Origin of the sequence: Symmachiella dynata (genome assembly GCF_007747995.1) — a bacterium.
GTDB lineage: Bacteria > Planctomycetota > Planctomycetia > Planctomycetales > Planctomycetaceae > Symmachiella > Symmachiella dynata.
The window spans coordinates 6470798-6528468 of the sequence record NZ_CP036276.1; the positions used below are offsets into that span (position 1 = coordinate 6470798).

Annotated in this window: 43 protein-coding genes (2 of these 43 running past the window's edge); 13 read left to right on the forward strand and 30 right to left on the reverse strand. The window is 54.9% G+C overall.

The window, feature by feature from the left end; genetic code table 11:
• The 3 genes in view from Mal52_RS24640 to Mal52_RS24650 are tightly spaced (at most 52 nt apart) and all read left to right on the forward strand, a layout consistent with a single transcriptional unit that may run on beyond the window.
• A protein-coding gene (locus Mal52_RS24640; protein WP_197534447.1) for a PQQ-binding-like beta-propeller repeat protein crosses the window boundary here: on the forward strand, positions 1-642 show its 3' portion. Its footprint begins 735 nt before the window's first position; 642 of the gene's 1377 nt are visible here — the last part of the coding sequence; its start codon lies off the left edge, out of view; the stop codon is at positions 640-642.
• 52 nt (positions 643-694) lie between these two features.
• The gene (locus Mal52_RS24645; RefSeq protein ID WP_145379171.1) at positions 695-3550 is read left to right on the forward strand and encodes a LamG-like jellyroll fold domain-containing protein; all 2856 of its coding nucleotides are present in this window, start codon (positions 695-697) and stop codon (positions 3548-3550) included.
• A gap of 24 nt (positions 3551-3574) precedes the next feature.
• Positions 3575-3766 (forward strand): hypothetical protein, encoded by a 192-nt coding sequence (locus Mal52_RS24650; RefSeq protein WP_145379172.1) that lies wholly within the window; start codon positions 3575-3577, stop codon positions 3764-3766.
• Positions 3767-3843: 77 nt separating this feature from the next.
• Here Mal52_RS24650 and Mal52_RS24655 read toward each other — a convergent pair whose 3' ends face one another.
• From Mal52_RS24655 to Mal52_RS24680, 6 genes are all read right to left on the reverse strand, one after another.
• Complete coding sequence (locus Mal52_RS24655) at positions 3844-4665, reverse strand: hypothetical protein (RefSeq protein ID WP_145379173.1); 822 nt, start codon at positions 4663-4665, stop codon at positions 3844-3846.
• Between the two features lie 133 nt (positions 4666-4798).
• A complete protein-coding gene (locus Mal52_RS24660) occupies positions 4799-5317 on the reverse strand; it encodes a CBS domain-containing protein (RefSeq protein WP_145379174.1) in 519 nt (172 codons plus the stop codon).
• 69 nt (positions 5318-5386) lie between these two features.
• On the reverse strand, positions 5387-6412 hold the full coding sequence (locus tag Mal52_RS24665) for a 2-oxoacid:ferredoxin oxidoreductase subunit beta (protein WP_145379175.1): 1026 nt from the start codon (positions 6410-6412) through the stop codon (positions 5387-5389).
• A gap of 114 nt (positions 6413-6526) precedes the next feature.
• Entirely contained in the window at positions 6527-8422 is a 1896-nt protein-coding gene (locus Mal52_RS24670; protein ID WP_145379176.1) for a 2-oxoacid:acceptor oxidoreductase subunit alpha, read from the reverse strand.
• A gap of 129 nt (positions 8423-8551) precedes the next feature.
• Positions 8552-9016 (reverse strand): CBS domain-containing protein, encoded by a 465-nt coding sequence (locus Mal52_RS24675; RefSeq protein WP_145379177.1) that lies wholly within the window; start codon positions 9014-9016, stop codon positions 8552-8554.
• A 245-nt stretch (positions 9017-9261) separates the two neighbouring features.
• A complete protein-coding gene (locus Mal52_RS24680) occupies positions 9262-9990 on the reverse strand; it encodes a Bax inhibitor-1/YccA family protein (RefSeq protein ID WP_145379178.1) in 729 nt (242 codons plus the stop codon).
• A gap of 303 nt (positions 9991-10293) precedes the next feature.
• Here Mal52_RS24680 and Mal52_RS24685 point away from each other — a divergent pair, with 303 nt between their 5' ends.
• The 3 genes from Mal52_RS24685 (at position 10294) to Mal52_RS24695 (ending at position 15124) form a co-directional block, all read left to right on the forward strand.
• Entirely contained in the window at positions 10294-12576 is a 2283-nt protein-coding gene (locus tag Mal52_RS24685) for a serine/threonine protein kinase (protein ID WP_197534448.1), read from the forward strand.
• A gap of 236 nt (positions 12577-12812) precedes the next feature.
• A complete protein-coding gene (locus Mal52_RS24690) occupies positions 12813-13775 on the forward strand; it encodes an aspartate carbamoyltransferase catalytic subunit (protein WP_145379180.1) in 963 nt (320 codons plus the stop codon).
• A 74-nt stretch (positions 13776-13849) separates the two neighbouring features.
• Complete coding sequence (locus Mal52_RS24695; RefSeq protein ID WP_145379181.1) at positions 13850-15124, forward strand: dihydroorotase; 1275 nt, start codon at positions 13850-13852, stop codon at positions 15122-15124.
• A 179-nt stretch (positions 15125-15303) separates the two neighbouring features.
• Here the strand turns inward: Mal52_RS24695 and Mal52_RS24700 are convergent, their stop codons facing one another.
• The 4 genes from Mal52_RS24700 to Mal52_RS24715 all read right to left on the reverse strand — a co-directional run bounded on the left by Mal52_RS24700 (position 15304) and on the right by Mal52_RS24715 (position 20222).
• Complete coding sequence (locus Mal52_RS24700) at positions 15304-16380, reverse strand: LolA-like protein (RefSeq protein WP_145379182.1); 1077 nt, start codon at positions 16378-16380, stop codon at positions 15304-15306.
• 113 nt (positions 16381-16493) lie between these two features.
• Complete coding sequence (locus Mal52_RS24705) at positions 16494-18431, reverse strand: SUMF1/EgtB/PvdO family nonheme iron enzyme (protein WP_145379183.1); 1938 nt, start codon at positions 18429-18431, stop codon at positions 16494-16496.
• A 65-nt stretch (positions 18432-18496) separates the two neighbouring features.
• Complete coding sequence (locus Mal52_RS24710; RefSeq protein ID WP_197534449.1) at positions 18497-19489, reverse strand: DUF1559 domain-containing protein; 993 nt, start codon at positions 19487-19489, stop codon at positions 18497-18499.
• A gap of 31 nt (positions 19490-19520) precedes the next feature.
• Entirely contained in the window at positions 19521-20222 is a 702-nt protein-coding gene (locus Mal52_RS24715) for a hypothetical protein (RefSeq protein WP_145379185.1), read from the reverse strand.
• Between the two features lie 168 nt (positions 20223-20390).
• Here Mal52_RS24715 and Mal52_RS24720 point away from each other — a divergent pair, with 168 nt between their 5' ends.
• A complete protein-coding gene (locus tag Mal52_RS24720) occupies positions 20391-21359 on the forward strand; it encodes a polysaccharide deacetylase family protein (protein WP_145379186.1) in 969 nt (322 codons plus the stop codon).
• Here Mal52_RS24720 and Mal52_RS24725 read toward each other — a convergent pair.
• Entirely contained in the window at positions 21356-22438 is a 1083-nt protein-coding gene (locus Mal52_RS24725; RefSeq protein WP_145379187.1) for a heparan-alpha-glucosaminide N-acetyltransferase domain-containing protein, read from the reverse strand. The two genes, Mal52_RS24720 and Mal52_RS24725, sit on opposite strands and share 4 nt — an antisense overlap.
• Before the next feature lie 355 nt (positions 22439-22793).
• Here Mal52_RS24725 and Mal52_RS24730 point away from each other — a divergent pair, with 355 nt between their 5' ends.
• The gene (locus Mal52_RS24730; protein WP_145379188.1) at positions 22794-23000 is read left to right on the forward strand and encodes a hypothetical protein; all 207 of its coding nucleotides are present in this window, start codon (positions 22794-22796) and stop codon (positions 22998-23000) included.
• A gap of 218 nt (positions 23001-23218) precedes the next feature.
• Here Mal52_RS24730 and Mal52_RS24735 read toward each other — a convergent pair whose 3' ends face one another.
• On the reverse strand, positions 23219-24739 hold the full coding sequence (locus Mal52_RS24735; protein WP_197534450.1) for a serine/threonine protein kinase: 1521 nt from the start codon (positions 24737-24739) through the stop codon (positions 23219-23221).
• Between the two features lie 1002 nt (positions 24740-25741).
• On the opposite strand from Mal52_RS24735, the gene Mal52_RS24740 reads away from it, so the two are divergent.
• A complete protein-coding gene (locus Mal52_RS24740; protein WP_145379190.1) occupies positions 25742-26803 on the forward strand; it encodes a DUF1573 domain-containing protein in 1062 nt (353 codons plus the stop codon).
• A gap of 46 nt (positions 26804-26849) precedes the next feature.
• Positions 26850-27977, forward strand: coding sequence for a hypothetical protein (locus Mal52_RS24745; RefSeq protein WP_145379191.1), 1128 nt, complete (start codon positions 26850-26852; stop codon positions 27975-27977).
• Positions 27978-28605: 628 nt separating this feature from the next.
• On the opposite strand, the gene Mal52_RS24750 is transcribed toward Mal52_RS24745, so the two are convergent.
• The 4 genes from Mal52_RS24750 to Mal52_RS24765 form a co-directional block, all read right to left on the reverse strand.
• Positions 28606-30141: a YifB family Mg chelatase-like AAA ATPase gene (locus Mal52_RS24750; protein WP_145379192.1), complete on the reverse strand. Its 1536-nt coding sequence runs from the start codon at positions 30139-30141 to the stop codon at positions 28606-28608.
• A 121-nt stretch (positions 30142-30262) separates the two neighbouring features.
• A complete protein-coding gene (locus Mal52_RS24755; RefSeq protein WP_145379193.1) occupies positions 30263-30829 on the reverse strand; it encodes a hypothetical protein in 567 nt (188 codons plus the stop codon).
• 81 nt (positions 30830-30910) lie between these two features.
• Entirely contained in the window at positions 30911-33244 is a 2334-nt protein-coding gene (locus Mal52_RS24760; protein WP_145379194.1) for a carboxylesterase family protein, read from the reverse strand.
• A 356-nt stretch (positions 33245-33600) separates the two neighbouring features.
• A complete protein-coding gene (locus Mal52_RS24765) occupies positions 33601-35310 on the reverse strand; it encodes a serine/threonine protein kinase (protein ID WP_145379195.1) in 1710 nt (569 codons plus the stop codon).
• Positions 35311-35702: 392 nt separating this feature from the next.
• Here Mal52_RS24765 and Mal52_RS24770 point away from each other — a divergent pair, with 392 nt between their 5' ends.
• A complete protein-coding gene (locus Mal52_RS24770) occupies positions 35703-36782 on the forward strand; it encodes an AI-2E family transporter (RefSeq protein ID WP_197533462.1) in 1080 nt (359 codons plus the stop codon).
• Between the two features lie 35 nt (positions 36783-36817).
• On the opposite strand, the gene Mal52_RS24775 is transcribed toward Mal52_RS24770, so the two are convergent.
• From Mal52_RS24775 to Mal52_RS24785, 3 genes are all read right to left on the reverse strand, one after another.
• Complete coding sequence (locus Mal52_RS24775; RefSeq protein ID WP_145379197.1) at positions 36818-37912, reverse strand: ABC transporter permease subunit; 1095 nt, start codon at positions 37910-37912, stop codon at positions 36818-36820.
• A gap of 40 nt (positions 37913-37952) precedes the next feature.
• A complete protein-coding gene (locus Mal52_RS24780; RefSeq protein ID WP_145379198.1) occupies positions 37953-38936 on the reverse strand; it encodes an ABC transporter permease in 984 nt (327 codons plus the stop codon).
• A 72-nt stretch (positions 38937-39008) separates the two neighbouring features.
• The gene (locus Mal52_RS24785) at positions 39009-40961 is read right to left on the reverse strand and encodes a peptide-binding protein (protein WP_145379199.1); all 1953 of its coding nucleotides are present in this window, start codon (positions 40959-40961) and stop codon (positions 39009-39011) included.
• Positions 40962-41218: 257 nt separating this feature from the next.
• Between Mal52_RS24785 and Mal52_RS24790 the strand changes: the two genes are divergently transcribed.
• Entirely contained in the window at positions 41219-42244 is a 1026-nt protein-coding gene (locus Mal52_RS24790) for a DUF294 nucleotidyltransferase-like domain-containing protein (RefSeq protein WP_197534451.1), read from the forward strand.
• A gap of 31 nt (positions 42245-42275) precedes the next feature.
• Here the strand turns inward: Mal52_RS24790 and nadB are convergent, their stop codons facing one another.
• The 3 genes from nadB to Mal52_RS24805 form a co-directional block, all read right to left on the reverse strand.
• Positions 42276-43910 carry an L-aspartate oxidase gene (nadB, locus tag Mal52_RS24795; protein ID WP_197534452.1) on the reverse strand — a complete coding sequence of 545 codons (1635 nt, stop codon included), beginning with the start codon at positions 43908-43910 and terminating at the stop codon, positions 42276-42278.
• Between the two features lie 98 nt (positions 43911-44008).
• Positions 44009-44806, reverse strand: coding sequence for an SDR family oxidoreductase (locus Mal52_RS24800; RefSeq protein ID WP_145379201.1), 798 nt, complete (start codon positions 44804-44806; stop codon positions 44009-44011).
• Positions 44807-44917: 111 nt separating this feature from the next.
• Positions 44918-45763: a menaquinone biosynthesis family protein gene (locus tag Mal52_RS24805; protein ID WP_145379202.1), complete on the reverse strand. Its 846-nt coding sequence runs from the start codon at positions 45761-45763 to the stop codon at positions 44918-44920.
• A 277-nt stretch (positions 45764-46040) separates the two neighbouring features.
• On the opposite strand from Mal52_RS24805, the gene Mal52_RS24810 reads away from it, so the two are divergent.
• Positions 46041-47891: an ArnT family glycosyltransferase gene (locus tag Mal52_RS24810; RefSeq protein WP_145379203.1), complete on the forward strand. Its 1851-nt coding sequence runs from the start codon at positions 46041-46043 to the stop codon at positions 47889-47891.
• Between the two features lie 640 nt (positions 47892-48531).
• On the opposite strand, the gene Mal52_RS24815 is transcribed toward Mal52_RS24810, so the two are convergent.
• From Mal52_RS24815 to Mal52_RS24850, 8 genes are all read right to left on the reverse strand, one after another.
• Positions 48532-49221 carry a hypothetical protein gene (locus Mal52_RS24815; RefSeq protein ID WP_145379204.1) on the reverse strand — a complete coding sequence of 230 codons (690 nt, stop codon included), beginning with the start codon at positions 49219-49221 and terminating at the stop codon, positions 48532-48534.
• A gap of 311 nt (positions 49222-49532) precedes the next feature.
• Complete coding sequence (locus Mal52_RS24820; RefSeq protein WP_145379205.1) at positions 49533-50366, reverse strand: PIG-L deacetylase family protein; 834 nt, start codon at positions 50364-50366, stop codon at positions 49533-49535.
• Positions 50367-50637: 271 nt separating this feature from the next.
• Positions 50638-51408 carry a YHS domain-containing protein gene (locus Mal52_RS24825; protein ID WP_145379206.1) on the reverse strand — a complete coding sequence of 257 codons (771 nt, stop codon included), beginning with the start codon at positions 51406-51408 and terminating at the stop codon, positions 50638-50640.
• A gap of 225 nt (positions 51409-51633) precedes the next feature.
• Positions 51634-52329, reverse strand: coding sequence for a response regulator (locus Mal52_RS24830; protein WP_145379207.1), 696 nt, complete (start codon positions 52327-52329; stop codon positions 51634-51636).
• A gap of 44 nt (positions 52330-52373) precedes the next feature.
• The gene (locus Mal52_RS24835) at positions 52374-53351 is read right to left on the reverse strand and encodes a 3-keto-disaccharide hydrolase (protein WP_145379208.1); all 978 of its coding nucleotides are present in this window, start codon (positions 53349-53351) and stop codon (positions 52374-52376) included.
• 205 nt (positions 53352-53556) lie between these two features.
• Complete coding sequence (locus Mal52_RS24840) at positions 53557-54699, reverse strand: leucine-rich repeat domain-containing protein (RefSeq protein ID WP_145379209.1); 1143 nt, start codon at positions 54697-54699, stop codon at positions 53557-53559.
• A gap of 102 nt (positions 54700-54801) precedes the next feature.
• Positions 54802-56712, reverse strand: a complete 1911-nt coding sequence (locus Mal52_RS24845; protein WP_145379210.1) for a hypothetical protein — start codon at positions 56710-56712, stop codon at positions 54802-54804.
• A gap of 158 nt (positions 56713-56870) precedes the next feature.
• A protein-coding gene (locus Mal52_RS24850) for an ATP-binding protein (RefSeq protein ID WP_231962437.1) crosses the window boundary here: on the reverse strand, positions 56871-57671 show its end. It continues 1647 nt past the right edge of the window; 801 of the gene's 2448 nt are visible here — the last part of the coding sequence; its start codon lies beyond the right edge, outside the window; the stop codon is at positions 56871-56873.

Genomic DNA, 57671 nt, shown 5'->3' on the forward strand with positions numbered 1-57671 from the left:
CCAATTGTGTTTGATCGCGGCAATGGAAAACGGTTGCGGGTCGTGGAAGGGCAGGGGGGTACGTATGCTCTGCTGACCGGCAACCAAATTGTCTTTGGACCCGGCAAGACGGGTGAACTCGGATTAGTCGAAGGGGACCAACAAGATCAGTTGGCCCAGTTCGCCGGAAATCACATGATCGTCACGCCGAGCATGTCCTATCTGCATACGGACACGCATCTGAGTGGATTGGATCGTCCGCAATACTTGGCGCACTCCCGTGTACGAAAAGCTTTGATGGGCGAACACCGCGGTCATCGCGATGCTTTGAAAAAACTGGGAGCTGACGGGGACAAGGCGGAGATCAAAAAGCACAAAGCGGAAATGGCCCGGAACTCAACGCGGTTGCAAGAGGTCGCCGAAGACCTGAAAAAATGCATCCTCTACAATCAGCCGTGCGGCCAGTCGTTATCGTTGATTCTCGCCGGCGACATGCTGTTTGCCGGCGGCACGGGCGAGGTCGCTGCCTATGGGGGCGACAATGGAAAACAACTGTGGAAACACAAAGTCGACGGCAATGTTTACGGACTGGCTGTTGCCGGTGGACGGTTATTTGTGAGTACCGATACGGGGCGGATTTACTGTTTTCAAACGGCGCAATAATGCGGCGACTTGAGGCGGATGATTTCCCAAGACATAAGAGACGCATACTCAAATGCAAAATATCGCAACAAAATTAACCTACGCTCTGCTCTTCCTGGTTGGCCTGCCCAGCCTTGCCACCGCACAAGCGGCGAACAAAGCCGTGATGCATTGGTTGCTGCAGCCTGAATACGTCCAGCATGTGACCATCAAAGATGCCACCGGCGCGCATGCCGGGCAGATCAACGGCATTGTGACTCACTGGTATGGGAACAATCTCGCCGCATTGGAATTTGACGGCTTGCACAACCGGATCGTCGCCGAACCGGTGGAAAGCCTGTTAGCACCCCAAGCCCTGACGGTCTCTGCCTGGGTCATGATCGATAAACCGGCCGACCATGGCGGAATCGCCGGACTGATTCAAAAAGAGAAACCGTTCGCCACCGGTTGGCTGTTGGGTTATCAAGGTGATCAATTTACGTTTGCCGGCCCCGGCTCCACGGATAAGCCGCTCATCAGCCAGACAAAATTCCAACCCGGCCGCTGGTATCACGTCGCGGCCACCGATGACGGAAAAACACAAAAGCTGTTCGTCAACGGACAACAGGAAGCTTCCGCCGAGAGCCCCACAGAAAAGAACGCCGCTCTCCCCGGACAGCAATTCGTCATCGGAGCAGCGCGGGACGGAGAGCAGATTGTCCATTTGGACGGCATGATTCACGAAATCGCCGCTTATGACCGGCCGCTGGAGGCTGCAGCAATCCGAGGCCAGTACGATAGCAAGGCCACCGCGTTCCCCGCCCCGCTAGAAATCACAGTCGGTCCGCACGTTGAATTTCTTTCACGCACTGCCGCCGTCGTGGAGTGGGAAACCGCCCACCCTATGCCCTCGGTCGTTGCCTATGGTGTCGATAAACAACTGGGCCAGCGTGTCACCAACGCTCAACCGACGACTCAGCATCGCGTCACAATCGACGACATCGCGCCGGATTCCATCTACTCTTTTCAAATCCGCGGCACCAACAACGATCAAGAAACTGCGGGAAAAACGCATGTGTTTGACTCGCATTTCAATTACACATTACCGACGGTCGTTGACGATCAGTCCCCGTATCCGAACGACGAACTGACCGAATTGTATGAGTCGTTCGCCGAACGGATCCTCAAAGAAACCGGCGTCACGCAGGGGTACTGTTTGGTGTTGGGGGTTGAGCAAGGTCGCTTGGCGTACGAATTGGCCAAGCGGTCAAATCTGAAAATTGTCGCCGTCGACGATAATCCCGCCAACGCCGCCGCCGCCCGCGCTGCTCTGGGCGAGACACCCTATTATGGACTACGAATCAGCATCCACGAAGGGAGTCTCTCCGATTTACCGTATGGGGAATACTTCGCCAATTTGGTCGTCTCCGACAGCCTGCTGATGCGGGGCAAACTCGCTGCCGATCCTGGAGAAACCTATCGCGTACTCAGTCCGTCGGGAGGCACCGCCTATCTGGGGCAATCGGACAAGCGCCGGGTCACGGCCACCAAAACGGATTTGAAGAAATGGCTCAGCGAGGATCCCAACGATGAATCTCATATCGACGAAAATGGCGGCCTCTTTGCCTCGGTCCGTCGCGGCCCATTGACCGGCGCCGGGCAATGGACGCATCAATATGGACAAGCAGACAATGCCTCGTGCAGTCAAGACTTTCTCGTTCGGGGCAAGATGAACGTCCAATGGTGGGGCCGCCCCGGTCCCCGGCCGATGCCTGACCGCGGCCCCCGTAATCCTGCGCCGCTCTCGGCCGGGGGACGACTGTACATTCAAGGGGACCGCGTGCTGTTCAGTTTGAATGCTTATAACGGCACCGTCTTGTGGTCGAAACAGGTCCCGGCCGTCCGCCGCGCCAACATGCCGCGGGATTGCAGCAACATGGTCGCCGCTGACGATGCGCTCTACGTTGTCGAAGGGGATCATGTGCTCAAATTCGACGGCCAAACCGGCAAGCCGACTGTTGTGATGCAAATCCCCGCCAGCGATGATTCGGCACCCGTTGATTGGGGTTATCTGGCCTGCGTCGGCGACACGCTGCTCGGCTCCGCTCAAAAATCAGGGGCGGGGTATTTGGGAGATTTCGGAGAATGGTACGATAAAAGCGAGCCGACCTCGATTGCGAAAGTCACCAGTCGCCGGTTGTTTGCCCTCGACCGCAACACCGGAGCGGCGCAGTGGTATTATCAAGGCGGCGTGATCATCAACTCCACGCTCACGGTGGCCGACGGCCGTGTGTACTTTGTGGAAAGCCGTAATCCCGCCGCGCTGGACAGCACCGCGGGCCGCTTGGTCGATGAAGTGCAAACTGGGCAGTTCCTGGTCGCGGTGGACTTAAAAACCGGCGAAAAGTTGTGGGAGCAACCGACCGATCTCAGCGATGCCTCGCGGGTGATCTATCTGGTGCATACCGACGACACGTTGGCCGTGACGGGATCTTCAAATGGGAAATACCACATCTGGGCCTTCAACAACGAAGAGGGGAAACCGCTTTGGAAAGAATCGTTTGCCATGAAAAAGGACGATCACGGCGGCGCGATTCAACATCCCGTGGCGGTGGGCAGCACGCTTTACTGCGAATTGCGGGGCTACAATCTCCGCACCGGCAAACTGGAACGGACCGACCTGCCCCAGCGGCGCGGTTGCGGGACGATGGCGGCGTCGAATTACGCGTTCTTTTACCGACACCGTTTTCACGGCATGTGGGATTTGGAGACCAACACGCAAAGCGAGTTTCAAGGCATCCGTGGTGGCTGCTGGTTAGGCCAAATTCCCGCAGCGGGATTAATGCTCGCGCCTGAATCGAGCGCCGGATGTTCTTGCACCCATTCGATCCAAATTTCCGTGGGCTACATCCCATCGGCAATGACCAAACAAACGCCCGCCAGCAAATAATTCGATGTCCGTAACGAGTCGTCCATGAAACTTACAGATACCCTCCGTAAACGCAAACGACCGCTCATTGCGCTCGGTGTCTGGACTCTGTTACTGATCCTCCTGGCCGGCGTCGGCTGGGGAATCGTCCAAATCGCGGCCATCGCACTGTTGCTCGCGACTGTGCTAGGAACCGGTTGTTACGCCGTGTTCCGTATCATGTACAACATCAGCTAACCGTGTTGTGGGGCCGACGTAAAACGATTGGCTGGAGCAAGCAGCGACGCTCATCCACTCGCTGGCACGTCACAGGATTATGCACCGGCGGAAACTACGTCAGCATCGTCCAGCAGTGTGGCAAGGCTTTCCAAGATAGTATCTATTGGCGCGGTCTTGGGCAGCACGCAATCCCCCCCGCACGCCTGTGCTTGCTGGGCTTGATGGGGACGCACTGAGCCGATCAGCACCAAAACCCCTTTGTCGGGATGAGCATCATGAAAACGTTTCAAATCCTGCGCCGCACGATCGTCCCACACTGGGGCATCCCAAATGGCCGCTTGCCAAGGCACATCAGCGGCGGCGGTTTGAAAGTTCGCAGCGACTAACGCGTCATTCAGCCATGCTCGAATGGCAGGATCGGCTGAGGAGACGTGGACACTGCCCGTTTTATCGCGCCCCAGGTGTCCGATTGCCCCTGCGTGTTGCCGTTCAAAGACCTCTTCGATCGCGGCGGTTGCCGGCAAGGGGGGGCGTCCGGCAGCGGCGTCTTCCCAGACTCGGCGAATCAGTCCCGCTGATTCTGCCGCAGCGGTGCGCGTCGCCGGGGGCCACAAATCACGGTTACGGCCGTCGGACTCACACCAGGATCCGAAGCAGCAAAGAACGGTTGCTAGCGGAAACATCTCGAACAGATGCGAGATTTCGCCGCGGGTGAATTCATTGGGCCAAGTTTGGCAAACGATGACCAGATCCGGAAATGAACCACTGTTGGCGAGGACCGGTTCAATATCCGCAATCGCCTCAGCGCGAAACAACTGTTTCGTCGGCACGAGTATCGCCACGGTCTCAGCGACGCAATGCATTTCCGCGTGCTCGGCATTTCCGACCAGCAGGAGCGTCGGTAAGGGGCGTTCCATTCGCTGGTCACCTGTCACTGGTTTCATTATCCGCTGACATGTCACATCGAGGTAATGATTTCGACGTCAATCAGCAGGCCCAACGGAGTTTTGAAACGGGTTCATGCTCAAAGAAAACGAAACACCGACAGGGCTATTCATCGTCGCGCGAATTGGCATACCGGACACAAAGGAATCGCATGATATCGCGAGCGGAGACGATCCCAGTCGGCACACCGGCCGAGTCGACAATAGGCAGATGCCGATATCCACCAACGTCCATGGCATGCATGGCATAGGCGATGGAGTCGTTCTTGGTGATGGTTTCCGGGGAGGCGGTCATGTGATTTTCGAGACTTTCCGACATTTGCGAAACATCTTGGCTCACATCGTTCAGGACGTCGCGTTCGGTAAAGATACCGCCCACTTCCCCATTGGACTCGACAAGTACCGCACCGGTTTGATGCTTCAACATCAAGTCGATGGCTTCACGCACCGATGTCGTCGCCGGAACACAAACAGGCCGCTTCGCGCACAGGACGTCGACTGAATGTGCGATGATTCCCCGTTCGAGCGCATTGGTGAATTCTTCGCCATGAATCAGCGATGCCCCGCAACCTTCGCAGACATCGGCACCGGTGATATTATCGAACTGACAATCGGGGCAAATCATGGCATCGCACCCAGTGATGGAACGGAAAGTAGATCGCAAACCGCTGAACGGCTCAAACCGGGATTTTGGTTAGGTCACGGTCCAAGTATCGCCACTGTTGAAGAGGGCTTCCAGGTCGCCTTCGCCTTTGTCCTGAATCGCGGCGTCGACTTGGGCATTGACCCGATCGTCGTAGACCGGTTTTTCGACATCGCGAAAGACACCAACCGGTTCGGGGAATTCGGGATGTCGCATACGGGAAAGCAGAAACGCCAAACTTGGCTCTTCTGCTTTTTCATCGTGGAACAGCAGGTCGTCTTCGGAAATTCCCTTGCCGAGTTCGACAATCTCCGGCTTCATCTCATTGAGACGAATCCCTTTTTGACCATCTTTACCAAAGATCAACGGTTTGCCGTGCTCCAGGTAAATCAGGTTGTCTTCTTTGAGTTTCTTATCGGTGGCATATTCGAATGCACCGGGATTGAACACGTTGCAGTCTTGATAGACTTCGACGAATGCCGTCCCTTTGTGAGCAGCGGCGCGTTCCAGCGTATTGACCAACCCCTTAATGTCGACATCAACGGCCCGTGCAACGAAGGTCGCTTCGGAGCCGATGGCGACACACAACGGCGTCAAAGGGTTGTCGACCGAGCCCATCGGCGTACTTTTGGTTCGCGAACCGAGCGGGCTGGTGGGTGAGTATTGCCCCTTGGTCAGTCCGTAGATTTGGTTGTTGAACAGAATGATCTTCAGATCGATATTGCGACGGATGGCGTGCATCAAGTGATTGCCGCCGATCGACAGAGCGTCACCGTCGCCGGTAATGACCCACACACTCAGGTCCGGCCGGCTGACCTTCACACCGGTCGCCAGTGCGGGAGCACGTCCATGGATTCCGTGGAACCCATAGGTGTTCATGTAATAGGGGAACCGACTGGAACATCCAATTCCTGAAACGAAGACGAAGTTTTCTTTAGGAATGCCGAGTTTGGGCAAAACCTTCTTCATCTGCGCCAAGATGGAATAGTCCCCGCAACGGGGGCACCAGCGAAGTTCCTGATCACTCGCGAAATCTTTCGCGGTGAGAACCGGCAAAGCTGACGAATCAGTGCTCATTGGTCATTAAACTTTCTCAGACGCCTTATCCAGTAACAAACAATGTATGTGACCTCAATAAAGGTCAATCATCGGATAGACTTGTTAATAGTTGAGAATTTCGATTGTCCCGACTTAGGTATCCTGACAATCCGCCAATACTTCGTCGATCTTGGCTACCAACTCGCTCACCAAGAATGGTTTCCCCTGAATTTTATTATAGCCCACCGCATCAACTAGGAAATAACTGCGAATCAATAATCGCAGTTGTCCGGTGTTCAATTCAGGAATTAAAACTCTTTTGTATTTCGAAATCACCTCACCCAGATTGCGGGGCATGGGATTCAGGTATTGCAAATGTGCGAGCGCCACTGATTTACCGGCCCGCAGGCATTCTCGCACGGCGGTTCGTGTTGAGCCGTAAGTTCCGCCCCAGCTCAAAACCAGCACATCCCCCTGCTCGGGCCCTTCGACACTCTGCTCGGGGATGAAATTGGCGATGCCATCGACTTTTGCCTGCCGGGTTTTCACCATATGCTCATGGTTTTCCGGCGAGTAATCGACGTTGCCGGTGCCGTCGGATTTCTCTAAGCCACCAACGCGATGTTGCAATCCGGGTGTTCCCGGAATCGCCCAGGGACGCGTCAGCTTTTCATTGCGAGCATAAGGGAGAAATTTCTCCTCATCGCCGTTGGTCACCCCTTCGGGATGGACAATTTCGATCGGCCGCAATTCTGACATCTCTGGAATCCGCCACGGTTCGGCACCGTTGGCGATATAACCGTCGGTCAATAGGATCACCGGGGTCATGAACTCTGTCGCCAGGCGGAAGGCTTCTTGAGCCATCTTAAAGCAATCGGCCGGTGCCGAAGCCGCCACAACGGGCAACGGACAATCGCCGTTGCGACCGTACATGGCTAACATCAAGTCCGATTGCTCTGTTTTCGTGGGCAAGCCGGTACTCGGTCCGCCACGTTGGACGTTGATGATCACCATCGGCAATTCCGTCATCACGCCCAGGCCCATCGCCTCAGCTTTCAGACAAATCCCCGGCCCACTGCTCGCGGTCACGGCCAACTCACCGGAGTAGGCGGCACCGACCACCGCCGTCATCGCAGCGATCTCGTCTTCCACCTGGCAGGTGCGTACGCCAAAGTTTTTCAACTTCGAGAGTTCATGCAAGATATCGCTGGCGGGTGTAATCGGGTACCCGGCATAAAACAATTTCTTGCCCGACAATTTCGCAGCTGTTGCCAACCCGATTGCCGTCGCTTCGTTGCCGGTAATTTTGCGGTATTTGCCCGGCGGTAACTTAGCCGGCGGGACCTGATAATGGACGGTGAACGACTCGGTCGAGAAGCCATAGTTAGAACCCGCAGTAAGCGCGTTCATGTTGGCCTGAGCGATCGCCGGATTTTTGCCAAATTTGGTGGTGATCCAATCGGTCGTTGGCTTGGGGTCGCGGTCATACAACCAGAAGACCAAACCGAGCGCGAAAAAGTTCTTACAGCGGTCCGCGATTTTCAGCGATAGGCCCAATTCAGCCACGGAATCGCGCGTCAACCGCGTCATAGGAACTTTATGCACACGGAAGTTGGACAGTTCGACTTCGTTTTCCAACGGATTGTGGTCGTAATGCGCCTTTTGCAGGTTGCCTTTTTCAAAAGCATCCTCATTGACGATTAACGTCCCACCCCGCTTGAGATCCGCGATATTCGTTTTCAGCGCCGCCGGGTTCATGGCGACCAAGGTATCGACCTCGTCCCCCGGAGTGAAAATATCGTCGCTGGAAAAGCTAATCTGGAATCCGCTCACCCCACCCAGCGTTCCGGCAGGAGCCCGGATTTCCGCGGGAAAGTCAGGAAGCGTGACCACATCGTTGCCAAATACGGCGGACACGTTGGTTAACTGTGTTCCCGCCAATTGCATGCCGTCGCCGCTATCTCCGCAAAATCGAACAACTACTGTTTCGACCTCTTCAAGAGGCTTCTGCTCGGGGGACTCGGACGTGGCGGCGTCTGTCGCAGCCATTCGCTTTTCACTCCTATATTTGGGTTCTTCAAACCGACCGGAACGTTATGCCCAGCGGAAAGGGTTCATTGAGGACATCGTTTTGAAAACGCGTGAAATCGTGTCATGGAGGGAATCCAAAGCCATTCGTCACGCGCCTTCGCGGTCTGAAGTCGTTTGCTTGGACTGAGGGGACTGATTGTAAATCGCTGAGGGAAAGTGCTCGACGAAAAAATGCACAATGGTTTTCACGTCGATAATCCCGATCGGAGCGCCGTCTGCGTTGACTACGGGAATCCGACGGTACCCACCCTGATCCAGGTAACCGATGGCCGACATCAGTGCATCGCCCGAGGTGACCGTTTGGGGGTTGGCCGTCATGGCTTCGGCAATGGCATCATCCAGCGAGCGACCGTCGGCTAACCACCGCAGGAGGTCGCGCTCGGTAAAGACTCCGACCAAACGGTCGTTGTCACAGACCAGCGCCGAGCCGTGGCTATGGCTTCGCATTTGAGCGGCGGCAAAATGCACGCTGTCTTGCGGAGACAAGATCGGGACCGACTTGATCGCCAATTGGCCAATCCGCGTCGTCGTCAGAATTTCGCGTAAGTCCATCGATTCCAGCTTTCGCAGCGTGACTCCGAACGACAACCTACTGAATTGTAACGGGTTATGTCCAAAAATCCATGGGCAAGTCGCACACGGTTTGTCAATTTCGGTGTCAGCAGGTTATTGTTGCAATTTGGATCTTTTTAGGAAAGTCCGACTGAACAAAAAAACCCGATAACTTTGGCAATTTCCCCCATTTCCTCAAGGTAAGGATTTCGGGGTGCACACCAGCATGCCCGTCAAATTCACAATCAATCACGACTCATGACCAATTGCAATATGTACCAAAACAGCAAAGCGATTGCCGCGAACAGACTCAATGAAGCCGCGACGTATTGATCCGTGCGGTAGTGGTGCAAAACGTTGGATGTGCTGTATAGCACCATGCCGCTGCCCAGCACCACGCCAATTCCGGCAAACAATGTGACCGGCATGTTAAGCCCAAAAAACACGGATGCGCCAAAGGCCGCTAGCAGAGTGAATGACAACACGATTAACAGGGTGCGGAGAAACGAGAAATCCTTACCCGTGATAAAGACCACAGCGGTCAATACCGCGGTCGCTAACATCGTCAGCCCTGCGGCTGTGGGAATCACATCAGGACCGGCGGTCACTTGGGCGATGTACAGCAGCGGCACAAAGATGATTGCTTCGGCGACGGTGTAAAGCGCCAACCCAAGGTATTGCATACCGATCGACGTATCGCTGCGCGCCCAACGATCCGCAATCCAACTCACCGCAATAAAGGCAATCAACACAATAAACCATTGGCCGCCTTGAATCATGCGAATCATCGGCTCCAGGATGAACTGTGTATGCAGGAACACATACGTCAGTCCTATGAAGGCCAAAATCGCCAGCATCAGGTGGCTGTAGGTCAGCCGCAGAAATTTTGCGCGGGCATCATCCGCGGCATCGGCGGCAAACAGGTCGTTGACGTCGTAATGAGGGCGGGGGGCGAAATCATCGGATTGGTTCATGATTGTAGCCTTTGCACGGGTTACGCGGTTGACTGAAACTCCCGGCTCTGGGCGCCGAGATGGGAAAATTTTCAAGGTCAGTAATATCTTAGCTCGCTAACTCCGATCCTGTCTACAGGCAGTTTCCCGAATTCGGCGTTCTCGCCCGAACCGGACCGCACTTGAGGCAATTTCCTGAATCTGACATAGTTCCGCTGCGCGGGAGAGACAAGAACAATAACGTCATCCTGCGCGTGATTCAGGAAAACCCTCGAAATTGTCAGCTCGACACTCCCCACGTCGCGGGAAAAGGACGCCTGCCCGTTGTTGGACCCACCGTCACAAGCATTGCTCGAACGGCTGTACGAGAATCAAATCTGCACGCCGCGCGACCTCAATCGCTGCCGCAAGCAAGTACAACGCCTCACGCGCGATCTGCCGGCGTTTGACTCGGTGTGGATCGATGCGCTGTTGCAGGCCCGTATTCTTACGCCGTTTCAAGCCCGTTTGTTGGATTCCACTCCTCCCGGACAAATTGTCGTCGGGCCCTGTCTGTTGCTCGACCGCTTGGGTGGCGGGCAGCGGGGGGAGACTTTTTTAGCACAACACAAATCGAGCCGGCAAATCTGCGTGCTGAAAATCGTCGCGCCCCGTGACGGGTATTCCGTCGAGGAGTTTTCGGCGTTCGAATCAGTCATCGCGAGGATTGCCGACATCAGCCATCCCTGCCTCGTTGGACCGCAGGTGTGCGACCGCTTGGGTGATCGCATCGTGGTTGTCAGTCGACACATCGCCGGTCCGCATTTGGCGGAATTGCTCGTCCGCCGCGGCCGTTTCCCCGCTGACATCGTCTGGGAAATTGGACGGCAACTCCTGGACGGTCTCGCTACGTTACATGCCAACAGCCAGATGCATGGCGACATCCGCACGCACAACGTACGGCTCGCCCAATCAGGTGTGTCCGTTTTGGTCGATGCCGGTGTTCGACCGGTCGTGGAACGCGACCTCACCATCCACTCGGCGGCGGCACCGGAACGATTTGATGGGATCGCGCCGGAGTTGATCGGCACCGGTCGCAGCCATGCCCCGACCACCGATTTCTATGCACTGGGTTGCCTGCTCTGGCAACTGTTGGCCGGACGTCCGCCATTTCCGGGGGGCGACCCACTGGCGAAAATTGCCGCGCACCAAACCAGTACGGTTGCCGATGTGCGGGAATGGGCGCCCGATACGCCGCCAAAACTCGCCGAGGCCATCGCACAACTCACCGACCCCGACCCGACCAAACGCCCACAGTCAGCCGCAGAAGCCATTGACGTCTGGGGCAAACCGAGCCGTATGGCCCGCAGCAAAGTCTCAAGATTTGTCGCCGGCTTCCGCGGCCCAGCCCGCGCAACACGCGAAGGCCGCGCCGCCACGACGGTCGGACGTTGGGCACCGATGTTTGTGCTCGTGTTTTTACTGTCCGGATTAGCAACATTTTTATCCGACCAGGGCGCGCGGAACGCGATGCTAGCAATGGTCAACGACCTTGCTCCTTCACTAAATCAGTTGGAGGACAACAAGAATTCCAAGTCGCCCCCCGAGGCAAAGGCCGATCCACAGGAAACACCGACTGCTCGGCCGAAATACTTGGAACTGCCCGCAGCGCAGAACGGGATAATCGTACTCAACGCGCCCGGCCCCTACAGTATACGGCCGATTTCAGCAGTGGGGCCGTTAGTCATTCGTGGAACAGCAGGCACGCCGTCGGAAATCGTCATCGATTCGGCTCCCCTAAAAATCAGCGCCGAATCGATCCGCTTAGAAAACGTCCGTCTACGAAACATTGCCCCAGAAACAGGGCACGCCCCCGCTGGGTCGCTGGTTTTGCTGCAAACGGATCGGCTCGATGTCAACCGCTGTGAGTTTCACACACATGCGTTGGATTCGCTCCCGTCGGAAACAATCACCCCGGCAGCACGCCTCTCCATCAAACCGATCGCACTGGCATGGCGAAACCTCGGCACGTCGGCCGGTGGGATGATTCGGCTACGGGATACGCAGTTTGTGGGAGTCGGAACCGCACTGCATATGGCCAGCGCGCCGCAAAGCCTTCAAGCAAAAAATTGCCTGCGGTTGGGAGGCGGCACGATGTTTGTGCTCAACAGCCCTCCCCCGGCGGGAAGTCTGCTCACAGTCCAATTGAATTCGGTGACCTGTCGCGAGAGTGGTCCGTTGTGGAATTGGCGATTCTCAGACAAAAACCGCCGGCCGGGCAAAGTCCAAATCAATGCGACCAATTGCGTATTCCATGCGGCGGATCAACAGACCGCGCTGTTCGAATTCCTAGGCGACGACGTACGCAACGATTGGAGCGAACTTGTCTCTCTGAACGGCGTCGACACGATCATCCGGCCCCAAACGCGTCTCGTGACCTGGTTGAACCGGCAAACCGCGCAGCTCACTCCACTGGCCGACGAAATGTTGTACGTCGAAGGAGTCTTTGCGGTGCCGTATACATTTCGCGGAAACCTGACGAATCGCCCGGCTGACTCGGAACTGGACGAAATCAAAGCCAGTATTTCGCGGCGTTCCGAGGAATTACCCGGCTATCATGTTCGGTAATGCTCCGCCGCCAACTGCCTCGCAGCAAATCCAACGCGTGGAATCCAGGCTGTTGGTTTGCATTGGACACCGCCGGTGCGACATTCAATCTTGGTCCGCCTTAGAGACATTCGCCATCATGGCGAAACCGACGGGGCAGCGTTGAACCCGGTTCGTTTCGCTGGTAGGATCATCGCACACAATCGCATGTCGCGGATTGCCGCTACGTCACCTACGGCCTTGCCGGGCAGACCCTGATGAATTTCGTTACGGATACAGACAATTCGATTAAGAAACGCTGGACCAAACGACATCTATTGGGTTTGGAATACCTCTCGGCTGACGAAATCACGATGATTTTGGACCAAGCCGCCGAGTTCAAACGTCTCGCCGCGCAAGGTGAAACGAAACTCGGATTGCTCCGCGGAACGGTGGTCGCCAATCTGTTTTTCGAACCCTCGACCCGCACACGCACCAGTTTTGGCCTAGCTGCCAAACGGCTGAGCGCCGACATCGTTGAGTTCAGCGCGGCCGGCAGCAGTCTGGTCAAAGGCGAAACATTCATCGATACGGCCCGCAATATCGAAGCCATGGGGGTTGATCAAGTCGTCGTACGTCACAGCACGCCCGGCGCCCCGCATCTTCTCGCACAAAACTTGAACACCAGCGTCCTGAATGCCGGCGATGGCACGCATGAACATCCGACGCAAGCGCTGCTGGACATCTTTACCATTCGCGAACACCGCGGCACGTTGCAGGGATTGACCGTTGCACTCGTCGGCGACATTTCGCACAGCCGCGTCGCCCGGTCCAACATCTGGGGGCTGACCAAACTGGGAGCACGGGTCATCGTCTGCGGTCCGGCGACGTTGATTCCACAGCACGTGGAAAAACTGGGCGTCGAAGTCGCCACAGACCTCGACAAAATCCTGCCCGAACTCGATTGCATCAACTTGCTGCGTATTCAATTCGAACGTCAACGCAGCGGGTTGTTCCCTTCGATTGCCGAATACGCACATCTGTTCGGCATGAACGGCGAACGGTTGAAGACGGCCAAAGACGACGTGATGATTTTAGCTCCCGGCCCCATCAACCGCGGTGTGGAAATCACACCGGACGTGGCGGACGGTGGCCATTCAGTCATCCTCGACCAAGTGACCAACGGCCTGTTGATTCGTATGGCTTGCTTGTATCTTCTCAATCCCAAAAACAGCCCGTAACCGTGGGTTGAGCGGCTTAACTGACAACCGTCCCTCAACTTCTTCCACTGCGGGACGACCGGAGAAACGATAGCATGACAAGCACACGAATTCGCGGCGGCCGCGTGATCGATCCCAGCCAGGGAATCGATACCGTTGCGGATCTAGTTTTGCAGGATGGGAAGGTGGTCAGCATCGGCACATCGACTGCCGCTGCGGATGTCGAGATCGATGCCACCGACATGATCGTCTGCCCCGGCCTGATCGATATGCATGTCAGCCTCCGCGAACCCGGTTTCGAGGAAGATGAAACCATCGCCACCGGTGCCGCGGCGGCGCTGGCCGGAGGCATCACCAGCGTGGCCTGCATGCCCGACACTCAACCGGTTGTCGACAATCGAGCGGCCGCGGAATTCATCATCCTCCAAGCGGGACGGGCGGGTCTGGCCAATGTGTTTCCACTGGGGGCGGTGACCAAAGATTGTAACGGTGAGGAACTGGCCGAGATCGGCCAATTGGTCGAAGCAGGGGTCGTCGCCTTTTCGGATGCGACCCGGCCGTTGGCCAATGCCGAAATCATGCGCCGCGCACTGGAATATTGCGGCATGTTCAACCGTCCCATCTTCAATCATCCTGCCGTCCCTGAGCTGGTGCATGGCGGGGTGATGCATGAAGATTACGTCTCGACCGAATTGGGACTGCGAGGCATGCCGGCTGCTGCGGAAGATATTGCCGTCGGCCGCGATATCGCCTTGGCCAAAGTCACCGGCGGACGCGTGCACCTGCAAACGATTTCCAGTCTTGGCAGCATCGATCAAATCCGCCGCGCCAAAGCCGCCGGATTGCGCGTGACCGCTGAAATCACGCCGCACAACTTCACCCTCATGGACGACCGGCTGCGAACGTTCAACTCCAATTACAAAGTCGATCCGCCACTACGAACGGCTGACCACCTAGCTGCCTGCATCGAGGGGTTGCAGGATGGCACTATTGATGCGATCTGCTCAGACCACCAACCCTTTGCGCCGGAAAAGAAAAGCCGGGAGTTGAACCTCGTCCCGTTCGGCGCATCCGGTTTGGAAACCTTGCTGCCGATTTCCATCGCCAGTCTGATCGAACCGGGACACCTCGACTGGCCGCAGTTGATCGGAAAATTGACCAACGGTCCGGCGAAAATCCTCGGCATCCCCAAAGGGACCTTGGCAACCGGCGCCGATGCTGACGTGACGATCATCGACCCGCAAGTCGAGTGGACCATCGACGCGGCCCAGTTTCGCTCGCGCGGCCACAACACACCATTCGACGGCTGGAAAGTCCGCGGCCGCGCCCGGACTGTGCTAGTGGCCGGTGTTGTGGCATATGAGGTTTAGTGCTGGGCCAAGACAACCTCGGGACCAAGCATCACACAAAATCCGTTGTCGGAACGGCCAACCCATGCTGGATTGGCAACATCGCCCAGCCTGTTCTCCATAGCCGCATCGTGCCCGCTCGAGACAAGACCGGGTGACGCTACGGAATAAATCCCTGGCCATTAGTTTGCACCACTCATTCACGATGAGTGGCTTTTTTGACGACGCCAGTAGAAATACAGCCCCACGACCAAGATGACGACGACCAGATTGGAGAGCACCAACACGTTTCGGAAAATCCAGGGCCGACCCTGCTCTTTGCCTTCGGAATCTGCGGCAATATCACGCGCTTTCAGATCTCGATTGGGCACACGAACCAATTCCGTTCCATTCCACATTTGTGTACCATTCGGATTGTCCGCTGTGTCGGCAATCGCAGTCCCGGGTGGAAGGTTCATGGTGGCTACCGTAAATCGATCATCATCCACGTCCATATTGAATGTGGCAGATCGTATCGTGACCGTTTCCCCCGAAAACAGTTTGCCATCGTGAAGCTCTTGGTACTTGATGACCTCAGGAAACCAAATTCCTCCGGTCTCATACTGTTTCAATTCACAGTCAATCCTGAACAACCGCTCCTCCGCTCCTTTACGGGCCTGAAACTCCGCGCGGATGATGTTGTAACCACGATCAGGGTCAATCCACATCCGTGCCTGAAACCCATCGGTTCGTAGGTATTCTACCCGCGAAACTTCTCTTCCATCAATTTCCTCTGATTCGACAGTGACGCTTGTACGTTCAGGGTTTCCAACAAATGATTCAAGATGGCGCGAGTGAAGCATTCCCGTTACAGACGGATTTATTCCCAGCAAACGCGGATCGAAGAGTTGGGCGGTGCTCCCAGATTGCAAGTCCTCCGGAGCAATCCTGCTGACTGCCCAATTCTCGCCAGTTGTCTCGGGGTCGACGTGCGAAATAAGCCCTTCGGGGGTCAGGATCAATATTTCCTTGTAGGAGGCTACGTCACCATCGGTATTGCTCTGTGGACGGGAATGGGAATAATCAAACCGTAGTTTGTCATCCTCAAAGTCCACCAAATACCCCTTTTGTGTTGCTGGGCGCCCTTCGCGATCTGTTGTCACGGCAACGATGTCAAGTGTTCCGGACCGCAGTTCCCGGCGACCGGCAAGGACTTGGTTTTCCACGTCCGTAACCTTGACAGGTTCGGCCTGCAACATGCATGCCGTTGCCAAATACAAGAAGTTGACAATGTTCATTCCTTGGTCCTTTAACAATAAAACGAGCAACGCGGCTTATACTTGAGTCGAAGGACGAGTTGCTCAACGAGTTGTGTTCGTGAACGGCTTATGAGGCAAGCCACTATATGATCTCACTCTACTGTCTCGCACACCACACGAAATCCGATGTAGGGACTGCCAACCCACGGTGGATTGGCGACATAGACCTTACAGTTCGGACCCGTAGCCACCCAGTGCCAACCCCGGATGACTCGCAAATATCCAGCAGCGGGGCCGGGCGGATCGCGTTCTGAGGATCGATTGTAGTAGCCCTGTGCCCGGTAGTCTGCGACCCACTCGAAGACATTTCCACACATATCGTGCATGCCAAAAGCGTTTGGTGAATACGATCCGACCGGCATTGTGGAGACCGGCTGTGGCGGAGTCATTTTGCCGGCAATCTCGCCTGAATCATCTTGGGGATCCCACTCTTTGTTAAACGCGATTTCTCCCTGGGTCCCGGCGCGGCAACAATACTCCCATTCCGCTTCGGTCGGCAGTCGGTAACGACGGCTGGCCGCCTTCTCTTCGGGAAGATCCGACAACCGCTGACAGAACTTCGTTGCTTCGTCCCAGGAAACATTTTCCACAGGACACTGAAACGTATCGCTAATTGTGATCACATCTTTGAGTTGCCCTTCGAGCGCGTGCCCACTCGGATTGTACCCCATCACCGTTTGGAACTGTTGTTGCGTGACTTCACAGACTCCCATGTAAAAAGGTTTCGTAAGGGTCACTGGATGCGGAATGGCATCCGCCGGAAACGGGAGGAATTGATCTTTGTCAGGCACCCCCATTTCAAAGTCTCCGGCAGGCACCAACTGGAATTTCAGGCCTACGGAATTCGTGAACGCCTTCTGCTCAACAGCACCATCCAGCGATGTTTCGGCCGCAGAGCCGGAAGGGACCGCCTCGCCGTAGTCATAGTTGCCTTTGAGTTCTTGGGCATACGTGTCGGTGAAGATGTCGGGAGGGGAATCTCGGGCGTGCATCACGTGCCACAAGGTCGGTTCGACATTGTCGGAGACAAAGTGCACGGCTCCGCTCAACATCAGAACGTTGACACCACCAGCATGTTGGCTGCGAGCTGTGGCTTGGAAGTTTTCGTTACAATATGGGCAGACCGACATTTTTTCGTTAAACAGAACCTCCTCGCCAATTTGCTCGACTAACGTCGGGCCTCCAAGAATGTCATCCGCACGCCCGGTTTCTAATTGAAAGTTTGGGCCCCCATCATCCCCCGTCACGCCGTGTCCCCAGGTGATACTCCCCCCGATTTGACCGAATGCCCAAACGCCGCGCGGATCAATCGGAGCAATCCCGGCTCGAACCTCCTCAATCGCCACCATTGTTTCGGTTCCGTTGCGAATTTCGTCCAAAGCAAACGATTTGTTGATTCCAGCGATCCCGTTTCCATACCACTGAAACGCGCGCGTCTCTTCTGAAAAATGATATCCGTTTTCAGTCGGACCGGGATTAGAAAGTGTGCCAAATTGCGTGGGGACATATTCACTACCGCCATTGATCGCATAATTCCCCCGCGCAAAACTGACTGACTCGCCGCCAGCTAACATGAGTTGGTAGTGGTTATCAGGTCGATTGAAGGTATCCGCAGGACAGTGCATCGCCGTCAACTCAAAGGTGCGAGCGGCTGCGTTCAGCGGATCGACGACCGGCACCGTTCGATCAAACTGCGATGCCAATTCTTCTTCGCCAAGATACGGCAAGAGCAACTGCACCCAGTTTTCGCGGGTCACATGGACCGGTGTTGGGTCCTTGTGCGAAAAAAGTTCCGGGAGATCCAACCCTTCCGAACCCCACACCGCTGCCGGCGGTAGACAAGCGTATTGGTCGTGATAGGCATGCAGCGCCACGCCGAGGCGGCTGAGGTTGTTCGTGCAGGTATGATTTCGGGCCGCTTCGCGCGCATATTCGACGGCCGGCAGTCCCAGAAAAACAACGAGGTTGAGAACGACAAGAGCGACGATCACATCCCGCAGGCCCAATCCTGAACGTTCGTCGTTCGACATACTCAATCCTCAATCCCACTTACCTGCAGACAACGGGGCCGACGGTCAACCAGACTTAGACGTTCTCAAAACTGCGGCACGATCGTCGCCCCTTGATAGGTCACCAGCCCCACGAACACATCGGGCGACGTATTCTCGTTTACGAAATGCACTGAGCCGTCGCACAGTAACACATGCACGCCGCCGGGATGAAAACTGTACGTACCGCTTTCCGACTGATTGGTACAATTAATCGCACAGGCGGCCCCCCCGGACGTGCTGCCGGTGAACCAGTTTTCTGCATTCAAAACATCCGACCAACCGCCGCCGTTAGCAATGCCGCCATCGACCGCTTTGCCATTTTCGTACAACTGTGGCCGGCCCGCGATTTCCCACATCAAGGCGGTATTCGACTGGCCATCCAGTATGTGTTTGAAAGCCAGGTTGATGTGATTGTTGGAAAGCGCTCCCTCGCCCAAGAGCGTGGCTTGTTTGGGGGCTAAACTTTTGAGCGGATTGTTGACCCCCGAACTGGGGCCGTAGTCGTTTCCACCGTTGCGATATTCGATCGGCACGGCAATATCGTCCCAGATGACGGTGTCTGGATTGGCAACGCGCGGCGTCGACGGGCACGTAAACAGCGGCAGCGCCGTGGCAATCGCCGACCGATTGTCGGCCGTATATTTCGGCAATCCGATCGCCGTTAAATCCACGGGCGAAAAGCTGGGTGCATTGAAGTCGATGCGATTATAGATCGCCGAATGCTCAGTGTGCGGCAGCAGGAATTCCGCATAGGAATGAAAATTGATGTCGTCCTGCTCACCGGCCACACCCAAAAACTGTGGCAATTCCGAGGGTCCAGATCCATTTCTGACCGCCACATACACGGGTGGCAGTTGGTTGAATTGTTCGTGGTAACTATGAAAAGCAACACCCAACTGGTGCAGGTTGTTGCGACACTGCGTTCGCCGCGCGGCTTCCCGCGCGGACTGGACCGCCGGCAAAATCAGCGAGACCAGTAGCCCGATTATCGCGATGACCACCAGTAACTCAACAATACTAAACCCGCGGCGCTTCATTTGTTTGGTCCTCAACATCGTTTCCCGATGATCACTGCGAGCGACTCGCATTCAATGCCATCAACGCTTGATTCATGTACCTTTCAAACCGCTGTTCAATTTCTGGCGTGAACGCCTCCGCATCCTGCAGTCCCGGCAGCAGACAGTCGTTTCCCGCCCAGAGCAAATGCCGCCGAACGGGATGCTCCGCTGTAGCCCCCCGTTTTAACTTCCCGACAATCCGTTGCACCTCAGCCCGCGACTGCGTGGAGAAGGCGGCCCACTCCGCCTCACTTAATTCCGCTTGGCGGTGACGCAACAATTCATCGCGGATAGTCACGAATTGCTTGAGATAGGTTCTCTCCGCCTCATAAGGATTCATCATGCGGACGATGAAGAAATTGATTCCCAGCCACACGCCGATGATAACAACCACCCAAAGAAAACGAGGCCCCAACCGATCGGTGATTGCCTCGTAAATGTTTTCAAACCAGCTCGATTGCGGAGGTGAACTGGCAGATGCCGCGCTGCGGCGTTTTCCCGGCCGAGTCGCTTTGGCCAGTGCTTCGGCATTTCCTGTCCCCTCGGCGGCATCCAGATCAATCGCGCCCGCCTTGATCCAATGCCCTTCCAGCGTGCACTTGATATCATCGTCGCCGCCGAGATTACCGGTACGGATCAGCCCGAGGACTTCGGGAAACTCAAACGGCCCCCGATCCCCATCAGGCGATCGCACATACCATTTTTCAGCCATCGGTTGCGCTCCCGAACACCAAATGCTCTGTTGGCCGCTGAATGTATTGAAAATTTACTCGATTTGCCATCTCTCAGCCCTTTCGTACACTATATCAATTGAAACTGTGCAAACAAGAATTCTCCGGTGGAGCTATTGCCAGTCAAACAAGAGAACAAGGGGAAATTGATGCGCTCGCTCTCAAGACAAACCCTCTTAGGCGGGGCAACCCTCGCCATTATCGTTGCCGCCGTCGCGTTACAATTGTGGGGAGGTCCAGCGACCACACGATTCGTGATTATCCATTCCGACGACGCCGGCATGTGCCATGCGGTGAATCTCGCCACGATCGACTCGATGCAACACGGCATTGTTTCCTCGACCAGCATCATGACGTGTTGCGAGGGGTTTGATGAATTCGCCGAGTTCGCCAAGGCACATCCCGAATTCGATTATGGCGTGCATTTGACATTAACCTGTGAAAGCCCGTCCCTCGACTGGGGGCCGATCACGCCGATGGCGAAAGTCCCCAGTTTGGTTGACGCACGCGGCCGGTTCTGGCAGAGAGAATCTGACGTGGCGGCGCATGTGAAAGCCGATGAGGTCGACCGCGAACTCCGCGCTCAAATCGATCGAGCACTCAAGGCGGGCGTTCCGATTTCTCATCTCGACAACCACATGTGGACGCTGCTGACCCGGCCCGACCTGATGGCAATCTACGTCCAATTGAGCTTGGACTACGACCTGCCGATTCGCTATCGCAAGGTCGAAAAATTGCCGCTCGACCAGCGAGGCGCGTTCGCTGGCAATCTGCTCGTCGCCTATGCCGAAGAGGGCCGCCGACTGCAGCAGCACAATATGCCGATGTTCGATTTCGTCGAATCGAACAACTACGACGTCCCTCCCACCGAAAAACGCAACTACTTTTTACAGGCGCTGCGTGACTTGCCGCCCGGCGTCTCAGAGATCTTGGTACATTGCGCCTATGATCTAGAAGGCGAAGGCCAAGCCCCGCATGTCGAGCGCCGCGCCATGGATGCCGCTTTCTTCCAATCCGCTGAAGCCGCCGACACCATCCGCCGCTACGGAATTAAAATCATCGACTGGAAAGTGTTTCGCGACATGAAACAACGCGGTGAACTTCCTGACGAGGCTTAACCCGGTACGACCCGCGACAACGTCAAGAACCAACGCCGCTGTGCCAACCACATCGCAGCCAGCACAGCGGCAATTAGCATCAGCCACATGCTGTTGCCGCCGAGGGTGGGAATCAAGGCTAGGCAGATCATCAACAGCAGTGCGTTGCGGCCCATCGCGCATAACGGTGCGACGACAAACGTCCCGCCCCATTTGGCCAACAACCCGGCAAGCCCCACCACCGACAGGCTAGCTCCGCATGCGGCGACCGCAAATGTCGGCGTATTGATGTAGGCATTGACCGGCATCAACTCCCCCGCATAAAGCCCGGTATTTAAAGCAACTAGGCCGATCAACATCAATGCGAGACTGTCATCACGTTCGGCATTTCGACTGTGCAATAGATAACGTCCCAACAGCATCCCAAACAACGTGACTGCGATGGCAGGGAGCGTGGAAATCAAGCCTTGCGGATCCCAGGTCGAAAAATATAGCCGCCCCGGCAACCACAAGCGATCAGTATAAGCAGCCACATTCCCTTCAACACTGAAGTCGCCCACACCGTAGCCCGGCACATCGACCAGTTCGAAAACCAATCCGTATTCCAACAAGATCACCGCCGCTACCACAGCATGTGTCCGCCATCCGCTAAAGACGCCGAACAGTCCGGCAACGAGATAGCAGACGGCGATCCGTTGAAATATACCGGTCCAGCGCATCTCGGCCAACGACACAACCCGCAGCCATTCGCAAATCAGCCCGATAACAAACAACGCGGCTGCACGAATCACAATGCGCTTGACCAACGCCGTATTGCTTGCTTCATTCAAGCGGCGACGCTCAAGATCAAAGACCACCCCCGCCCCCGCCGCCACTAAGAAGGCCGGCAACATGAAGTCGTACAGCGTCATTCCATGCCAGATTGAAGGGGACAATTGATCGACCACTGCCAATCGCCACCCCGATTCCGGCAGCGAATACAACACCGGAGTCAGGGCAACCGCCACCCCCCACACCAACACCGCTGAGCCTCGCAACGCATCGATTGCATCAACACGCTGCACCTCAAGGGATGCATTGTCATCAGTCACCTCAGGCATGGTCTTTGAAGACTCCTTGGCCAACGAATCGGATTGCGAGATTCATCCAGAGATCCCTAACCTCGCGACCGGTGCAGCATACGGTCACAATGATCGGTTACGAGCATCACATCTTATCTCGCGGTGTCAACAACACTCAATTCAGACACATGATTTGTTGGCAGTTCATTGCCCATAGATCTCTGCAGCAACGACTGTAGAGGCCACCGGAAATAACAGGCAGAAGAACGCTGCAACGTATTTGCAGCAAGCAGATTGCGTAGGGGTGACCACTGGCATGCCAGTGGTGAAAAATTCCTGTCGCGCTCGCGCATTATGCTTGATGGAAGACAAAGCAAGGAGCAGGAGCAGGGCCATGAACAGAGCCGAAAACAGTGCAGCGATTTCCATCCGAGTCGGCGGCATATATACCGTGGATATTTGCGGCAAGAAGACGCAAGCGGAAGCTATCTTTCACTCACCCAAAAACCCGAATTTTTGGTACTTCGAGGCGGTCGATTCACGCCTACTATTTTTGGTTGCGATCGCAAACGTGTTCGACAACGCAAGCAAACCAGAATGATGCTGCTCGCCACACAACCACACGCATGGGCCAACTGAGTCGCGCCGGCTCGAGGTCCCTGGGCATCGGTGAAACATAGCAGGGGGGGCCGATCAATCTTACGGCCAACGTGAGCACAATTTCGATGCTGCGCTGTCCGTGAACCATGACGTCTGGCGCGACTTCCATGACGACACAGGAACTCTCAGCGCATCATGCAGGCTGAGGTAAGCCGAGTTCTATGAACCCGATTTTTTAGTCCATCTGGTCAGAATCTTGAGTGGTTTGTTTGCAGCACCAGGATTCACATGAAATTCATTCGCATCAATGGAAAAGCCATTACGCTGTACCTCGTATTGATGACTGCCAACAGGAAGTGTAAGCGACCCTTTGGCTAGACCTTTGATATCCACAGGCAGCCCATCAACATAGAGAGTCAAAGCCGTGTCCTCGGGATGATCGATTTGAAATTGGATTTCCCCTGCTGGCAATGCTGGGTTTGACGTTTGCCGCGAAGCCGCGTTCGAATCTTCAGGGAACCACCAAATGGCAAATAGGGACACCGCAGGCAAGATCAATAGCCCCACGACTCCCAGTACAACCATTGCTGATCCTGGAAATCGGCTATCCGATTTTGAGGTTTTTCGGCGGTTCGATGTTCCACCCGCCAATTGCAATGGTGCTTGCTTCTCGGCTGCAGCGCTGATCACATCAGTTGCTTCATCAGCGGCGTGGGTGACCGGCTCTCGGCAAAGGCTTTTTAGAAGTGAATCTTCTCCCTTCTCAAAAGCTGCAAGCGCCTGGGCAAACTCAGACATGGATGCGAAGCGATTCTCGCCCTTTTTTTGGATTGCTTTGAGACAGATGCGATCAAGTGCGGGCGGAATATCCGCACATCGGGATGAGGGAACCGGAGGCAAATCGTTTAAGACGCTGGCCAGCACCTGTGCGACATTTCCCTCAAATGGGATCGTTCTCGTCAGGAGTTCAAACAAGATCGCTCCCAACGAATAAATATCGCTTGCAGGCAGGACACCATCCTTATCCCCCGCGACCTGTTCAGGTGACATATAGGCGGGCGACCCTACGAGCATTCCATCGATGGTGATGCGGCTCTCTGCCAGCGGATTGTCAAAGGCGCGGGCCAATCCAAAATCCATAATGACTGGTTCGCCATCAGCACGGACAATCACATTGCCTGGCTTCAAATCCCGGTGCACGATCCGTGAGTCGTGCAATTGCTGCATGGTCTCAGCGACGATTCGTACAATACGAACAGCCTCCACCATGGGCATTGCTTCTTTCTCAATCGATGCCTCTAAGGTTAGCCCTTCAATATATTCCATTGCGAGGAAACACAGCCCATCCAACTCCCCGACATCATAAACTCGGCAGATGTGGGAGTGCGCGATTTGAGCGGCCAATTTGGCTTCTCGCATAAATCGTTCGCGGACTTTCACGTGATCCTGCACAAAAAAGTGCGGGATCTTTAGTGCCACTTTACGATCCAATTCGTTGTCCCAAGCCAAAAAGACTGAGCCCATCCCACCGGAACCAAGTTGATCAATAATCCGGTAACGACCAAACTGCTCAGGCAACCGGGCGGCCGTCCAATTCGACATCGTTTTTCGTAGCGTACGACTGACGACGGCCTGAATCGCTAATTGAATTTCAGAGTCTTCATGACTAGTGCCGCTTGCATTTGATGCGCGCAGCAAAGCCACCAGCGAATCCGAAGTACCATCCAATTCCTTGGCCATTGCCTCGCATCGCTCACATTGATCGATATGATCCGCCACAACATCAATTTGTTCCTCATCAAGCCGTCCCAGGACATAATCCAGCAGTCGTGTGCCGTCAGGGCAAGCTACAGTTCTCATATTGCATCCCCTTTCGAGGCGAGGGATTAATCAACAATGACGAAGAGATCGACCAATCGGTCGGTTCCAAGATTCTCGGCTACACGATTTCTTCGCCATTGAGACTGCTTTCAATTCCGAGAGAGATGTCCATTCCAATTCTGCCTATCCTTGCGCGGAAGCGTTACATCACATCCGATGCATCCTGCTCCAGTCCTGCACCCAGCCCGATGGCATCTATGATATACCAAGCTTGCTTGCAAATCGAGAATTGTCTGCCTGATTCAGGATCGCATGCCCTTGCACCATGCCCAAAGACTTTGCGAAGTCGTATTGTCTTGCCGAGCGTCTGCCACTTATTTGAGCAACGATCTTACCGCTGGGGTTTTCCCCAGCACAAGTGAAGTAAACTCCATGATGACATATTCAGTTCCCTGACGCGATCCCTGGTGAAAACGAATTGAGTGGTCCTGAGCCAATTTTCGCACTTAAAGTCTGTTGCTGGCCTAGTGTGAATCATTCAATACCCGAGAACAAAATAGGTATTTGTTCCCATTCGAATGCCCCTCCACACCCTCAATCCACAGTTCAACGACACCCATATAATTTTTCCAAAAACGCTTTTACAGAATCAGATCAAGAGGACTGTCACACACGCGCATTAATATTAGTGAGCGAAGAAACATTACCGCTCGTAATATGAAACATCCATAATTGCATTCAGTGCGACGAAGATGATTACGGAATGCAAGCCTGCTTTCTAGGTCAAACAGTTGCAATAAACGAAATTGCCATTCGTGCTCTCCACTCGCAGCTCCAGGGAATTCAGTGTGTGGCAACGTTGTTCCGTGCGATTACTCGCTATGGACAAACCCTTAGATTCCTCACCTGGGAGTACACGTTATGAAATTCCTTCTATCTGGCATTGCGCTAATTCCTTTTCTCATTCTCTTTGGGCACAGTGTCGCTGAGGAACCGATGGCTCCTGCAAAACTAGTTCCCGAAACAAGAACGCTAGACTTTGGTGAAGTTTGGGGGCAATCCAACTTCCATTGGCAAGTCAAAGTCCGCAATCCCAGTCCCCGCAGTATCCAAGTCAAAGAACTCAGTACGGCGTGCTCGTGCGTCGAAGCGAATCCGAAATCCTTTGTCGTCCCCCCGGGAGGGACAAAGAACATTGATGTCGTTCTGGATCTACGCGACAACGGCGTTCGGTTATCAGCAGATGAGGCGACAGGTCCGTACTCCTCATTTTCGGCCGCGATCAAACCTATTTATTCTGACATCGAAACGACGCCTGCGGACATATGGTACGTCACAGGAAACCTTCGGCATCCGTTCGACAATGTCCCGCGCGTTTGGGACATCGGTTCGGTGACGTGTGATTCCTCTGAGCAACCCACCGCAATCCTGCCGGTTGCCTGTGCTAGCGGCGTTTCACTCACTGGCATCCATTTTGATCAAGAGTGGGGTCATGCCACCGTTGCTAAAAGTCCTTCAAACAAAACGAGTCTCTTATTTTATCTCCGCAATCGCTCGCCTGGGCCTTTTGAGTTTCCGCTGCAACTGAGGGCTGAAACACGTGATGGAGTCGAACTCCCCCCCGTCTCGGTTCAGGTAACAGGGCGTGTCGTTGGTGATGTGGAAGTGTACCCAAGTGAGGTAGCGCTGGGGTTGCTTCGTCCAGGTCAAAATTCTGAAAACACCGTATTCATTCGGTCACGATCGGGACAAGCACTGTACGTCGATCAAGTCGTCTGCTCCGACGACCATATCGAGATTGCCCCTCCGCAGGATTCGGAAAATGAAAACGACGGCGAATTGGCTTACAAGGTCAAATCGACCTCCGGCAAGCAACCGGGAAATTATTCGACGATTGTTCATTTCGAAGTCCATACAGAAGACCAGGCGCCGGTCACCGTTTCATATCGCTTGACCTACACAGTCTGTGAAATCTCGCTTTGAACTATTCTCGACATCCCACTTTTTTTAATAACGGGAGATGCAACACATGATTCCTGTCGCTGGAGTGAGGGGACTTTATTCCACAGTAGCAGGCATGACCGCTGCGATTCTACTGACCGCAGTTTCAATCCAACCGGTCGTTGCTGAACAAGTCGATGCCCCAGCGTCTGGTGCTCTGACACATGAAAAAATCCTCAAAGTTTGGGAGGAGCGAGAACAGCGTGTGAAATCCGCTCGATTCGAATGGACAGAAATTCGCCTCATTACAGACGACCTGCTAATGCCGGGCGAGTCACGCGTCGAACCGGACGTCCCCCAATACAGCGTGAAATCGTCACTCAGTCTGAAAGAGAATCAGATTCGACACACCTTCCGAAAGGAGATCTGGCAGGTCGACGCACCTCGCGGCGAAAACAGTTTCGTCAGTGTCTCAAACGGCGAGACGGCCAAAGTATACCTGCCCCCCGGATATGTCACTGAGTATCCCCGAGGACATGCAAGCCAACAAGTTGGCAGCGACGAAGTCAATTCCACATATTTGAAGCCATTTCTATGGTGTTACCGGCCCTCGATGTCAAGTGTCTTAGTGGCACCGCTGGAGAAATTTGACATCACCCAGGAACGTGCTGCCTATCAAGACCGGGACTGCGTTGTGCTGCGGTATCAGCCAACACCGACCACAAAATTTGAACTTTGGCTCGATCCGTCTCGTGATTTTGTGATCGTTCGACAGCAATTCATTCGAGACGGTCTCGTCGCCAACCAATTAGACGTCGAGTATTTACCGGTCGACGAAACAAGGGTCTGGCTCCCTCAAGAGTGGCGTTTTGCCATGCTCGACAAGAAAGGGAAATCGTTACTCTCCATGAATGGAACCTTGACTCGTGCAGAAATTAATCCAACGCTGCCTGATGCTGATTTCGAATTCGAGTTTCCGCCCGGGACGTGGGTTCACGAAGACAAAGCGCACGAACATATTGTGATGGCCGATGGTAAGCAGCGAGCCGTTGCACTGGGAGAACGCGGGCTGCCTTACGAATCGCTGCTCTCCGGTACCGGACGTGTTTCCAAAAGTCGGTGGAAAAGGGTCTTGGTTCAGATCAACCTCTCCGTGGTCGTCTTTGTCTGCGTAGGCCTCGTTCTTCGCTGGAATCAATTGCGAAGTCACCGCTGAATTGACGCCTCTTTCGTCACGGATGCCGGTCCGGCTCGTCAGCGCGAAGCTCAATGCGCCAACGTAGGGTTTCATTCATTTGAATTCCTCACACCGCTGCCGGAATCAAACTTGTTTTGCAATCCCACGCTAGCCCCCGTATCTCCCGTCAGCTTGCACTTGAGAAAGAAGTAACTCGATGAGTAAGAACTCCCGTAGTCGACAACAAGTCGCACTAGTCATTGTCGCCGTCCTCTGTGGGCTAATGACGACCTGGAGTATTGCCCTTTCTGAAGAAACATGCAGTACGGCCAACTGCGTGAAATTCCTCCAATTCGGCACTGCAGACGATGTGTCTCAATATTGCCGCCGGTCACTCTTGACCGAAAAATGGGCATTCCCCGATGCTTGTTGTGCTCCTTCATCCAACCCCGACTGGTGCTCAACGCAAACGACAAACGCGCTTGGCTCATCGACACGAAAAATTATGGCAGCATGCACCCCGCTCTGTAGTTCCGGTAGCTGCGGAAGCGGCAACGTGCAGCCCTTTGCCACAAACATGTTTGTCGAATATGTAAACGCCACGCGTTATGAATGCAGAAATGAGACGGAATAAACTGGGCCGTTTACAATTTGGAATGCAATAAACTCAAGCCCAATAATTCCGGTCCAGCGTGCGATAGTTAATCGCCTCACTCAAATGCAGTGCGGTGATTTTATCGCTGCGGTCCAGGTCGGCGACCGTGCGGCTGACGCGGAGGATTTTGTCGTGGGCTCGGGCCGAGAGGCCCATTTCCTCCATGGCGGTTTTTAACAGCGTCTCCGCATCGGAATCGAGACGGCAGAATTTGCGGATTTGTCGCGGAGCCATCTTGCCGTTGGTCTTGATGCGGTACTCTCGAAAACGGGCTCCTTGAATTTCACGGGCCGCTTCGACCTGCTGCCGCATATCGCCACTGCCCGTGCCGGGGGCCATGTCCGAAAGTTCACGAAACGGCACCGACGGGACTTCGAGGTGAATGTCCACGCGATCTAAAAGTGGGCCGCTGATCTTGCCTAAATAGCGTTCGATTTGCAGGGGATTGCATTTGCACTGCCGCCTCGGGTCGCCGCGATAACCACAGGGACAGGGATTGAGCGCCGCCACCATCATCAAACTTGCCGGAAAGGTAATGCTGCCCATTGCGCGAGAAATCGTGACATTGCCGTCTTCCAACGGTTGCCGCAGGACTTCCAATGTCCGGCGATTGAATTCGGGCAGTTCGTCCAAAAACAAAATGCCGTTGTGTGCCAACGAAATCTCGCCCGGCGAGGGCGTGCTGCCGCCGCCAACTAAACCTGCTTCGCTGATCGTATGGTGCGGCGCGCGAAAGGGGCGCGTCATCATCAACGATTCCCCGGCATTCAAGCGGCCGACCGCACTATAGATTTGTGTGGTCTCCAAACTCTCTTCGGGGCTAAGTTGTGGCAAAATGGTTGGCAAACGCGAGGCTAATAACGTTTTTCCCGTCCCGGGTGATCCAAGCATCAGCAGGTGGTGGGAACCGGCCGCGGCGACTGTGACGGCGCGCTTGGCGAGTTCTTGGCCTTTGACATCCTGGTAGTCAATTTCATATTTGGCCAATTCGCTCAGCGCGCGTTCCCAACTGAATTGCGTGGGCTGGACGTCCAGTCGGTCGGAATAGAATCCCACTGCTTCAGCCAACGAGCCAACGGGAATCGCTTCGATCTCGCCAACAACGGCCGCTTCTTGGGCGTTCTCCACCGGCACAAGCAAGCCCCGCTTGCCCTGCGCACGAGCGGCGATGGCCATCGACAGGACCCCTTTGACCGGGCGAATCACCCCGTCGAGCGCCAACTCTCCGACAGCGGCGTATTCGTCGAACCGCTCGGACTGTAACTGACCACTGGCGGTCAACATGCCCAGGGCGATTGGCAAATCGAACGAGGCAGCATCCTTGGGAAGATCGGCCGGCGAAAGGTTAATCACGATGCGATCAATCGGCCGGTTGTATCCACTATTGACCAGCGCGCGTTCGATGCGATGCGTACTCTCCCGCACCGCTGCCTCGGCCAATCCAACGAGAATCGTCTTGGGCATCGCACCGGGGGAGATATCGACCTCCACCTCAATCGGCTCGGCGTTGATTCCCAACAGCGAATAGGTAAAGAGTTTAGCGAGCATAGAGCGTGCTTGCGGGAACGGTCAGGGAAGTTGTCTGAGACGCAATGTTCCCCATTGTGCCGAGAAACGACGCGGACCGCAAGCCAAAATGAACAAATGTACACAAACCTGGAGATCGCTGTCAGGCTTGAGGCGGTTGACGATGGGTTGGTATCGCGACGATTTGGTTTTGTCCACGAATCCGCACCCAACTGATGCCTTGAACAATCCATGTTCCAGCCGCAACCAAAAATGTATGACTGAAATACAAGCCGACTAACCAAAATAGGACGCGCGCGAGTTCAAGCGTGCCATGATGACCATTGCCAAACACGTCAAAAACAAATGACAAACCAACTAGGGCAAAGGAGCAAACGACGAGAAATGGCGGCATTAGAAACACGCATGCAAACCTAGCCAAATTCACACCACGGGCGAAGCCGACTGTCGGTGGCTTTGCATTTGCCTGCGATGAGTGATTCGCGAACAGGATCGCCGTCAATTTTATATAGACGTCTTCAAAGGACATGGCGATATACGCGCCTATAAGGGCGCCTATGACTCCGCCCATCATCATTGAGACTGAAAGGCTGCCATTACCTGTCCACGGGCTACACATCGCTCCAACCAGGCCGCAAAAGAAACTTCCTCCCAACAGTTTCTGAGCCGTTTGCCAATAATTGACGTTTGAATTCGTTGCGTCGGCCATTCTCCTAACTCCTCAATAGAGTCAAGCGGGGGGGAGCTAACGGTGATTTCTAATCGCAAATTGGATGGAGCGCAGTCGCAGCTAAAAATCCAGCCGTGTCCAGAAGATCTGTTGCCGGTCGCCGCGGCGGCGGTAGTCTTCGAGCATTGTTTCTAGGTCCGCCTCGGGGAAGTCGTTGTACCGCATGCGGTTTTTCATGTTCACGCGGAGGCGGCTGTCAAAATCGACAATATCGGGCGACAGCCAGACCGTATTGCGTTCCGCCCCGGATGAGATGCTGATTGTGTTGCCGGGTGAAATGTGGACCTTCAACGGCATGGCGCGCTTACCGCGGCGGCGGCGGTTCGTCCAATCGGTCACGCTGATGGTACTAGGGAGCCCCTGTGCTTCGAACCAATAGAAGCGGCCGTCGGTTTCCCGCATCGTTTTCATTTCGTAATCCCGCAGCGTGCGCGGACGAGTTTGCAAGGCCATCCACGTGAACAGCTTGTGGATCTCTTCATAAAAACCTTCGCGACCACGTCCGATGTATTCGACGTAGATCAGGTCATAGCCTTGCATCATCATCCGCATAAGCACGCCGGAATTCTCGTTGGGGACGTCGCGGTCCAATTCACCACCGATCACGTACAACGGCAGATGCTCGGCGTTGCTCCAATAGAATTGGCAGTTATTGCGAATCACGCCGCAAATAGGAATCACCCCGGCAAACATGTCGGGATGAGACAATCCAATATCAAACGCGGCGTCTCCTCCCATGCCGTGGCCGGATAGAAAAATTCGGTCGGAGTCGACTTGAAATCGGCGGCAGGCATCGTAGATCGCTTCGACCACACTGTGATGACTGTCAGAGGAGTAGGTGTGGGCAAACGCGCCAGTCGCCGCATACTCGGGGGCGATAACGATGTAACCGTGACGTTGAGCCTGTCCCGCTCGTTCGGCTGTACCGGCCCACCACTCGGCTTCTTGTTGCGTGGTTTTTCCCTGTTCGCGAAGAGCGACGATCATGGGATAGTTTTGGCCAGGGTGGTATTCAGGCGGCAGTATCACGGTGTAGTTCACAGCCGGTTCCTCCTCTTGGGCGGGAAGGGCGACTTCAAACGGCGCTCCCACGACGGCCTGGGGAGTTTTTACAGCGGAGGGGAGCAACGGTAGGATTCGCGCGATGCTGGCCGCATCGATTCCTTCCAGCTCATCCAACTCAACCAGGATTTCCTGTCGCCGATAAGCCTCAGCGGGAAGTACGGCCAAGTACTCCATGACCAACTCCCGCGCTTTCCACAACCGCAGCGCGCGGTCCAAGTCGGTCTCGGCGTAACTGCTGCCTACGACCATCCCGGAAATTGCTAGCGCCAATTGTTCATCAGCAGGCAGGCCACCATCTTTGGCATACAGAAAAAAGGACTCTAACCGGTCCATCGTGGAAATATTGAATTCTGCAATCAGCGAATCGGCAAGTTTGTTCACAGCCTCCGCGTGGTCTTTATTGCTTAAGTCATTGGGGAGTTCATGAATTTTGGTGACAAACAGTTCGCGCTGCTGCTTTTTATTTTCGTAGTCAGCCGTCATTTCGGTGACGTCACGTAGAATTGAACGGCTCACATCCTCGGAGGGAAATTTGAGCGTGCTCTGGTAAACGAGTTGGTGTTGCCCGGCGGCGCGTCGCAAGCTGAGTTCGTCGAGCAATTGCTTGGCCTGCATTTGCGTTAATTGCAAACGCACATCCTTCACGTTGTCGGCGAATTCGGGAAAATCCTTTTCAATTGCGACCAATTCCTGCTTGGCGTCGCGGTACATTTGGGCTTGCAAATAGAAACGGACGATGGCCATGCGGTGGTCGGGATCATCCGGCTTCGTCGCTTTTTCGAGGAGGGCCGCCAACGTTTTTCGAGGCAGGGAACTCGTGGCCATTCCCGAGTCCCATCGATGATTCATCCCTTCAAGTTTTAAGTAATCGGGACTGATTTCGGTAATCGCCTGAATCACCACACGTTCTTTGCCGCCGGCGTTGATCGTGATCTGCCGTCGGCCCCATTCGTCGAAGGGGGTCACCTTGAGGAACCGCCCGATCTGTTGAATGGCCACCGCGCCGCTACGGCCATGTTGCGGAAGTTTGAAGACCTGATTCTGCCCGCCCATCTGGTCCGCTACAAATTCAGCAACTTGCGTCCGCGGGACAAAGTAGCGAGCCAAACCGGTGTCGACCATTGTGACGTTATAAACCGTCGTCGGCCCCCGGTTTTTGCCTCCTCTGGGCCCCGTGCCGAGTCCGAAGAGCGGCGTCGAGCGACCTTCAAATCGGGTTCCGTTCTTGAGCGTGACTTCATCGGCAGCCAAATGCGAGAGGCAGACCCCGCACAATCCGGCGAGCACAATCACTCGCAGCGGGGTTGCGAGCGCGGTGAAACACGTCATCGACACACCTCTTTATCGTATGAATGCAAACAAGCGGGTCGAGCTACAAACCCGGGTCGCCAAGCCCTTGCCGGGGTGACTTTAGCAATCGCCTACTCTTATTGTGACCCGATGCCCAACGGCATCAAGTCTTTTTTCGGGGCTGGGAGACGAAATTATCTCAAATTCGCCGGCTAGTAACGTCGGACCGGGAGCCCGTATCACTTGATTTCGGCGGCCAATGCAACGAAGTCGAAGCGGTTTCGCCACAGCCGGAATTGCCGATGTAACCGGAACGCTCCAACAGCTGTCCCCACGACTTTTTCAGCAGATCAGTCGAATCTCGTTTCGAATTGATGGAGACCGACTCCAGCTGCCTATAAAAATAAATTGGGGAATGTTTCACGCAGGTAGGCTAATGCGTAGGGAAAGGCAAACCACAATGCGGCGATCACAGCGGCAATGATCGCCAAATACACAATCAACCCAGCTCCACCGAGCAAGGAATCACGGAAACGCCGCAGTCCACGCCAACGACGGTACCAGCGTTCCTCGCGGTCAATACGATCATACAAATGGTTGAATTGTTCTTGTTTTTGCGCGGCTCGTTTTTTGATGAGTTTTTGCTCGACGATTTCCAAGAATTCCGGAAACGATGCCAAGGGAGCATAGGCGGCGTCCGCCGAGGTTTTGCCTTTGGCGCGGGTGCTGATATTTCCCGCCTTGAGTTGTTGTTGCACCTGTGCTGTGCGGAGTTTGGAAACAATTTTTTTGCCTTGCGAATCGCGGTACTGCACGTACCACCATTCTCCCGAGGTGGACTTTTGACTGCCGGAAGTCACGGGACGCATAGACGACGAACTACTCGGCTTAACAGGCCGACGCCGTTCGCGTGGTTTCGGCGTTGCCGCACCTGGTGAGGGAGTCGGACTGGGCTGCGACGATGGGGCCGATGATCGCCGTGCACGCGGAGTATGCCGAGCGGATCGGGACGTCGATGGCGAGACAACCGCCTCTTCGGCAAAGCTGAGTGTCTCCACGTCCATTTGCAGGCTGTCGAGGTCGTTGATCAGATCAGTACAGGTTTGATAACGGTGACTGGGATCTTTCGCCAACGCTTTGTCGATGATCAAATCCAACCGCTCCGGAACAGCCGGATTGACCCGCCGCGCCGATTTGAAAATGCCGCGTTCCTTGGCCGTGATGATCTCCAGCGTCGAATCTCCCTCAAAGGGGTGCGCGCCGGTGACACAATAATAAAGCATGCACCCCAGGGCATAGATGTCGCTGCGGCCGTCGACATATTTGGCGTTACGCGCCTGTTCGGGCGGCATGTAATAGGGGGTGCCCAAACCTGTGCCGCTTTGCGTCATCGACATATCATCGTCGAGCGCCTTGGCTAACCCCAGATCGGCCACTTTCACGATCCCCGACTTTGTGACCAGCACGTTGTCCGGTTTGATATCGCGGTGAATGATGTTCAGTTCATGCGCGTGTTCCAATGCTTCGGCGCACCGGATTGCGACGTGTACCGCATCGCCGATCTCGATGCGCGCGAGTTTTTTCATCCAATCGTGCAGGCTCCGCCCGTCAATGAATTCCATCGCCACGTAGTGGATGCCATCCGCCTCGCCAACGGCATAACCGCGCACAACGTGAGGGTGATCCAACTTGGCCATGCTGCGGGCTTCTCGGTAAAACCTTTCGATGAAAGATTTCTTGGAAGCCAATTGCTTGGAAAGTGTTTTGAAAGCAACTTTTCGGTCCAGGCTGACCTGATGGGCTAAAAAGACTTCGCCCATTCCGCCTTTCCCCAACCGTTTGAGAAGCTTGAAGTCGCCGATTTGGGTGGACTTCTTTTTCTTGGGCGTTGGTTTGTCCGCCATTGCTGGGGCTGGCCGTTTGGATTTAGGTTTGTTGATCTTACGTGGCGTTTTCGCCTCGTCTTGCGCGTGATTCGTGTCGTCCAATGTCCGTTCAGCAGTCTGGCGAGCGGCGGCATCATGCGCCGCAGCCTCCGCATCCGATCGCCCGGAGCGTGAAGCGCGGTCTCCCGGTGCTCGGCGGCAATGATGATAATTTCGCATGAGTCCCTCACTCGACGACACTCATTGAACCGATCAAAAACGCGGCACCTTCCCCGCGCCGGAAGGCGATTCGAAAATGATAGACTCAGAAATGAACAACGGTCAAGATGATGTGTACCGCGACGTGAAAAGATTGACCTCGCCCATTATCATGGTTTCGCCGATGCGTTGCAAACGATTTTGACGGCGGATCACCATTTCGGAACCAGGTTTTCGATTTGTTTACCTGTCTCCCCTCAATTGATCCGCCCCTTTTCGTTGTTTTTACGATACACTGCAACCATTTTTTCAGCTGCTGCAGAATCCTCCGCCCAGCAGATTCTGTTATATTCGCAACTTCAAATAGTCCTCTGTCCACCAACGACTACGCCCACAATGGGAGAATGCACGCTATGCCGGCCACGAGCCCGCTCACTGACGAACAAAAACGAATCGTCACCTCCTGCCTGATGGTCCTGGCGGCAGTCGCCATTGCCGGTGTGTTGATTTTTACGCGGTCGGTGATGGTCCCCTTTGTGATCGCGATCTTTATCGTTTCGATCGTTTCGCCAATTGTGGACTACCAAGTGATTCGCCTCAAATTTCCGCGTTCAATCGCTGTCACGGTTGCCCTGTTGCTTGTGTTGGCGTTTGTCTCGATCTTTAGCCTGTTTGTCTTTGGCGCTGTCCAGCGCGTCGGCACCGCTGCCTCGAACTACAGCAGCACCGTCGAAGGTCTCGGCCAGGAATTTGGGAACAATATTGCCGAGATGTTTGGGATCGAAGAACGGCGTGTCACGCAAATCATCAACGGGTTGGCTGCCGATGTGGCGAAAAGTATTCCAAACATGGCCCAGCGCACTGCTGGAACCGCTGTCGATGTGCTCTCGTCAGGATTCTTTGTGTTGATCTTTGTGATCTTTCTCTTAGCAGGCCGCAATCCACACGTCATTCGCAAAGGTATCTATGCCGAAATTGACCAGAAGATCCGCGCGTACATTTCCACCAAAGTTGCCCTATCGGCTTTCACTGGGATTGTCGTCTGGGGCATTCTGGAATACTACGAACTGAAGTTCGCCGGCATCTTTGGTTTATTGGCCTTCATGCTGAATTTCATCCCCTCGATCGGCTCAGTGATTGCTACGCTGCTGCCGATCCCCGTGGCCTTCGTGCAATTTCGAGCCACCGAAGACCCACACCCACTCGAATGGGCCTCCCTTCTAGGCGTCATCCTCTGGCCCGGTCTAGTGCAAATGCTGGTGGGCAACGTGGTCGAACCCAAATTGATGGGCCGTGGCTTAGAACTGCACCCGGTAACCGTCGTGCTCATGCTGGCATTCTGGGGCTTGCTCTGGGGGGCGATTGGCGCGATCTTGGCCGTGCCGATGACCGCTGTGCTGCGAATCGTGCTCATGCGGTTCGATGCGGGCAAACCGATCGGCCGCCTCTTGGCGGGCGAGTTACCCGGCTCGACGCTGACCGAGAATGCCTAACACACCGTGACAAAACGGATCGCCAACGTTGCCGGTCAATTCGACCGCAGTCGCGGGTCGGTGGCGTGCTGCAAACCTTCGCCGATGAGGTTATAGGCCAACACAGCCAGAAAAATAGCCATACCGGGATAGAAGGTCATCCACCACATATCGAGATTGTTTCGCCCGGTCTGCAACATCGTGCCCCAACTCGGATTAGGGGGCGGAGTGCCGAACCCTAAAAAGCTCAGCCCCGCTTCGATAAGAATCGCTGAGGCGATCCCGAACGAAATGGGCACCAACACCGGTGCCATGGCATTGGGCAGAATGTGCCGGAAGACAATCCGCAACGGCTTGTAACCCATGGCCCGCGCCGCGGAGACAAATTCGGTCTGTTTGAGTTTCAAAAATTCCGCGCGCGTCAATCGCGCAATGCCCGTCCAACCGGTGCAGCCAATCACGGCCATGACATGCCAAATCGTCGGGCGATCAATGATGGCAATCAGCGCCAGAATCAACACCAACGTCGGCACGCACATGACAACCTCGATGAGCCGACTGACAATCATGTCGGTCCAGCCTCCCAGATAGCCGGCCAATGCGCCGACGGTGATTCCGATGGTGGAAGCAATCCCCATCGAAACAAATCCCACCAACAGTGCAATCGTCGTCCCGTGCACCATCTGAGCGAAGATATCCACGCCGCGGGTGTCGGTGCCGAAAATGTTGTATCGATTCGGCGTCCCTTTATCGCGCGACGGATTTTCCGGCTGCCCGGGCATTTCCCCTTCACGGATCCGACGAAACGGATCTTGATAAACCAACGGCCAAATGGCCCAACTGAGGGGATCTTTTTCTTTCAAGTTGACGGGATACCGTTTACGAAAGCGATCCTTTTGAAAGACCGGGTTCTCCCAAGTGTTTTTGAAATACCCCATCGCCGGGAAATAGATGTGTCCCTTGTATTTGCAGACAATCGGTTTGGTGCCGGCGATCGCCGGGGCAAACAGCGCAACGAAGGCCATAAAGCAGACGAAATAAAACGCCGCCATCGACGTTCCCCGGCGACGGAAACGGGACCAGGCCTCTCTCCAAAATCCAACCGATTTGGAAACCTTGATTTCCGGTGGCATTGACGTCGGTTCACTCATGGAAACGCAATTGTGCTCAAAAAAATGAAATTGAAGCCGTTTAGTTCAACCGAATCCGCGGATCGACAACCGCGTACAAGATGTCAGCCAATAATTGTCCGGCCAATGTGAGAATCGCGAACATCAAAGTCAATCCCATAATCAGAGGATAGTCCCGTGATGTCAGCGACAGGAAATACAACTGGCCCATGCCGGGCCATTGAAAAATTCGTTCGAGGATCACCGCTCCACCCAACAGTCCCGGCAATGTCATGCCAATCATCGTGACCAGCGGAATCAATGTGTTGCGAAAGGCATGATGCAACACAATCGATGAGGGGCCGACTCCTTTGGCTTTGGCGGTGCGGACGTAATCTTGTCGAATGACCTCTTGCATGTTGGCGTTGATAAATCGCGAATAGTAGGCGAGCGAACCGTAGGTGTAACAAATGATCGGCATCAGCGCATGCATCATAATGTCTTTGGCTTTGCCGAACGTGTCCAGCGTGTCATACGTCTCCGTAGTCGTCATGCCATACAACGGCAGCCAGCCCAATTTGACGGAGAGATAAATCTGCAAAAACAAAGCCGCCACGAACGCCGGAAACGAGTACAGCATGTAGAGCGAGATGCTCATCACCCGTTCGTCCATTTTGCCGATGCGGACCGCTCCGACCAGCCCCATCGGGATGGACAACATATAGGCCAGCAGCAGCGAACTGATGGAGAGGATCAGCGTCGGCGCCACGTGCTCCCCGATCACCGTCGTCACCGGTTTTTTCCACGACAGCGACCGCCCCAGATCTCCCTGCACCAAATTGCCCACCCATTGCACATAGGCTTGCGGCCAGGGTTTGTCGAGACCGTAGGACTTTTTCATCCGCTCATACTCGAGCGGGCTGATGACTTTGCTGGGATCGACCATGGAGAGGTCCATCGTCAATGGATCGCCCGGCATGTTGCGGATCAACGCAAAAATGATGAACGTGATCAGCACCAACGTGAGGGCACCCAGCAGCAGCCGTCGGATGATGTAGCTTACCATACAACTTTCAGGGGACGATAATCTTTGACCGAAGAGAAACAGGGATTCAGAGCACAGGCAAGTTGCGCGGGCTCAATGCATGGCTGGTTTATAGATGCTGCCGAAACCCGGCCCGTAGTTATACGGACCCCGTGGGCTAAAGCTATAGCCTCGCAATTTCTTGTTGAACCCGTAGAACGAATTGCGGTAGTACAGCCAAGTGTAGGGCTGGTCCTCCCACAAGATCTTGTGAATCTTGGCGTAGATCGCCGCACGTTTTTCAGGGTCGAACTCCCGTTTGCCCTCTTCGAAAAGCTTGTCGATTTCCTTGTTGGCATAACTGCCGTAGTTCCGGCCGTTTTTGATGGCGTTTGTCGTCCAAATGTTGCTGCTCGTATCCGGATCGGCGCCGGTTCCCCAGCCGGCAAACGCAGCTTGGTAATCGTGCTTGAACATTTTTTCCATCAACACGGGAAACTCCAACGGCCGGACGTGACAAATGATCCCCAACTGATCCAAGTTCTCCTTGAGCAGTGTGCACATATCGATCCGTTCTTGTGCAGTCGCACACAAGATCGTGAACTCAAACTTCTGCAGCTTTCCGCCAATCATCTTGTCGCGGATCCCATCCCCATCGTTGTCGACCCAACCGGCCTCCTCCAACAAGTCTTCGGCCTTGTCGAAGTCTTGTTTGTACGGCGTAAGTTTTTCCTTGGGATACATCTTGGAATCGGGGTGAAACGGTCCCAGGCAGGGAGTGTTCAGGCCATAGAGCAGTGTGTTGAGCAATTCTTCGTGGTCGAACGCATAGGACATCGCCTTCCGCACACGTTTATCACTAAAGAAAGGCGTCTTCGTATTCCAGTTGAAGTGAAAGCTGACCCATTCCACGCCGGTGACTTTTGTATTGTGCTTATAAAAATCATCACCGTCGGTTTGCGTCATCCACAACTCGGGCAACAGTTCCATCTCTTCGATTTCGCCGTTCTTGAGCGCCAAAATAGCTGTGTTCGATTCTTCCAAAATCCGGAAACGAATTTCCTTGAAGTACGGCTTGGGGCGAACCTGCTTGCCTTTGTACATATAGTATTCTTCGCGGCGGGTCAGGACGATTTCCTGTTTGGGCTTGCGGTCGGAAATCACGTACGGTCCGCCGGTCACCGGCGCGTTTTCATGTTTCACATGATGCTTGCTATCTTGCAGCGTGTAATCTTCGTGCAACGACTCATCATAGATGTGCTTGGGGATTACGCTGAAGTTCAAATTCCATGTGTTGGTTGCCAGCGGCTCTTTGTGAAAATAGACCAGCGTCTGATCGTCATACGCCTCGATCCAACGAATTTGATCCGTTCCTGACCGTTGAGCGGGGACCGGTACTTTGGGGTTCATGATGGTTTGGAACGAAAACACGACGTCATGGGCAGTGATCGGCACGCCGTCGGACCAAACGAGGTCGTCGCGCATCACGACTTTGTCGTACTTCCCATCCTCGCTGGAATGCCACGACTTGACGGTGTCAGAGGAGGCCAACGGGTTGAAATCCCAATCGAAACCAAACAGACCAAAGCCTGTCAGTCCCGTGACATTGAATTCAATCGTAGAACTGACCAGCAAGGGATTCGTCGTTTTGACATCCCCGGTAGCACGGCGATAAATAGACGCGTCCCAATCGACATCGGAGTCCGATTCCGGCAGACGTCCCAAGGCGCTCAAGATTTTGGCGTTGTCTTCTTTGGATTTGTTCTTCAACGCCAGTGCTTCTTCGGTCGTGGCCAAGACTTCTTCATTGGCCTGCCGCAGTCGCAATAACTCCAGCGTGTCCAGCACCGGGCGCTCGACCCATTTGACCTTGGCGTCGAGTTCTTCCAGCGGCGGGGCATCGAACGGATGAAGCAGGATTTCCGGTTCAGCTTCGGTCTCAGTTGCTGTCGTGTCACCGGTGGTTGAAGCGGAATCGTCATCGCCACCCCAACAGCCGACTAAGCACATCGAGCAAACCGTAAACGCAAACAGCCACCCCAGGGAAAATCGTGAAAGCCTACTCATGCCTGCCAATCCTTTATCTACGCGGGATTCACCGCAACACGCGTCAATTCTGCGAGGTGCGGGTCGATCTCTCCATCCGGTCATTTGTTTTGAGACCGGCAACCAGTCTGGATTCTGGCAGAGACGTGGGATTCGGGCAACCCTAGAATCTAGGGAACTTGTAACGGCCACCAGACGGCCACAATCTGCATGATAAAAAGTGGATTCTCCACCGATTCATCCACCCACTCGCCCCCAACCGCGACAAGGAATCCGTATTGCCACTGCCCCACACATTTGCCGCACACCGTCCCTGGAGTGCCGAAACCACCCTCGACTTGAGCAAACACCCCCTACTGGATAACGCCTGGAAAAATTCGCAACGACTCTTGCAGCAGATCAGCGACCAACTGCGTGCGGCCGCACTGGATCCGCGGATTCTCACCGTGGCAGCCTCCGGCTCCTTAGGCCGCATGGAAGCAGTCGCCGGTTCCGACGCGGATTTGATCGTAGTGTTGAGCAACGAAATCACCACCGATTCGCCACAAGCCCAACAGGCCTGTGATTCTATCTGGGAGGCATTGGAAGCATTGCAGCTCCCCCACTCGCGGCGCGGCGGAATTTTTTCCATCCCCACCACGCCCGCCGCCCTCTGCAACGTCGACGCCCGTGGAAAAATTGACGAGGACATTCCCACGTTCGGAAAACGATTTCAATTGTTCTGCGACGCACAGCCAGTTTACGGCACGGTTGCCTATGAGCAATTGCTGTCTGATGTGATCCGCTGGTATACGGCAGCCACGCCGGGGGATGCCACAATTGCCTGGTGGCGGTATTTGTTGAATGATCTCCTACGGTATTACCGTTCGATGTGCGTCGCCGCTCAGTGGGATCAGTCGCACGGCGCTGGTTTTCAACGGATGCGCAACTTCAAACACGCCCATAGCCGCACGGTGATGTATGCGGCGATGTTGTGTCTGTTGGGAGAATGCAGCAGCGTTCAGCAAAACCCACTACAACAATTTCAGGCAATGTTGCGTCTCACGCCGCTGGAGCGATTGGCTTGGTCCTGCCCGTCAGCCCAAGAAGCCGACATGGCGGCGATCGCGACGATCTATGCCCGCTATCTGGAAAAGTTAGACGCCCTGACGTTTCGGCAATCGCTATTGGACGACAACCTCACCGAAGCTCATACCGCTGAGTGGACGCGATCAGGTCACGATTTGCGCAACGCGTTGTCTCGATTCCTTGATGAGCAACGGCAACAGTGGGACCCAGATTTTGCCACCGCATTGTGGCTATAGTGCACTGGGACTTTAGATCGCACACGCACCGTCAGCCATCGGTCCGTTTGGACACCATCGTAATGTGCCGCGCCTGCGCTGGATCAGTGTCGGGATAATCGTGGCGAAAGTGGACGCCGCGACTTTCGGTGCGCTGCCGGGCGGCTGCGATCATCAATTTGGCAGCGAGCATCATGTTTTGCAGTTCCCAACCCTCGGGAGAGGCAAACTCGCGACTGGCGACGTAGCGGTTCCAAAACTCGACGTTTTGTCCCGCTTCGTTTAAGTCGGAGTCATCGCGCTGGATGCCCACCTTACGCCACATTTCGCTGGTGAGCGAATTGCGGAGGTCCTTTAGATCGAGTTGATCCGTGTCATCGACGCTAACCGTCGGCCAATCGCTTTCCAACGGCAGTGCGCGGTATTGATCGGGAATCTCCGCGGCTTCGGCCGCCGCTCCGTGTCCCGCCAACCGACCGTAGACCACCCCTTCCAACAGGCTGTTCGACGCCAAGCGATTCGCACCGTGCAGTCCTGTGGAGGTGACTTCGCCAGCGGCCCATAGCCCCGGCAGTGTCGTTCGGGCATCTCGGTCGACGGTCACACCTCCGACCATGTAATGCGCGCCAGGGCGGACGGGAATCAGATCGTGAGCGATGTTCAACCCAAATTCCGCACAGACATCGCCGATATGGGGGAACCGCTCTTTGATCAGTTCCGGCGGCAAATGCGTGAGGTCGAGAAATACGTTGGGATGTTTGGTCTTTTTCATCTGCAGCGTAATCGCCTGGCTGACGACATCCCGCGGCGCCAGTTCCAACCGATCATCGTAGTCGGCCATAAAACGATGCCCGGTCGCGTCGCGCAAGTAGGCGCCTTCTCCACGAACCGCTTCGGAAATCAGGTGCCGCGAACTCCCGGCAATGTACAACACGGTGGGGTGGAATTGCATGAATTCCATGTCTCGCATTTCGGCGCCGGCGCGAGCGGCGATCGCGTGTCCGTCGGCCGTGGCGATTTGGGGATTGGTGGTTTCCCGGAACAGGCACCCCGCGCCACCGGTCGCTAGAATCGTCTGTTTAGCCCACACAAACGTTTTACCATGATGCGGATTCCACACCAGCGCCCCGCGGCAAACTCCTTCGTAGGTCAGCAAATCAATCGTAAAGGTTTCGGGCCAACATTGAATTCGTTCCGATTGATTGACCTCGGCAATCATCGCCCGCATGATCTCTTTGCCGGTCGCGTCTCCCAAGGCGTGAGCGATGCGGCGATGGCTGTGCCCGCCTTCGCGCGTCAGTGCCAGTTCGCCATCTTCGAGATCGAATTGCGTTCCCAATTTAATCAACTGCCGAATCCGCTCCGGGGCTTCGCGGATGACCATTTCGACAACATCTGGGTCGCACATCCCTTTGCCGGCGGTGATCGTGTCGGCAATATGATTGGCGATTTCATCCAAGGGATCCAAGACGCCGGCGATTCCCCCTTGGGCATAGACGCTGTTGGATTGCACCAAAGCATCTTTAGTGATCACTGTGGCTTGCAGCGGCGCGGGGACTTCCAACGCCGCGCTCAGCCCGGCAATACCTCCCCCGAGAATCAAGACATCGGTGAAGGCATGCGGAATCTGTTTGGGGTGAAACCGCACCAAATAACGGTGCAACAGCGAGAAATTGATATCGGCCACGGAGATCGCGTTCTATCAAAACCGAGGGAACGGAAAAAGGACTGCAGCCGCAATATACCCGATCACAGCGACTTTCTCATCTTCTCTGGGCTGCCGCCTCAGATCGTCATCGCCGTAAACCCACCGTCGACGGCAATGTTGGCGCCCGTGAGGAAACTTCCGGCGACCGGCGAAGCCATTAACAACACGGCACCAGCCAATTCTTCAGGCGACCCGAAACGATCCATCGGGGTGTGCCGCATGATGCTTTCCACCCGGTCGGGGGTGAGCACCTTGCGATTTTGTTCCGCTGGGAAAAACCCGGGTGCCAATGAATTCACGCGAATCCCTTGCGAGGCCCATTCGCGGGCCAAGTTTTGCGTGAGGTTGATCACCGCAGCTTTGGTGGCGGAATAAGTGAAGACGCGCGACAAGGGGATCATGCCGCTCAGCGAGGAAATATTAATGATCGAACCGTTGACTTTGTTCTCCAACATGTGCGCGCCGAAGACCTGACAGGCAAGCCGCACCCCGCGAAGGTTCACGTTGAAGATATTATCCCATTCGTCGTCGCTGATCTCCAGAAACGGCGTGGCCGAATTGATCCCGGCACCGTTGACGAGCACATCCACCGTGCGGTTTTGGTTGGTGACATGCGCTACGATAGCTTCGAGATCCGCGCGGCTGGTGGAATCGGCCGCAACGAATTCGGCCGAGCCGCCCAATTCCGTAATCCGTGCGACGCACGCGGCGCCCAATTCGGCGTTGCGTCCTACGATCAATGTGTGAGCGCCGGCCTGCGCGAGTGCGGCGGCAATGGCTCCGCCCAGGACACCGGTGCCACCAATGACCACGGCTGTCCGATCTTCCAGACCGAAAACTTGTTGCAGGTAATCCCCAGGCGTGTGCGATGTCATTGCGTCAAGCGAATCCAAAAAACTGGCCAGCGTAAATGAATCAACGCCGAGCCGAAAAAATATCGTCGTTTCTCAGCCACGGCAAACAGATGGCGGCGCCACATCGCGATCTCAGCCGATGAATTCGACTTCCACCGGCTTAGGAATCACGCCCGCTTCGTGCCCGCGGTTGAGCAGCAATTGCACAGCTTCGCGGCCACGCGGACCAAAATCGAGCGTCCAGTCATTGACGTACATGCCGACAAATTTATCTGCCTTGCTGTGATCCAGGTTGCGCCCAAATTGCAAAGCATAGTCCAAGGCTTCTTGGCGGTGATCCAAACCGTACTGGATGCTCTGCTTGAGCAAGGCGGTCACTTCATGCATGGCCTGTTCGCCGAGATCCTTGCGGATGGCGTTGGCGCCCAACGGCAAGGGCAACCCTGTCTCATCATGCCACCACACGCCCAAATCGACGATCAGGTGCAAACCTTGTTCGCCATAGGTCAGCTGGCCTTCGTGAATGATCAACCCTGCGTCGACTTTGCCCGCTTCGACCAAATTGAGGATTTCGTCGAAGGGATGGATCTCGTATTTGAAAGTATCTCCCAGTAATAACTTCAGCGCCAAAAACGCCGTCGTCAGTTTGCCGGGAATGGCGATGGTTTTGCCTTTGAGGCTCTCGATGCTGCCCGCTTGCCGAGCGACGACCATCGGTCCATAATTATCACCAATGCTGGCGCCGCAGGCGCAGACTGCGTAAGTATCGGTGAGATAGGCATATCCGTGCAGACTGACAGCCGTCAATTCCAGTTCGGCCTTGAGAGCGCGCTGGTTGAGCGTCTCAATATCCTGCAGGGTATGCGTAAAGGTATAATTGCCTGTTTCGATCTTGTCGTTTGCCAAGGCATGAAACATAAAGGCGTCGTCGGGATCGGGACTGTGTCCGACCTGAATCAAAGTCTTAACCTGAGACATGAATGCGTTCTGCCAATTTTTCGTGTCGAGTTGAGTAAAAACCTGCTAGACCATGAACTAACCGAGCCAGCTCGCGATCCTTAACGGGTGGGGGTCGAGATTGTCGAATGGATGCTGAATCGATACACTTCGGGCGCCCACAGGCGCGTCGCCGAACTGAAGTGCAGCCTAACTTCCGCGCCGGACCGCCGCAAGGGTGACAGTCGCATTGCCGCCCCATCCGCCACTAGAACCAAGATTGGGCTCAGATTCGAACAGATCGAAGACACGCGTTTTCATGTCCGTCGAGTTCAAAAAGATTGACGATGACCAACTGCAGCGGATGGCGGCCGAGCCAATTCGACCGTTATTTGCCGTCTTGGACCACGCACGGGCCATGGTCCCCTGGGTGGTCTTGTTGGCCTGTTTGCCGGCGCTGATTGCGGTGATGCACCGTCCGTTGACCGACACAAATGCGGCATGGGGGCTGAAGGCGCTCAAACTCTCCTCCGCACCGACCGTCAGCGCATTTGTCGCTCCCGGTTCGAACGACGATTCAATCCCTTATCGTTGGCAACCGCCGTTGATCAGTTGGTTGGCTGCGTGGGCGACCAATCTGTTTGGGCCGTGGACACCCTCGGCCTTGATACTGGCTCCCTTTGTCGCGAACGCTTGTTTTTTAGGCGCGGTCTATGCGCTGGCATTTCGCATCGGCGATGCCAAACTCGGATTATTAACCGTCGGCTTGGCGGCATTTCATGTCAATATCCTCACCAACACACAAACCGTCTCGCCGATCCCGGTGGGACTCTTTTTTGCCGTGCTGACCATCTGGGCTTTCGTGGGACATCTCCACAAATCAAAAACAACGCTCTCCGCTAATTTGTTGATCGGAGGAATTGCGCTGGGGTTTTGTTTGTTGTCCGGCGGCATACTGGCGATTGTCGTCGTCATCACGTTAGCCTTGCATGCGATCTTATTAAAACGTCCGCTGCGTCGCGCTGCCGACCTGCCTCCTGTACCTCGCAGCCAAACCGTCAACCGCGCTCCTACCTTGCGCTCTCTGAGCGTAATGTCACTCACTGCTTTTGCCGTGGGAGGCTGGTGGGAATTGATGATGGGGTATTCGCAAGGACAGCCGTTTTGGCGCGCCTGGATCACGGGCGACGCGGGGTATACGACTGCCTTAAAATCGGTTGCCAAAAATTCAGCGTTCATTCTCCCAAGAGATGCCAGCGAACTCATGCTCGTTTTGGCGGGACCGATATTGTACGGCTTATGGATGGCGGTCCGTGAAATCCAAATTGGTGAAAAGCCCAAACGTTGTCGTGACCTGCAACTGTTGATTGTCTGGACCATTGTCGCCGGAGTTTGCTGGCAACTGGCCCGCACCAATCAATTCACTGCCGCCTCTGGAGAGATGATGTGGCAGGGGTTCCTGCTCGTGCCGCTGCTGACGCTCGGCGCTGGGGGGATACTGAGGATCTTGGACGGGCGCGCCTCAACTTGGTCCGTGGCCCTCGTCGGCTTAATCACCGCCGCGAACCTGGTTTGGCACGCGCCGGCGCATTTGGCGAAGACAGGATTGATCACGATGTTCATCATGATTGTCCTGATCGGTGTATTGGCATTGATCGCCTCATTTCGCACCGAAATTCGATCGGCTTCTCCCTATGAGCGTCGTGAATCGCGACTGCTGATATCAGCATTTGTGGTCATGCTGGTGATTGGGCATTGCCTTTCCGGATTCACAGCAGTCCCCCGTGCCGGTGCTGCGGACGACGAGTTGAGGCGCTTGTCCCATGCCCTGTCAAAACTTGAACAACCGGTCACACAATTCACGATCGTTTCGGCCGACCCCAGCGACGCTGCGCCGATTCAACTCGAATATCTGGCGCGAGCCACATGGCCCACGGCACAGGGAAATGTCTTCACCAACTGGAACGACGTGCCCAATTGGACTGACGTCGGCGTGGCAAAGAAAGACATCCCCATCACCAAGCAAACGCCGGCGCATGTCTATTTCTTATGGCAAACCCCGCTGATTCCGTTTGCCGCCGCGGGAGCCCACAGTGACATCATGCGCTTTCAGGAATACTACCAACAGCGTCAGATTTCTGTGTTGGTTCGTCCTGCAACCGGCAATTGATTTCAGAAAATCTGCATCTTAAAAAGCTGTCCACGCCACAATGTCGGTCAGCAAGTTGCCTCTCAAATCCCGCCTGCCACTTGCCCACAAGCGTTTTCTGCTTATCTCAATCGCGAACCTGTTATGGCTTAAAAAAAATCTGATCCAGGTCGCGATTTCCTTCACTATCCGGCTTGACGCGTTTTCGGGAAATCCATATTGTTCCGCCTCGTTTGGAGCGGAGCACAAGGATGTGCCCGACGAAAGCAGAAACGAAGACGTCAGCAAGGATGCGGACGGTTTCTGTTTTCCTCCAGACGGGAAATCACTTCTCAGTTCATTCCTACAAACATCGCGGCTCACCTCAGTTTCAATTCCGACTGCAGTTGTCAAAACTCAGCGACAACTGAACACGGCACACCCAATCAAAAGGCAGTTGAAACATACTAGCGGACAATTGAATATCCGGAGCCAATCGCCCCGGAAGTGGCTGGAGTCTTTCGCCCCCCTGGGACCCGCTGCTTCCGGGCATTTTTTTTTGCGCCTGGTCTCATAGGGTTTCAAAAACGCTTGGAACGCTGGTACGCAAGGAAATCTGCTAGCGAATTCGCCGCACATCCTTCCCACACAACCACAGTATCAGTGGCATGTTCTAAGGTACCTATTTGACGGTCACTGGGCGAGAAAAGCTATTGGCAACACCCGGTGCATTGACAGGCGGCTTGGGAAAAATCCCTGCGGCGATGCCGCCGCCCAATTCCTCAAGTCGCCATCGGTCTTCGGGATCCTCGGTGTCGCGGGCTACCGACGTAATCGCATTCATCAGTCCGAACATTGATGGTAGCCCTTCTGCGAAGACTTGTTCGAGAATCAAACGGGCGATGTCTCCAGACGGACCGCCCGGGAAACTCGAAATCATTGGCAACAATGTGAGTGCGAGGTTGATTTCGACATGGAGCGTCGAACGGATCTCCTTCACGGAATTTGTAAAAGACTTCTCTTGAGAACATGCCGTAATGGCTTCGCTAATAGTTGAACTTAATTCCTCCGACGTTTCGTCGATTGATCGCTCAAGTCGATAACTGCACAACGAATGCGCCATGACGGCGCCGTTGCTGCAAACTTCGCGGAGGACGTAAGGAAACACGCAAATTTCATCCAACGTCGCCTTTAATGCCACACCGCCTTGCAAGCGGTCTTGAGGCTGGACGTCCTCGAATCGCGGAAATACGGATCGTTGGAAAAGTCGCAGTCCGTCGTCAAACGTATCGGTGATCCGTCCCGATTGTGACTCAATTTCTTCGACGAACAGATCGCTGATTTCCGACGTTGTGAGACAGGAACTAGACATGGTTGCGCGTCTCCAAATCGACAAGAGGGAGTAGAAGCTGGACGCATATCGATGGATCGCTACTGACAGAGTGCAGTCCACCGTCAGAACAGATACAGCATCCCGCGCTCTCATGGGGAATTCAAGATGGATATCCTTGTTTTGAGAGTCGTGCCACCCAGAGTATTCTCAGGTGACACTTTCGCGCTGACTGATCGACCGAAAGCAGCTCGATAGCTCGAATCAATGACGTGATGTCACATCCACGCGGAATCTCAAGCGGTCGCGGCAGCGTATGAACTGGGCATGATTCGGAGTTTTGAATTCAAACCCTAGCCTTGGTCCGATAGCCATCCGAACAATCGTTGCCGCGCCGCCTCGTCAAACGTGCCCGCGTATTCGCTGATCTCGTAAACCTCAGCATACTCAATCGCGCGGCCGCGCTGCTCGCCGTACGCGGCAAGCAATTCATCGCGATACCGGTCCGCCATTGGCCGTAGATGCTCGCGGTACCAATCGGACAGCCACTGCAATCGTTCGGCCAGATCGTCACTCAACTGGTCGCTGATTCCCAAATTGTAAGGCAGCCAATCGAAGACCTGCGACTTATGGCAAGCCAGCATTGCCACGATTATTTCGACCTGTTCCCCGACATCAATCACAATATCGCCGGTCAGCGGATTCGGTTTGGTGAACCGGTCGGGCATGTAGGCGACAATCGGATCGTGTCGCAGCGCAGGCACCTCCGGCACAACGTGCGGAACGGTGACCATATAAGACGCGTCCTGCACGGCTTGGCCCACGGCGCGGTGATCGGGGTGATAATCATTCACGCGATGCGTGAGCACCAGATCGGGTGCGAATTGGCGAATCTGGGCAATGATCTTTCGCCGCACATCGAGTGTAGGCTGTAACGAGCCGTCGGGAAATTCCCAAACGTCATACGTAGCACCAATCACGCTTCCAGCGGCAGCGGCTTCTTGCTTGCGCAAAGCAGCCAATTCATCGGGCGGAATGGTCTGATGCCCGGAGCGGCCATCGGTCACCGACACAATTTTGACATCATGACCAGCAGCGCAATACCGCGCCACCAAACCCCCGGCATGCCATTCAGCATCATCGGGATGCGCGCCGAGAATCAACAATTTCAGTGGTGCATTTTTCATAGTCGATGCATCATCGCGCAGCGCATCGCAAAAATCAATACGGGTACAATCAACGAATACCCCACACCAAAAGGGTGGCCGCGATAGCTCCGCTATCGGGGCGGGCAAAGCCCGCAAGAAGCCGCAATTGACGCGCTCCTAAACGAGAGCAGTCTGATTAGCAGAGACCACTAATACTGCTGCGTCTTGTGCCGTCGGCAATCCTTGCCGCACAACGAACGATCGGCGGATGCCAACTTCAATTCCTTGAAGCGTGACGCAGCTTACCCGATTAAGAATTCTTCTTCGCCGCCGCAGCCTTCTTGGCCCGTTTCTTTTCCAACCGTTTTTTGGCATCGGCGATAATCCCTTCGGGATCATCCAAAAATGCTTCGCGGCAACCGCTGCAGCACAGGTAATACGTCTTGCCTTTGTAGTCGATCGTGCTGGTTCCCTTACCGCCGGTCACGATACACTCAGGTGATCCGCCACCGACCTCGGCAAGTTTCGTCCCCGCGCGCGTGTAGCCCACCTCGGCGACGCGACCAAAGCGTTTCTGCTTCGCGCCTCGTTTTTGGAAGAGCACCAACGTCCGTTTTTCATTCAGTCGCGTTACGGTGATCCGATACACAGTCCCGTCGGCGTCCGCAGGCGACTGGAGCACGAGTTTGTCGTCTTCTACTTGCCCGGCATAATTGCGTTTGGCCTCATCAGGCAGTACTGCTTCGAGAGAATAAGTCTTCGTCTCGGGATCATAGGTGAGCTTGGCTGTCTTGAGTTGGTTGCCTTTTTCGACAACGTACCGCAAAGCGGGCTGGTCCGATTTGAGTTGCCAGACCCATTCGGCTTGCTCCAGCCAGGCACCACGGTTCGACCCCCGTCGGACTTGTCCCACACCGCGCCAGCCACCGATCAGCGAATTGAATTCCTCCAACGCCGCACGGGCAGCCGCGCGATCTTCAGCCGACATTTTGGCGGGCTGTTGCTCAGCCTCAGCTGCAACCATCCCGGCGAACAAGAGACTGGTTAGCAACAACAACACAGCAGAGATACGAATCCGCATAGCAGACACTCTCCTCAAGCACCGGGAGCACAAGGCAGAAAATCACAATCGCGGACTGGGGAAGCCCGCCTCTGCTCTATTGAACACCACCGACCATGAAAAGTCCTGGTCAAAAGGTGGTTTTTCCCGCTCTGCTGCGTAGAAACAGTGGGAATTGTCGCGTTTTTCCAACCGTTGCCGCAATTTTCGCCAGATCGTCGCGCCGATTCTGCTCGACAATGGGTCTTAGGACGGTTCCGTTTCGCGAAAGCGATAGCCCACGCCGCGGACGGTTTCCACCAAGTCGGCATAGGTGCCCAATTTTTGCCGCAGCGAACGGATATGCACGTCGATCGTCCGCTCCAGCGACAAAGCATCTTCCCCGCGGCAGGCTTCCATCAGGTCGGACCGTTTGAACGGTCGTCCCGGTTTGCGGACCAGCGTCCACAACAAATCGAATTCCGTGGGAGTCAGGTCCAACACATCGCCACCGGCCAACGCGCGGTGATTCAGCCGATCAACTTCGATACCGTGCTTGGAGACGAGTTCTTTACTCGGCTCGCCAGACTTGGACCGCCGCAATAACGCCTTGACCCGTTGAATCAGTGGCTTGAGTTTAAAAGGTTTGGTGACGTAATCGTCCGCTCCCATGCGGAAGCCGACGATTTCGTCCACCTCTTCGCTCTTGGCTGTGAGCATCAAGACCGGGATGTCGCTCGTACGAGAATCACCCCGCAATTGCCGACAAACTTCCAGCCCTTCCATCACAGGCAACATGACATCCAGAATAATAATATCCGGATGATGCGCCCGCGCCTGATTCAAGCCGTCCATGCCGTCGGTCGCCGACAACACTTCAAAGCCTTCGTTTTCGAAGTTATACGTGAGGACGTCAACCAGTGACTTCTCATCCTCAATGATCAAAACTCGTTGGTCCGACATTGTGCTCTGACAACGTCCTCGTTCTGCGACTTGTGATAGTTGAGTTATTTTTCCACCACCCAAAAGTTGCGAAACCGCACCGGATCGCCATGGTTTTGCAAATACAGGCTACCGGGAAGTTTCTCGTCATTTTGACCGCCGCCCGGAGTTGTGTGCGGCAATTTCAATTTGTCGTGAATCACCACCCCGTTTTGTCGTACCGTGACGATGGCCGGGGTGACTTTCTTACCTTCGGAATCGAACTTGGCGGCTTGAAAATCGACGTCGTATGTCTGCCACGACAAGGGCGGCAAACACATATTCACCTTCGGCTCTTGGATCTGATAAAAGCCGCCGCACTCGTTGTTCTTTCCTTCCAATCCGAACGAATCGAGAATCTGACATTCGTATTGATCGTTCAAATACATCCCGCTGTTCCCGCGACCTTGCCCCCGTGCTTCGGGCATGTACGGTGAACGGAATTCGAGGTGTAATGTGTAATTGTTAAATTTTTGTTTAGAACGGACGGGAACCCCCAATAATTTTCCGTCCTCAATTTTCCCTTCGGCCAATGCGTCAACATTTGTGCCGTCAAACAACACAATCGCCCCCTCAGGCGGCTTCAGCCCCATGGTGGGGGAGCTGCGCTGGATTTTTCGCAGTTCAAATTTCACTGCATCTTCGGCGATCCCGGCAAAAATGCCGTCCTTGATCGCGCCGTTGAAATTCAACCCCGTAAACTCGACGATATCGTCGTTCGTTTCTCCCTTGAGGTGAATTTTGGGCTGTCTGGGATCCCAACCGGAACCTGGCAAACCATTTCCAAAGACCACCGCATCAAATTTCCCATCACCCCGTGCAATGACTTGCACGCCGACTTTGGTGTCCTTGCCGATTTTGCCTTCGTATTCCCCTTGAACCTTAAAATCGGGCCCAGCTTTCTCGCCGTCAAGATAGGCCGGACCTTTATCCGCCGCTTCGGCTGCAGTCATGGAAATCGCCATCACAAAAAGGAGGGAAAGGATTGCGGTCAATCGAGGCATGATATTCTCCGGAGGAACGGTGGGGGGGAATGAGTATCCGCAGTCGCGCAGTCAAACACAGCAGCGATGAAAATCTATGACTAATAGGGTAACCGTTCCCCGCCGGATGATCCACCGAACGAGAAAGGCAGATCGGGTCGGCTGTGCGGACCGAAACCAATGCAGTTCGTCCATGCTTAGGTCATGCCAGAAAGACCGACTCGTTCTAAAACACACCTGTGCCATCTCCTTGATCGACGCGCTCCATCCCCTCTGGTGGTTGATCCCAGATTCCCTGTCCAGGCAACCCAGGCCGATCATCCCATTCCTTGCCGTCCGTAAATTCCATGAGTGGCCGTTTGGCTATGAGATCCTGAATCGCTTTCAATACTGCATCTCGGCGGTTTTCGGGGACGAGTATCAAAAATGGCTCTCCGTTCTTCATTCGCCATTCGATCGTTTCTGTTGGATCCGTAGATGCATGTGCCCGTGGGCGACCGATCACGATCTCGGTCAATGTTGGAATTCGTCCCAGCGAGCTAATCACTTCGGGGTCGGCATCGAACGCATCGATGCGGATCCGCTCTAACGACGTCGATGCCTGGAGCGCACACAGGTCGTCGTGGGAAATGCGCGTTCCCAGCAGGTCCAGTCGTCGCAACCCTTTCATTTTTGCCAACTCCTGCCCACTGCCTTTGCTCATCTCAACGTTCGAGGCATAGAGAGTCTCTACTGTTGACATGCGGGCCAACTCGCGGAAAGAGCTTTCGTCGAGTTCGCAAAACGAAAGGTTCAGAAGCTCAGTGCTGATTCCGGATAAGGACCCATTCGGCAGGTCAGTTAGGCTCGAATGGCTGAAGTTTAATTTGCGAAGTTGGCGAAATCCTCCTATGGCCGTCAGACCGTGGATGTTGATTTCGCATCCGCTGACGTCAAGGTTTTCTAATTGTTCATTGACGGCGAAAAGCCCTGCGTCTGAAATCTCGCGTCCAGATAGTTTCAGTGTTCGCATCCGTTCCTTGGAAGCCAAGTGCCTCAGGTCGTCATCCTGGATAGTCACAACGCCCACGTCCAAGAATTCAAGCTGCGTGAGCAAATCAATACACCGCCAGTCCTCATCGCTCAATTCGTCTTGCAAGAGCGACAGCCCGACGATCGGTTTTGACTTGTCCTCGAACAATTGAAAATCCCCGTCATTGCGTTTCACATAGAGAAGATTTCCTTGCTGATCCAAGTGGTCAATCGCGGCGCTCAACGCAGCGGCATGATCTCTAGCAGGTTTTTGCTGCGTGTAGAAAAGTACCCCAGCCCCCGCTACGAATAACGCCCCGAGGACGAGAGACCAAGCCTGATTTTTGTACGCGGCCATGGCGATATCCTAAACGATGATAGAGCGACCATTCGGCAGGATAGCATGCATGCCGGTTATCGCAGACGCCCTAGCGCGGTTTACGCCAGTCAATACAACTTATCAATACAGCTGATCGGCAAAGTACCCGCCGGTCGGCAGCGCGATCACGCCCCAGGTGGTTCCTTCGGTGATGTTCAACTCTTCGGATTGTGGTTTTTCGCCGGGGGTTTTGATGGTCAGCGGATACTTGCCGGCGACGACGGTGTAGTTCAGTGCCGTTTTCAAATCGCGGCCTCCTTGCCCCGGCTTTAAGGTGTAATCGCGCTTGACGATGGTGATCACCACGGGGCGCGTATGGGCGTTTCCCAGAATCAACCGCGCTTTGCCTGGCTCGGGCAGCACGCCGTCTTGCTTGGCTTTCACTTCGTTGCGAGTGGTGATCTGGACGACCGTTTCTTTCCCCTTGGGGGTTAACACGACATGGATGGGGCCGGATGCATCGCGATAATTGAGCACAACGCCCGCGGCCGGTTTTGCGTCGCCTGCTTTAGCCGGAACTTCACGCCATTTTTTTGTTGCAGCTGTCGAGCGATAAAATTCTTCGACCTGGGGCATTTCCATTTTCACAGTCGCGGTAGCGGATCGGCGATATTGCGAACCCCCACTTTGCACTTCTAGCGTCCCCTCGGGCAACGGAAGGCCGGCACTCTCGACGAGTGGTGAGACGCTGGGAGGCGGGTCGACGGCGTTCAACACGCGCGTGGTGGGACTCATCAGCCCGGCTTCGATCGTCGCCACAAAATGAAACGGCTTGTCGAAGATTTCTTCAGACGGCATCTTAATCGTGGCGACGACGCGGCCGTTTTCGATTTTCACTTCGCGGACCGGCTCATCGATCGAACGGCCGATACCATAGCCATCGGCTGAGAACGAGAACGAGGTATATTTATTCAAGCCGATGGTCAGTACATTGGGAGAGTCAAACTCGTACAGGTCCAAAAATGAAAAGTCCTCTTTGTCCTTCTTGAGCGCCGCCTGCATTCTCTTATACGGAATGGCTTTATCGGCAAAGATCAGCGCCGTCCGCAAATTGCCGTTCTCCTCCATCTGATACGCTGCGACGTGCGTGAAAACGTACTTTTTCTTGCCGAACGTAACCGTGGCTTTGCCCTTATTCTTCGAAACATCAACTCCGGTTTGAACTGTCGGAGTCGGACTTGGTTTTCCCGCGGGTGTCCCCGCCGGTTTGTTGATCGAGGCCAATGCCACGTCGGGCAACGGCGGCACAGTCGCTTCCTTTTGGGAACTTTCATACCCCAGGATGATCCGCGATCCGACTTCATCGTCGAAGATATTGACCGACAGTTCCACCGGACCTTTTTTGAATTCGGTGTAACGGCGGTTGTCGCTGGACAGCACCCGCAACGATTGTTGCCAGCCGAGGCTCTTTGCCAAATCCACAAAATGGTTGAACGCCTCTTGAAGCTTCATCGTCGACTTGAACTTGCATTCATCATCGTCGTAACTTAACCCTTGAATCTTCTCCGGTAAGGGAATGTTTTTTTGCAAGAACAAATACGACTGCGGTTGCGGAACTCCAGCCGCCAACATCGCTGCCGGGTCATTGCTCCCTTCAAAGTCGAGTTTTTTACACCCCAGCCTCACCAGCGTGGCCTTGGAACGCTTGTCCAACTCGACTTTAACTTCCGCGTCGCCATGCTTGAACGTGAGGTCGACGGAGTCGTCTTCAATTTTCTCGGCCTTGGCATCTTCCTCCCAGCCCCGCTTTTTCATTTCGGCCCGATAGAATGCTGCCAGGGCGCCCAAGGAGGATTGGCTCGTGAACTCAATGCGTTTGAATATGCTGCGAAATTCGATCTCCCGTGTATCGGGAGGGTAGGGGAGTGCCTTCACATGCGCGATAAACTCATCCGCTTGCGGATCATCGCCCCGCGCCGTGCCAAGCGGCGATAAGCAAAACCCCACGACGGAAAGCACAGCCAACGATAGAAAGATATCCCGCGTCTTCATATTTCTTGCCCCTCTAGAAAAACGATCGACTGGTGGAATCAACATTTGCCCCAAGTTTTATCAACGTGGGGGTCGCCCGCAACTGCAAAATGTTGGTTTTGGCGCGCAGGTGATAGGAACAGTGCCGCGTGCCGCTTCGCATCCAGCCCCCTTGGGGCCTATTTAGCATCCAACCGAAACACCGGTTCCGCTGTACCGTCGGTATCGACGCGCCACGGGGTCCACAGCAATGCGACTTCGTCGACATCGATATCACTCTTACGGGGACGCATGCTCAGTTCTTCCAGCTCCAACGCATCGACCTGAAATGCCTCTTCGAGTTGCTCCACGTCCTCCTCGAATTGACGTTGCAAGTCCTCAACCTGTTCGTTGAGGTTTTCGACTTTTTCTTCGGCGCGGGCGACGTCGCTGCGTTGTTGTGCGGCGCGGCCGGCACTGCGCATCGAGGTCGAGGCGCGGCCGACGTTTGTGCGGCTGGCGATTTTGCGGCCGAATAAGGCGCCCAGAATCGTTGAGCCGATCGAAATCACCGAATCGGTGGTCGCCTTGGTCGCTTGTGATTTCTCGCGTGCGACGCGTTCCTCGGCGGTTTGGATTTTTCCCTGCAGCCGCTGCAATTTTGTCGTAAAGCGGTCACGTAATTTTTCGACCTGCAAGTCTCGTTGTTCGCGCGCCGTCTGAGCAAGGCGAATGCGAAAATCGCCTTCCGCTTCTCCAGCTGCGGAATACGTTTTAAGCGCCGCGCATTTCCAGACAGATAGTTCTTGGCTTTGGTACAGATGTTCTTTCAGCTTTTTCTGCCAAGTCGGATAGCTTTTCGCCTGCAAGCAGTCCGCCGGCACCGTGGCAAAATCGGCATCGATTTCCGGTTCGCTTTCGGTCTCCAATTGCGCGGCATCGATGACCTGTGCCGCTTCCCACACATCGGACGGCATTTCTTCTCCGAGCGTCGACAGCAA

What these genes read in the sequence shown, in the direction of transcription:
- Mal52_RS24820 (WP_145379205.1), bottom strand. Translation starts at nt 50,366, where the DNA reads ATGAAAAATGCACCACTGAAATTGTTGATTCTCGGCGCGCATCCCGAT.
- Mal52_RS24735 (WP_197534450.1), bottom strand. Translation starts at nt 24,739, where the DNA reads ATGGCCAAGGAATTGGATGGTACTTCGGATTCGCTGGTGGCTTTGCTG.
- Mal52_RS24830 (WP_145379207.1), bottom strand. Translation starts at nt 52,329, where the DNA reads ATGTCGGACCAACGAGTTTTGATCATTGAGGATGAGAAGTCACTGGTT.
- Mal52_RS24745 (WP_145379191.1), top strand. Translation starts at nt 26,850, where the DNA reads ATGATTCCTGTCGCTGGAGTGAGGGGACTTTATTCCACAGTAGCAGGC.
- Mal52_RS24650 (WP_145379172.1), top strand. Translation starts at nt 3,575, where the DNA reads ATGAAACTTACAGATACCCTCCGTAAACGCAAACGACCGCTCATTGCG.
- Mal52_RS24690 (WP_145379180.1), top strand. Translation starts at nt 12,813, where the DNA reads ATGAATTTCGTTACGGATACAGACAATTCGATTAAGAAACGCTGGACC.
- Mal52_RS24670 (WP_145379176.1), bottom strand. Translation starts at nt 8,422, where the DNA reads ATGGCTGCGACAGACGCCGCCACGTCCGAGTCCCCCGAGCAGAAGCCT.
- Mal52_RS24740 (WP_145379190.1), top strand. Translation starts at nt 25,742, where the DNA reads ATGAAATTCCTTCTATCTGGCATTGCGCTAATTCCTTTTCTCATTCTC.
- Mal52_RS24725 (WP_145379187.1), bottom strand. Translation starts at nt 22,438, where the DNA reads ATGCCTGAGGTGACTGATGACAATGCATCCCTTGAGGTGCAGCGTGTT.
- Mal52_RS24730 (WP_145379188.1), top strand. Translation starts at nt 22,794, where the DNA reads ATGAACAGAGCCGAAAACAGTGCAGCGATTTCCATCCGAGTCGGCGGC.
- Mal52_RS24705 (WP_145379183.1), bottom strand. Translation starts at nt 18,431, where the DNA reads ATGTCGAACGACGAACGTTCAGGATTGGGCCTGCGGGATGTGATCGTC.
- Mal52_RS24770 (WP_197533462.1), top strand. Translation starts at nt 35,703, where the DNA reads ATGCCGGCCACGAGCCCGCTCACTGACGAACAAAAACGAATCGTCACC.
- Mal52_RS24810 (WP_145379203.1), top strand. Translation starts at nt 46,041, where the DNA reads ATGTCCGTCGAGTTCAAAAAGATTGACGATGACCAACTGCAGCGGATG.
- Mal52_RS24710 (WP_197534449.1), bottom strand. Translation starts at nt 19,489, where the DNA reads ATGAAGCGCCGCGGGTTTAGTATTGTTGAGTTACTGGTGGTCATCGCG.
- Mal52_RS24645 (WP_145379171.1), top strand. Translation starts at nt 695, where the DNA reads ATGCAAAATATCGCAACAAAATTAACCTACGCTCTGCTCTTCCTGGTT.
- Mal52_RS24700 (WP_145379182.1), bottom strand. Translation starts at nt 16,380, where the DNA reads ATGAACATTGTCAACTTCTTGTATTTGGCAACGGCATGCATGTTGCAG.
- Mal52_RS24775 (WP_145379197.1), bottom strand. Translation starts at nt 37,912, where the DNA reads ATGAGTGAACCGACGTCAATGCCACCGGAAATCAAGGTTTCCAAATCG.
- Mal52_RS24765 (WP_145379195.1), bottom strand. Translation starts at nt 35,310, where the DNA reads ATGCGAAATTATCATCATTGCCGCCGAGCACCGGGAGACCGCGCTTCA.
- Mal52_RS24715 (WP_145379185.1), bottom strand. Translation starts at nt 20,222, where the DNA reads ATGGCTGAAAAATGGTATGTGCGATCGCCTGATGGGGATCGGGGGCCG.
- Mal52_RS24815 (WP_145379204.1), bottom strand. Translation starts at nt 49,221, where the DNA reads ATGTCTAGTTCCTGTCTCACAACGTCGGAAATCAGCGATCTGTTCGTC.
- Mal52_RS24665 (WP_145379175.1), bottom strand. Translation starts at nt 6,412, where the DNA reads ATGAGCACTGATTCGTCAGCTTTGCCGGTTCTCACCGCGAAAGATTTC.
- Mal52_RS24785 (WP_145379199.1), bottom strand. Translation starts at nt 40,961, where the DNA reads ATGAGTAGGCTTTCACGATTTTCCCTGGGGTGGCTGTTTGCGTTTACG.
- Mal52_RS24750 (WP_145379192.1), bottom strand. Translation starts at nt 30,141, where the DNA reads ATGCTCGCTAAACTCTTTACCTATTCGCTGTTGGGAATCAACGCCGAG.
- Mal52_RS24680 (WP_145379178.1), bottom strand. Translation starts at nt 9,990, where the DNA reads ATGAACCAATCCGATGATTTCGCCCCCCGCCCTCATTACGACGTCAAC.
- Mal52_RS24800 (WP_145379201.1), bottom strand. Translation starts at nt 44,806, where the DNA reads ATGACATCGCACACGCCTGGGGATTACCTGCAACAAGTTTTCGGTCTG.
- Mal52_RS24760 (WP_145379194.1), bottom strand. Translation starts at nt 33,244, where the DNA reads ATGACGTGTTTCACCGCGCTCGCAACCCCGCTGCGAGTGATTGTGCTC.
- Mal52_RS24675 (WP_145379177.1), bottom strand. Translation starts at nt 9,016, where the DNA reads ATGGACTTACGCGAAATTCTGACGACGACGCGGATTGGCCAATTGGCG.
- Mal52_RS24840 (WP_145379209.1), bottom strand. Translation starts at nt 54,699, where the DNA reads ATGGCCGCGTACAAAAATCAGGCTTGGTCTCTCGTCCTCGGGGCGTTA.
- Mal52_RS24655 (WP_145379173.1), bottom strand. Translation starts at nt 4,665, where the DNA reads ATGGAACGCCCCTTACCGACGCTCCTGCTGGTCGGAAATGCCGAGCAC.
- Mal52_RS24825 (WP_145379206.1), bottom strand. Translation starts at nt 51,408, where the DNA reads ATGCGGATTCGTATCTCTGCTGTGTTGTTGTTGCTAACCAGTCTCTTG.
- Mal52_RS24780 (WP_145379198.1), bottom strand. Translation starts at nt 38,936, where the DNA reads ATGGTAAGCTACATCATCCGACGGCTGCTGCTGGGTGCCCTCACGTTG.
- Mal52_RS24660 (WP_145379174.1), bottom strand. Translation starts at nt 5,317, where the DNA reads ATGATTTGCCCCGATTGTCAGTTCGATAATATCACCGGTGCCGATGTC.
- Mal52_RS24720 (WP_145379186.1), top strand. Translation starts at nt 20,391, where the DNA reads ATGCGCTCGCTCTCAAGACAAACCCTCTTAGGCGGGGCAACCCTCGCC.
- Mal52_RS24695 (WP_145379181.1), top strand. Translation starts at nt 13,850, where the DNA reads ATGACAAGCACACGAATTCGCGGCGGCCGCGTGATCGATCCCAGCCAG.
- Mal52_RS24805 (WP_145379202.1), bottom strand. Translation starts at nt 45,763, where the DNA reads ATGTCTCAGGTTAAGACTTTGATTCAGGTCGGACACAGTCCCGATCCC.
- Mal52_RS24845 (WP_145379210.1), bottom strand. Translation starts at nt 56,712, where the DNA reads ATGAAGACGCGGGATATCTTTCTATCGTTGGCTGTGCTTTCCGTCGTG.
- Mal52_RS24835 (WP_145379208.1), bottom strand. Translation starts at nt 53,351, where the DNA reads ATGCCTCGATTGACCGCAATCCTTTCCCTCCTTTTTGTGATGGCGATT.
- Mal52_RS24755 (WP_145379193.1), bottom strand. Translation starts at nt 30,829, where the DNA reads ATGGCCGACGCAACGAATTCAAACGTCAATTATTGGCAAACGGCTCAG.